Annotated in this window: 58 protein-coding genes; 35 read left to right on the forward strand and 23 right to left on the reverse strand. The window is 66.7% G+C overall.

Annotated features, from left to right (window positions below):
* Window positions 1-6: 6 nt before the first annotated feature.
* A complete protein-coding gene (locus ACRCUN_RS18835; protein ID WP_462143147.1) occupies window positions 7-651 on the reverse strand; it encodes a class I SAM-dependent DNA methyltransferase in 645 nt (214 codons plus the stop codon).
* 56 nt (window positions 652-707) lie between these two features.
* On the opposite strand from ACRCUN_RS18835, the gene ACRCUN_RS18840 reads away from it, so the two are divergent.
* From ACRCUN_RS18840 to ACRCUN_RS18860, 5 genes are all read left to right on the forward strand, one after another.
* Entirely contained in the window at window positions 708-1,157 is a 450-nt protein-coding gene (locus ACRCUN_RS18840; RefSeq protein WP_462143326.1) for an AAA family ATPase, read from the forward strand.
* A 10-nt stretch (window positions 1,158-1,167) separates the two neighbouring features.
* Window positions 1,168-1,710: a hypothetical protein gene (locus ACRCUN_RS18845; RefSeq protein WP_462143148.1), complete on the forward strand. Its 543-nt coding sequence runs from the start codon at window positions 1,168-1,170 to the stop codon at window positions 1,708-1,710.
* A gap of 94 nt (window positions 1,711-1,804) precedes the next feature.
* Entirely contained in the window at window positions 1,805-3,193 is a 1,389-nt protein-coding gene (locus ACRCUN_RS18850) for a PepSY-associated TM helix domain-containing protein (RefSeq protein ID WP_462143149.1), read from the forward strand.
* A complete protein-coding gene (locus tag ACRCUN_RS18855; RefSeq protein WP_462143150.1) occupies window positions 3,186-3,680 on the forward strand; it encodes a copper chaperone PCu(A)C in 495 nt (164 codons plus the stop codon). Before ACRCUN_RS18850 ends, ACRCUN_RS18855 begins: the two co-directional genes overlap by 8 nt.
* Window positions 3,673-4,872, forward strand: coding sequence for a Dyp-type peroxidase (locus tag ACRCUN_RS18860; RefSeq protein WP_462143151.1), 1,200 nt, complete (start codon window positions 3,673-3,675; stop codon window positions 4,870-4,872). The genes ACRCUN_RS18855 and ACRCUN_RS18860 overlap by 8 nt, the downstream gene beginning before the upstream one ends.
* On the opposite strand, the gene ACRCUN_RS18865 is transcribed toward ACRCUN_RS18860, so the two are convergent.
* Window positions 4,869-5,003 (reverse strand): hypothetical protein, encoded by a 135-nt coding sequence (locus tag ACRCUN_RS18865; protein WP_462143152.1) that lies wholly within the window; start codon window positions 5,001-5,003, stop codon window positions 4,869-4,871. The two genes, ACRCUN_RS18860 and ACRCUN_RS18865, sit on opposite strands and share 4 nt — an antisense overlap.
* 93 nt (window positions 5,004-5,096) lie before the next feature.
* Here ACRCUN_RS18865 and ACRCUN_RS18870 point away from each other — a divergent pair, with 93 nt between their 5' ends.
* The gene (locus ACRCUN_RS18870; RefSeq protein WP_462143153.1) at window positions 5,097-5,765 is read left to right on the forward strand and encodes a GNAT family N-acetyltransferase; all 669 of its coding nucleotides are present in this window, start codon (window positions 5,097-5,099) and stop codon (window positions 5,763-5,765) included.
* On the opposite strand, the gene ACRCUN_RS18875 is transcribed toward ACRCUN_RS18870, so the two are convergent.
* Window positions 5,762-6,331, reverse strand: a complete 570-nt coding sequence (locus ACRCUN_RS18875; RefSeq protein ID WP_462143154.1) for a TetR/AcrR family transcriptional regulator — start codon at window positions 6,329-6,331, stop codon at window positions 5,762-5,764. The two genes, ACRCUN_RS18870 and ACRCUN_RS18875, sit on opposite strands and share 4 nt — an antisense overlap.
* 102 nt (window positions 6,332-6,433) lie before the next feature.
* On the opposite strand from ACRCUN_RS18875, the gene ACRCUN_RS18880 reads away from it, so the two are divergent.
* The 6 genes from ACRCUN_RS18880 (at window position 6,434) to ACRCUN_RS18905 (ending at window position 12,558) form a co-directional block, all read left to right on the forward strand.
* Window positions 6,434-7,429, forward strand: a complete 996-nt coding sequence (locus ACRCUN_RS18880) for an NAD-dependent epimerase/dehydratase family protein (protein WP_462143155.1) — start codon at window positions 6,434-6,436, stop codon at window positions 7,427-7,429.
* Window positions 7,426-9,636 (forward strand): acyl-CoA dehydrogenase family protein, encoded by a 2,211-nt coding sequence (locus ACRCUN_RS18885; RefSeq protein ID WP_462143156.1) that lies wholly within the window; start codon window positions 7,426-7,428, stop codon window positions 9,634-9,636. The genes ACRCUN_RS18880 and ACRCUN_RS18885 overlap by 4 nt, the downstream gene beginning before the upstream one ends.
* A 9-nt stretch (window positions 9,637-9,645) precedes the next feature.
* On the forward strand, window positions 9,646-10,854 hold the full coding sequence (locus tag ACRCUN_RS18890; protein ID WP_462143157.1) for a thiolase family protein: 1,209 nt from the start codon (window positions 9,646-9,648) through the stop codon (window positions 10,852-10,854).
* Window positions 10,855-10,856: 2 nt separating this feature from the next.
* Complete coding sequence (locus ACRCUN_RS18895) at window positions 10,857-11,267, forward strand: Zn-ribbon domain-containing OB-fold protein (RefSeq protein ID WP_462143158.1); 411 nt, start codon at window positions 10,857-10,859, stop codon at window positions 11,265-11,267.
* 78 nt (window positions 11,268-11,345) lie between these two features.
* Window positions 11,346-11,651 (forward strand): hypothetical protein, encoded by a 306-nt coding sequence (locus tag ACRCUN_RS18900; protein WP_462143159.1) that lies wholly within the window; start codon window positions 11,346-11,348, stop codon window positions 11,649-11,651.
* A 16-nt stretch (window positions 11,652-11,667) separates the two neighbouring features.
* The gene (locus tag ACRCUN_RS18905; RefSeq protein WP_462143160.1) at window positions 11,668-12,558 is read left to right on the forward strand and encodes an SDR family NAD(P)-dependent oxidoreductase; all 891 of its coding nucleotides are present in this window, start codon (window positions 11,668-11,670) and stop codon (window positions 12,556-12,558) included.
* Here the strand turns inward: ACRCUN_RS18905 and ACRCUN_RS18910 are convergent.
* Both ACRCUN_RS18910 and ACRCUN_RS18915 read right to left on the reverse strand, forming a co-directional pair.
* On the reverse strand, window positions 12,555-13,211 hold the full coding sequence (locus ACRCUN_RS18910) for an enoyl-CoA hydratase-related protein (protein WP_462143161.1): 657 nt from the start codon (window positions 13,209-13,211) through the stop codon (window positions 12,555-12,557). The genes ACRCUN_RS18905 and ACRCUN_RS18910 overlap by 4 nt on opposite strands.
* Window positions 13,208-13,828: a TetR family transcriptional regulator gene (locus tag ACRCUN_RS18915; RefSeq protein ID WP_462143162.1), complete on the reverse strand. Its 621-nt coding sequence runs from the start codon at window positions 13,826-13,828 to the stop codon at window positions 13,208-13,210. Before ACRCUN_RS18915 ends, ACRCUN_RS18910 begins: the two co-directional genes overlap by 4 nt.
* Before the next feature lie 112 nt (window positions 13,829-13,940).
* On the opposite strand from ACRCUN_RS18915, the gene ACRCUN_RS18920 reads away from it, so the two are divergent.
* The 9 genes from ACRCUN_RS18920 (at window position 13,941) to ACRCUN_RS18960 (ending at window position 24,579) form a co-directional block, all read left to right on the forward strand.
* Complete coding sequence (locus ACRCUN_RS18920) at window positions 13,941-14,654, forward strand: TetR/AcrR family transcriptional regulator (RefSeq protein ID WP_462143163.1); 714 nt, start codon at window positions 13,941-13,943, stop codon at window positions 14,652-14,654.
* The gene (locus ACRCUN_RS18925; RefSeq protein WP_462143164.1) at window positions 14,654-17,224 is read left to right on the forward strand and encodes an ABC transporter ATP-binding protein/permease; all 2,571 of its coding nucleotides are present in this window, start codon (window positions 14,654-14,656) and stop codon (window positions 17,222-17,224) included. The genes ACRCUN_RS18920 and ACRCUN_RS18925 overlap by 1 nt, the downstream gene beginning before the upstream one ends.
* Window positions 17,221-18,960 carry an ABC transporter ATP-binding protein gene (locus tag ACRCUN_RS18930; RefSeq protein WP_462143165.1) on the forward strand — a complete coding sequence of 580 codons (1,740 nt, stop codon included), beginning with the start codon at window positions 17,221-17,223 and terminating at the stop codon, window positions 18,958-18,960. Before ACRCUN_RS18925 ends, ACRCUN_RS18930 begins: the two co-directional genes overlap by 4 nt.
* Window positions 18,961-19,063: 103 nt before the next feature.
* Complete coding sequence (locus ACRCUN_RS18935) at window positions 19,064-21,223, forward strand: acyl-CoA dehydrogenase family protein (RefSeq protein WP_462143166.1); 2,160 nt, start codon at window positions 19,064-19,066, stop codon at window positions 21,221-21,223.
* A 102-nt stretch (window positions 21,224-21,325) separates the two neighbouring features.
* Complete coding sequence (locus ACRCUN_RS18940) at window positions 21,326-22,531, forward strand: cytochrome P450 (RefSeq protein ID WP_462143167.1); 1,206 nt, start codon at window positions 21,326-21,328, stop codon at window positions 22,529-22,531.
* Window positions 22,528-23,016 carry a hypothetical protein gene (locus tag ACRCUN_RS18945; protein WP_462143168.1) on the forward strand — a complete coding sequence of 163 codons (489 nt, stop codon included), beginning with the start codon at window positions 22,528-22,530 and terminating at the stop codon, window positions 23,014-23,016. The genes ACRCUN_RS18940 and ACRCUN_RS18945 overlap by 4 nt, the downstream gene beginning before the upstream one ends.
* 75 nt (window positions 23,017-23,091) lie before the next feature.
* On the forward strand, window positions 23,092-23,556 hold the full coding sequence (locus ACRCUN_RS18950; protein ID WP_462143169.1) for a hypothetical protein: 465 nt from the start codon (window positions 23,092-23,094) through the stop codon (window positions 23,554-23,556).
* A gap of 73 nt (window positions 23,557-23,629) precedes the next feature.
* Complete coding sequence (locus tag ACRCUN_RS18955) at window positions 23,630-24,148, forward strand: DUF6529 family protein (RefSeq protein ID WP_462143327.1); 519 nt, start codon at window positions 23,630-23,632, stop codon at window positions 24,146-24,148.
* 11 nt (window positions 24,149-24,159) lie between these two features.
* A complete protein-coding gene (locus ACRCUN_RS18960; RefSeq protein ID WP_462143170.1) occupies window positions 24,160-24,579 on the forward strand; it encodes a Rieske (2Fe-2S) protein in 420 nt (139 codons plus the stop codon).
* 3 nt (window positions 24,580-24,582) lie between these two features.
* On the opposite strand, the gene ACRCUN_RS18965 is transcribed toward ACRCUN_RS18960, so the two are convergent.
* Complete coding sequence (locus tag ACRCUN_RS18965) at window positions 24,583-25,845, reverse strand: amidohydrolase family protein (RefSeq protein WP_462143171.1); 1,263 nt, start codon at window positions 25,843-25,845, stop codon at window positions 24,583-24,585.
* A 25-nt stretch (window positions 25,846-25,870) separates the two neighbouring features.
* Between ACRCUN_RS18965 and ACRCUN_RS18970 the strand changes: the two genes are divergently transcribed.
* Window positions 25,871-26,698, forward strand: coding sequence for an AraC family transcriptional regulator (locus ACRCUN_RS18970; protein WP_462143172.1), 828 nt, complete (start codon window positions 25,871-25,873; stop codon window positions 26,696-26,698).
* An 84-nt stretch (window positions 26,699-26,782) separates the two neighbouring features.
* Here the strand turns inward: ACRCUN_RS18970 and ACRCUN_RS18975 are convergent, their stop codons facing one another.
* The gene (locus ACRCUN_RS18975; protein ID WP_462143173.1) at window positions 26,783-27,442 is read right to left on the reverse strand and encodes an O-methyltransferase; all 660 of its coding nucleotides are present in this window, start codon (window positions 27,440-27,442) and stop codon (window positions 26,783-26,785) included.
* Between the two features lie 30 nt (window positions 27,443-27,472).
* On the opposite strand from ACRCUN_RS18975, the gene ACRCUN_RS18980 reads away from it, so the two are divergent.
* Window positions 27,473-28,183, forward strand: coding sequence for a histidine phosphatase family protein (locus tag ACRCUN_RS18980; RefSeq protein ID WP_462143174.1), 711 nt, complete (start codon window positions 27,473-27,475; stop codon window positions 28,181-28,183).
* 1 nt (window position 28,184) lies between these two features.
* On the opposite strand, the gene ACRCUN_RS18985 is transcribed toward ACRCUN_RS18980, so the two are convergent.
* Complete coding sequence (locus tag ACRCUN_RS18985; protein WP_462143175.1) at window positions 28,185-29,639, reverse strand: NHL repeat-containing protein; 1,455 nt, start codon at window positions 29,637-29,639, stop codon at window positions 28,185-28,187.
* 217 nt (window positions 29,640-29,856) lie between these two features.
* Between ACRCUN_RS18985 and ACRCUN_RS18990 the strand changes: the two genes are divergently transcribed.
* Together ACRCUN_RS18990 and ACRCUN_RS18995 are read left to right on the forward strand one after the other, a co-directional pair.
* Window positions 29,857-30,150, forward strand: coding sequence for a hypothetical protein (locus ACRCUN_RS18990; RefSeq protein WP_462143176.1), 294 nt, complete (start codon window positions 29,857-29,859; stop codon window positions 30,148-30,150).
* Between the two features lie 105 nt (window positions 30,151-30,255).
* Window positions 30,256-31,173: a DMT family transporter gene (locus ACRCUN_RS18995; protein ID WP_462143177.1), complete on the forward strand. Its 918-nt coding sequence runs from the start codon at window positions 30,256-30,258 to the stop codon at window positions 31,171-31,173.
* A 6-nt stretch (window positions 31,174-31,179) separates the two neighbouring features.
* Here the strand turns inward: ACRCUN_RS18995 and ACRCUN_RS19000 are convergent, their stop codons facing one another.
* The 3 genes from ACRCUN_RS19000 to ACRCUN_RS19010 form a co-directional block, all read right to left on the reverse strand.
* Complete coding sequence (locus tag ACRCUN_RS19000; RefSeq protein ID WP_462143328.1) at window positions 31,180-32,331, reverse strand: MCE family protein; 1,152 nt, start codon at window positions 32,329-32,331, stop codon at window positions 31,180-31,182.
* 239 nt (window positions 32,332-32,570) lie between these two features.
* Window positions 32,571-33,278: an SDR family NAD(P)-dependent oxidoreductase gene (locus ACRCUN_RS19005; RefSeq protein ID WP_462143178.1), complete on the reverse strand. Its 708-nt coding sequence runs from the start codon at window positions 33,276-33,278 to the stop codon at window positions 32,571-32,573.
* A 27-nt stretch (window positions 33,279-33,305) separates the two neighbouring features.
* Entirely contained in the window at window positions 33,306-33,899 is a 594-nt protein-coding gene (locus tag ACRCUN_RS19010) for a TetR/AcrR family transcriptional regulator (protein ID WP_462143179.1), read from the reverse strand.
* A 100-nt stretch (window positions 33,900-33,999) separates the two neighbouring features.
* Here ACRCUN_RS19010 and ACRCUN_RS19015 point away from each other — a divergent pair, with 100 nt between their 5' ends.
* Window positions 34,000-34,557, forward strand: a complete 558-nt coding sequence (locus ACRCUN_RS19015; RefSeq protein WP_462143180.1) for a carboxymuconolactone decarboxylase family protein — start codon at window positions 34,000-34,002, stop codon at window positions 34,555-34,557.
* Window positions 34,558-34,614: 57 nt separating this feature from the next.
* Here the strand turns inward: ACRCUN_RS19015 and ACRCUN_RS19020 are convergent, their stop codons facing one another.
* The 5 genes from ACRCUN_RS19020 to ACRCUN_RS19040 all read right to left on the reverse strand — a co-directional run bounded on the left by ACRCUN_RS19020 (window position 34,615) and on the right by ACRCUN_RS19040 (window position 40,172).
* A complete protein-coding gene (locus ACRCUN_RS19020) occupies window positions 34,615-36,027 on the reverse strand; it encodes an amino acid permease (RefSeq protein ID WP_462143181.1) in 1,413 nt (470 codons plus the stop codon).
* Window positions 36,028-36,257: 230 nt separating this feature from the next.
* Window positions 36,258-36,932: a TetR-type transcription factor C-terminal domain-containing protein gene (locus tag ACRCUN_RS19025; RefSeq protein WP_462143182.1), complete on the reverse strand. Its 675-nt coding sequence runs from the start codon at window positions 36,930-36,932 to the stop codon at window positions 36,258-36,260.
* 65 nt (window positions 36,933-36,997) lie between these two features.
* Complete coding sequence (locus tag ACRCUN_RS19030; protein WP_462143183.1) at window positions 36,998-37,780, reverse strand: SDR family NAD(P)-dependent oxidoreductase; 783 nt, start codon at window positions 37,778-37,780, stop codon at window positions 36,998-37,000.
* A gap of 47 nt (window positions 37,781-37,827) precedes the next feature.
* Window positions 37,828-39,378 carry an AMP-binding protein gene (locus ACRCUN_RS19035; protein WP_462143184.1) on the reverse strand — a complete coding sequence of 517 codons (1,551 nt, stop codon included), beginning with the start codon at window positions 39,376-39,378 and terminating at the stop codon, window positions 37,828-37,830.
* Window positions 39,375-40,172: an enoyl-CoA hydratase/isomerase family protein gene (locus ACRCUN_RS19040; protein ID WP_462143185.1), complete on the reverse strand. Its 798-nt coding sequence runs from the start codon at window positions 40,170-40,172 to the stop codon at window positions 39,375-39,377. Before ACRCUN_RS19040 ends, ACRCUN_RS19035 begins: the two co-directional genes overlap by 4 nt.
* Before the next feature lie 44 nt (window positions 40,173-40,216).
* Between ACRCUN_RS19040 and ACRCUN_RS19045 the strand changes: the two genes are divergently transcribed.
* From ACRCUN_RS19045 to fabG, 3 genes are read left to right on the forward strand one after another with little or no spacing between them, the layout of a single operon-like run.
* Window positions 40,217-41,056, forward strand: coding sequence for an enoyl-CoA hydratase/isomerase family protein (locus ACRCUN_RS19045; RefSeq protein WP_462143186.1), 840 nt, complete (start codon window positions 40,217-40,219; stop codon window positions 41,054-41,056).
* Window positions 41,043-42,218, forward strand: coding sequence for an acyl-CoA dehydrogenase family protein (locus ACRCUN_RS19050; protein WP_462143187.1), 1,176 nt, complete (start codon window positions 41,043-41,045; stop codon window positions 42,216-42,218). The genes ACRCUN_RS19045 and ACRCUN_RS19050 overlap by 14 nt, the downstream gene beginning before the upstream one ends.
* Window positions 42,218-42,967 (forward strand): 3-oxoacyl-ACP reductase FabG, encoded by a 750-nt coding sequence (gene fabG / locus ACRCUN_RS19055; RefSeq protein WP_462143188.1) that lies wholly within the window; start codon window positions 42,218-42,220, stop codon window positions 42,965-42,967. Before ACRCUN_RS19050 ends, fabG begins: the two co-directional genes overlap by 1 nt.
* 37 nt (window positions 42,968-43,004) lie before the next feature.
* Here fabG and ACRCUN_RS19060 read toward each other — a convergent pair whose 3' ends face one another.
* Window positions 43,005-45,173 carry an elongation factor G-like protein EF-G2 gene (locus ACRCUN_RS19060; RefSeq protein WP_462143189.1) on the reverse strand — a complete coding sequence of 723 codons (2,169 nt, stop codon included), beginning with the start codon at window positions 45,171-45,173 and terminating at the stop codon, window positions 43,005-43,007.
* Between the two features lie 202 nt (window positions 45,174-45,375).
* Between ACRCUN_RS19060 and ACRCUN_RS19065 the strand changes: the two genes are divergently transcribed.
* Complete coding sequence (locus tag ACRCUN_RS19065; RefSeq protein ID WP_462143190.1) at window positions 45,376-46,308, forward strand: alpha/beta hydrolase; 933 nt, start codon at window positions 45,376-45,378, stop codon at window positions 46,306-46,308.
* On the opposite strand, the gene ACRCUN_RS19070 is transcribed toward ACRCUN_RS19065, so the two are convergent.
* From ACRCUN_RS19070 to ACRCUN_RS19080, 3 genes are read right to left on the reverse strand one after another with little or no spacing between them, the layout of a single operon-like run.
* Window positions 46,267-46,863: a TetR/AcrR family transcriptional regulator gene (locus ACRCUN_RS19070; RefSeq protein WP_462143191.1), complete on the reverse strand. Its 597-nt coding sequence runs from the start codon at window positions 46,861-46,863 to the stop codon at window positions 46,267-46,269. The two genes, ACRCUN_RS19065 and ACRCUN_RS19070, sit on opposite strands and share 42 nt — an antisense overlap.
* Before the next feature lie 7 nt (window positions 46,864-46,870).
* Complete coding sequence (locus ACRCUN_RS19075; protein ID WP_462143192.1) at window positions 46,871-47,290, reverse strand: TIGR03668 family PPOX class F420-dependent oxidoreductase; 420 nt, start codon at window positions 47,288-47,290, stop codon at window positions 46,871-46,873.
* A gap of 23 nt (window positions 47,291-47,313) precedes the next feature.
* Window positions 47,314-47,826: a hypothetical protein gene (locus ACRCUN_RS19080; RefSeq protein WP_462143193.1), complete on the reverse strand. Its 513-nt coding sequence runs from the start codon at window positions 47,824-47,826 to the stop codon at window positions 47,314-47,316.
* Window positions 47,827-48,056: 230 nt separating this feature from the next.
* Between ACRCUN_RS19080 and ACRCUN_RS19085 the strand changes: the two genes are divergently transcribed.
* The 4 genes from ACRCUN_RS19085 to ACRCUN_RS19100 are packed head-to-tail and all read left to right on the forward strand — an operon-like array spanning window position 48,057 to window position 51,866.
* Window positions 48,057-49,196 carry an ABC transporter substrate-binding protein gene (locus ACRCUN_RS19085; RefSeq protein WP_462143194.1) on the forward strand — a complete coding sequence of 380 codons (1,140 nt, stop codon included), beginning with the start codon at window positions 48,057-48,059 and terminating at the stop codon, window positions 49,194-49,196.
* Window positions 49,197-49,204: 8 nt separating this feature from the next.
* Window positions 49,205-50,065, forward strand: coding sequence for an ABC transporter permease (locus tag ACRCUN_RS19090; RefSeq protein WP_462143195.1), 861 nt, complete (start codon window positions 49,205-49,207; stop codon window positions 50,063-50,065).
* On the forward strand, window positions 50,062-50,832 hold the full coding sequence (locus ACRCUN_RS19095; RefSeq protein WP_462143196.1) for an ABC transporter permease: 771 nt from the start codon (window positions 50,062-50,064) through the stop codon (window positions 50,830-50,832). The genes ACRCUN_RS19090 and ACRCUN_RS19095 overlap by 4 nt, the downstream gene beginning before the upstream one ends.
* Complete coding sequence (locus tag ACRCUN_RS19100) at window positions 50,829-51,866, forward strand: ABC transporter ATP-binding protein (RefSeq protein ID WP_462143197.1); 1,038 nt, start codon at window positions 50,829-50,831, stop codon at window positions 51,864-51,866. The genes ACRCUN_RS19095 and ACRCUN_RS19100 overlap by 4 nt, the downstream gene beginning before the upstream one ends.
* A 3-nt stretch (window positions 51,867-51,869) precedes the next feature.
* On the opposite strand, the gene pyrE is transcribed toward ACRCUN_RS19100, so the two are convergent.
* Window positions 51,870-52,448: an orotate phosphoribosyltransferase gene (pyrE, locus tag ACRCUN_RS19105; protein ID WP_462143198.1), complete on the reverse strand. Its 579-nt coding sequence runs from the start codon at window positions 52,446-52,448 to the stop codon at window positions 51,870-51,872.
* A 43-nt stretch (window positions 52,449-52,491) separates the two neighbouring features.
* Window positions 52,492-53,319, reverse strand: coding sequence for a HugZ family pyridoxamine 5'-phosphate oxidase (locus ACRCUN_RS19110; protein WP_462143199.1), 828 nt, complete (start codon window positions 53,317-53,319; stop codon window positions 52,492-52,494).
* A 153-nt stretch (window positions 53,320-53,472) separates the two neighbouring features.
* Between ACRCUN_RS19110 and ACRCUN_RS19115 the strand changes: the two genes are divergently transcribed.
* Window positions 53,473-54,132 (forward strand): hypothetical protein, encoded by a 660-nt coding sequence (locus tag ACRCUN_RS19115; protein WP_462143200.1) that lies wholly within the window; start codon window positions 53,473-53,475, stop codon window positions 54,130-54,132.
* Between the two features lie 18 nt (window positions 54,133-54,150).
* On the opposite strand, the gene ACRCUN_RS19120 is transcribed toward ACRCUN_RS19115, so the two are convergent.
* The gene (locus ACRCUN_RS19120; protein WP_462143329.1) at window positions 54,151-54,540 is read right to left on the reverse strand and encodes a hypothetical protein; all 390 of its coding nucleotides are present in this window, start codon (window positions 54,538-54,540) and stop codon (window positions 54,151-54,153) included.
* Window positions 54,541-54,814 lie beyond the last annotated feature (274 nt).

Below are 54,814 nucleotides of genomic sequence, written 5' to 3' on the forward strand. Positions count from 1 at the left end.
AGACTGTCAACCAGCCTGATCGACCGCCCGGCGGGCGATGACGAAGGCTTGAGCGGTGAGCTCGTTGAGATGCTCCTGGCGTTCACGTCTGGCTGTTGCGTACACCGTGAACCCGGCGGTGTGCAGGGCATCGCGCACCGTTGATGTGTCGTGCCGCAAGAACGTCATGTCCACCTGATGGCCGAATGCTTCGGCGTAAACAGAAGGGGGAGCGTCGGTTTGAAAGCCCAGTAAGAGCCAACCCGGATCGGTGAGCACGCGGGCGAATTCGGTGAACAAGGAGGGGAGGAGCTCGGTCGATGTATGGATGATGGAGTACCAGGCACACACCGCGGCAACGCTCGCCGGCGGGTATGGCAGGTCGAACATGTCGGCAACCTCGTAGCGAGCCTGCGGATAGCGTTGCCTGGCAATGGAAACCATGGCCGGTGAGCCGTCGATACCCACGGTGTTCAGCCCGCATCGCGTAAGTTCGGCGGTCGCTTGTCCTGGCCCGCAGCCGACGTCAAGAGCGTCGGTACCGCCGGATCGGCGGACCAGGTCGGCGAATGATTCCACCAGGCGGCGGTCGAAAGGCCTGACGTCGAACTCGTCGGTGAATGTTGCGGCGTATTCGGTGGCGATCAACTCGTACTGGTCGTACACGAGCATCAACATTAGGCAGGAGGGATGACACCACCGGATGCGAGACTGCGGGCGTGACCGCGATCCTGATCACCGGCATGTCGGGGGTGGGCAAGTCCACCGTCCTGACCGAACTGGCTCGGCGTGGTTACGAGACGGTCGATACCGACTATGGCGACTGGATCCACGTGGTCGATGGGGAGCCGCTGTGGCGTGAGCCGTACATCGACGCGCTGCTAGGCCGACCGCGCAACGGTCCGCTGTTCGTTCAGGGAACGGTGGCCAATCAGGCGGATTTCTACCCGAGGTTCGCCGCGGTCGTACTGCTCAGTGCACCTCGCGACGTCATCGTTCACCGGTTGCGGACGCGTACCGGCAATGATTTCGGCAAATCCGCTGCCGACCTCGCGAGGATCGAAGGGGATCTAGCGGAGACCGAACCGCTGCTGCGTGCGTCCGCCACACATGAACTGGACACCACTCGGCCGGTCGCCGAGGTCGCCGACGCGCTGATCGTGATAGCAGGGCGGTAAAGTCCCGCAGGTGAGCACAGCTGTCAACCATGCCGCGCGCATGCGCGGAGGGTTGGTGGGTGCGTGTTCGGCGTTGACGGCCGCGGTGGCTCACACCGCCGCGGGCGGCGCGGCGCCGTCCAGCAGTCCGCTGGTCGTACTGGTCATGCTGTGCGCGACGCTCGGCGCGGTGGTCGGCGGATTCACCGCCGAGACTCGCGTGGGCAGGACTGCGTTGCTGATCGCGGGGCTCGCTGCGGGGCAGACGCTCGGCCACCTCGCGCTCAGCTTGGCCGGCGGTCACCATCACGCGACATCGTTGCTGACCGGGCCCATGCTGGCCTTGCACATGGCGGCTGCGGTCGGCCTCGGTCTGTTGATCGGCGCGGTCGAATACCTCTACGTCGTCTGCGCGTCGGTGCTGTGCTGGCTGCGGGTCTTCATCCTGGGCCGGATCCGGCCCGTCGGCCACGCGGTCTGGTGGCCGACCGACACAGTGGTGGCGCGCCCTGTTCTGCTGCGCGCCGGTTTGGGAATGCGGGCACCTCCTGTGGTGTGCCCCGCGGGCAACTAGTACCCGCGATCGCTTCATGTGAGCCCGTCGTCTACCGGCGGGCTGTCACCCGTTGCGCGTCTGCGCGCACCCTCCTTTGAGCGAAGGCATTTCCATGACCACAACCCCTGACGACCAACTACGTACCGAATCTCCACCGGTCAAACCCCGGACCATTCGCCCGCTGCTGGTCCGGCTCCACTTCTATGCGGGCGTGTTCGTCGGCCCGTTCATCCTGATCGCCGCCGTCACCGGCCTGCTGTATGCACTCATTCCACAGATCGACAACATGATTTACCGCCACGAGTTGACGGTCGACCATGTCGGCGAGCAACGACTGCCGCTGGCGGATCAACTCAACGCGGCCCGTGCCGCACACCCCGAAGGTTCCGTCGAGAGCATTCGGCCGCCGGTCGAGCCCGACGAGACGACGCAGGTGCGCCTGACGGTCGACGATGTTCCGCCGGATTATTCGCGCACGGTGTTCGTCGACCCGTACACCGGCGAGGTGCGTGGCGCGCTCACCACATACGGCCAGTGGATGCCGTTGCGAGCCTGGTTCGATGAGCTGCACCGCAACCTGCACCTCGGCGCGGTGGGCCGCAACTACAGTGAGCTCGCCGCGAGCTGGATGTGGGTGATCGCGCTCGCCGGTCTGGCGTTGTGGATCATGCAGCGCCGCGACAACAAGCTGCGCAACCTCGTCGCACCCGACCGCTCCGCGACCGGACGCAGGCGCACGCTGTCGTGGCACGGTGCCGTGGGTGTGTGGACCATCGCGGTGCTGCTCGCGTTGTCGGTTTCGGGCATCACGTGGTCGCGTTATGCCGGGGAAACAGTCAACAGCATCCAGGCGAGGTTCGACACCACCGCGCCGAGCGTCGACACCGCGCTCGCCGGCGGAACCGCATCGGCAGCAGGCCATCACGGGCACGGCGGGCCGGGCGAAACCAATCTGCACGCCGCCGACACGGTCCTGGGCACCGCCGAATCGGCCGGGTTGCATGGGCCGATGTGGCTGTACCCGCCCGCGGAATCGGGCGAGGCGTGGAAGGTTGCCGAGCGCAAGCGGGACTGGCCGACCCGGTACGACTCGATAGCGGTCGACCCGGCCACCGGCGCGATCAGCGATCGGGTGGATTTCGCGGAATGGCCATTGCTCGCCAAGCTCACCGAATGGACGATCGAGGCTCACATGGGTCTGCTGTTCGGGCTGGCCAACCAGATTGTGTTGGCGTTGACGATGATCGGGCTCATCACGGTCATCGTGCGCGGTTACCGCATGTGGTGGCAGCGCCGCCCCACCCGTGGGTCGGACTGGGCGGTCGGCCGGCCACCACTGCGTGGTGTGTTGCGACGGCTACCACCGCTCGGTATCGCCGCTGTCGTCGTCGTGGCCGCCGTGATCGGCTGGTGTCTGCCGTTGTTCGGCCTGAGCCTGGTGGCGTTCCTCGTCGCAGACACGGTGGTCGCGGCACTTGCAGTGAGGAAGCGCAATGCGTAGGGCGATAGCGGTTCTCGGTGCCGTCACCCTGGCGGTCGCGGGCTGCACGCAGAGCCACGAGGACGAGACGATGGCGTCGACGGTCACCATCACCGATCAGTGGGCCAGTGCCGCGGACTCGGGGATGACGGCTGTTTTCGGGATGTTGGCGAACAGCGGCCACCACGATGCGCGCATAGTCTCGGCGACATCGCCCGCCGCGAAGACGGTCGAGATGCACGAGGTCGTCGCCGATTCGGGTGGGGCAAAGGCCATGCGGCCCAAGGAAGGCGGCTTCACCATTCCCGCGGGCGGCACGCACGAACTGATCCCGGGTGGTGACCATCTGATGCTGATGGATCTGACGGCGCCGCTGCAGCCCGGGGCCGATGTCGAGATGACGGTGGTGTTCGAGGACGGTTCGTCGTTACCGATCACCGCCCAGGTGCGCGACGCAGCCGGCGGCGATGAGAACTATCAGCCCGCGGACCCGCACGGCCATGGCTGATCCGTCCTGGCTGACGGTCAACCGGCGGCGCCTCCTGACCGGGGGTGCCGCCGTGTTGGCCGCGGGTGCCGTTCTCACCGAATGCGGTGCCGCGCAATCCGCCACCGTCGGGTTCGGCGGTGAGGCCGAACCGTTCCACGGCGCGCACCAGGGCGGGATAGCCACCGCGCCGCAGTCCCACGCGGTGTTCATCGCGTTCGATGTCAAGCCCGGTGCGGGCCGCGGCGAGCGGGACACCGTCGCCGCGATCCTGCGGTTGTGGACTGCCGACGCGGAACGGCTCACCCGCGGTGTGCCCGCCCTGGCCGACACCGAACCCGAATTGGCTTTGCGCCCTGCACGTCTCACGATCACAGCCGGACTCGGTCCAGCCCTGCTCGATCGGCTAGGCGTGGCCCGGCCGGCATCGGCGAGAGAGCTTCCGGTGTTCGACACCGACCGGCTCGATGATCGTTGGTCGGGCGGGGACTTGGTGCTGCAGATCTGCGCCGACGATCCGGTCGTGGTGGCCCACGCTACTCGGGTCTTGACCAAGAACGTCCGGTCGATGTCGGTACAACGCTGGCGGCAGACGGGCTTTCGCAGCGCACGCGGAGCCGATCAGCAGGGCACGTCGATGCGTAACCTCATGGGTCAGGTGGACGGTACCGCCACCCTGAGTCCCGCCGACTTCGACGATCTGGTGTGGTTGGGCGACGACAAGCCGGCGTTGGCCGGCGGAACACTCATGGTAATCCGGCGCATCGAGATGCAACTCGACACGTGGGACGAACTGGACCGGCAGAGCAAGGAGCTCACGGTCGGCCGGACGCTGGACACGGGGGCGCCGTTGACCGGGCAACGCGAGATGGACGAGCCCGATTTCACGATGCAGCGCGACGGAATTCCGGTGATACCGGAGAATTCGCATATCGCGCTGGCACACCATCGTGACAGCCGTGAACGGTTTCTGCGTCGGCCCTACAACTACGACGATCCGCCCGAACCCGGACAGACCTCCAACACCGGGCTGATCTTCGTGACATATCAACGCGACATCGATGCGCAGTTCCTGCCGGTACAGACACGCCTCGCCGCGTTCGATGCGCTAAACCAGTGGACCACCGCGATCGGGTCGGCGGTGTTCGTCATGCTGCCGGGCGTCACCTCGCCCGAGCAGTACCTGGGCCAGGCGCTGCTGGAGGGAGGTTAACCGCCCAGCCGGAACAGGTTGAGCTTGTAGCTGTTGACGACAGCGGGCGCGAGGCGGGCCAGTGCGCGCGGACCCTCGAGTCGGCGCGGGTCCTCGCACACCCACTGCATCTGGGCCGTCACGGCCTTCATGGAGCCGTTGCGCCAGCGCCGGTTGCACCTTGGCCATGGAACTTAGGCCTAAGCCGACGGCGTCATGTCTGCCACTGCTCTACGCTCGACGTCATGACCGATCACGACAAAGCCGCGGCGCGGCGGGAAATCACCGACGCCCTGCTCAATGCCCTCAACCGGCGCCACGAATTGCTCGACGTGATCGTTGAGGCCGACGACCGCAGTGCCGCAGTGGACGCTGTCGCGGGACTGCTGGGTACGTCGCACACCGCCGCCGAGGCCGTCATCGGGTTGTCATTCGCACAGATCACCAAGGATTCGCGACGCAAGATCGCAGCCGAACTCGACGATCTGAACAGTCAGCTGAGCTTCACCGCGCAGGAACGTCCCGCGAGTTCGGGTGAGACGCTGGAGTTGCGGGCGTTCTCGCCGGAGACCGATCGCGACATCTTCGCGGCCCGGACCACTGACGTGGGAGCGTCCGGTGACGGATCCGGCGCGCCGGCAGCCGAACTCGATGACGAGATCCGCGCGGCCCTCGGCCGGGTCAACGCAGAAGAAGCCGCATGGTTTGTGGCGCTCGAAGGTGCCGAGAAGGTCGGTATGGTGTTCGGCGAACTCGTCGGCGGCGAGGTCAATGTGCGCATCTGGATTCACCCGGACTTCCGTAAGCGTGGCTATGGCACTGCGGCGCTGCGTAAGTCGCGTTCGGAGATGGCCTCATGCTTCCCGGCCGTACCGATGGTGGTGCGAGCACCGGGCGCCGTGCCGCCTGCCTAACCGCGCAGGCTCGTCACGATCGTGCGGGCCGTGGTCTCGGCACGTTGCCGCTCATAGCTGCGGCCCTCGGACAGGATCGCGTAGACGACCGCGCCGAGTAGCGCATCGGCCGCCGCGTGTGCGGTATCGGCCTCGATGTTCTCGGCGAGCAACCGCGTTCGGACGGAGTCCAGCAGCGGCCTGCTGAAACCGGCCCGCAGCCGGTCCGCGGTGTCTTCATGTTCGAGCGAGGCCGCGGTGAGCGTGCGCAGCATCGCGTATCCACGCTTGGTGGTCAGCGCCGACGCCAGGGTTCCGGCCCACGACACGAGGTCGGCGGTGACGTCGTCGGTGCTCGGCATCGTCGCCAGGATCTTGTCGGCGTCCTCGAGCAGGACGTCGGCGACCAGGGCGGGGCGGCTCGGCCACCAGCGGTAGATCGTCTGCTTGCCTACTCCGGCCCGTGCGGCGACGGCTTCGATGCTCAGCCCGTCAAAGCCGCGGTCCAGCAACAACTCCCGGGTGGCGTCGATGATGGCCACCCGGGATCTCTCGCTGCGCCGCCGCGGCGCGGTTTCGGTCGTCATCGCCAGGTCCTCGTCGCTCTTTACAGGAAAAGCTACACGCCGTAGTCTCCCACAAGACGAGACGCACCGTCTCGTGAATGCCGGGAACGAACGCAAGGGCCTATGACTGCTGAGAAACTCGTCATCGGGGCCAGTGGCTTCCTCGGTTCGCACGTCACCCGCAGGCTGGTCGAGCGCGGCGAGAACGTCCGCGTCCTGATCCGCACCACGAGCCCGACCCGGGGCATCGACGATCTGGACGTGCAACGGCATTACGGCGACATCTTCGACGCCGAATCGGTGCGTGCCGCGATGGACGGCTGTGACGTCGTGTACTACTGCGTGGTCGACGCCCGCGCGTGGCTGCGCGATCCGACACCCCTATGGCACACGAATGTCGAAGGGCTGCAGAATGTTCTGGACGTCGCCTCGGACGCGAACCTCAGCAAGTTCGTCTTCACGAGCTCGATCGCGACCATCGGACTGGTGGAATCCGGCCACGCCACCGAGGAATTGCCAAACAACTGGCTCGACATCGGTGGCGACTACGTGCACACCCGCGTGCTCGCCGAACAGATGGTGCTGCGGTATGTGCAGGAAAAGGGGTTGCCCGCGGTCGCGATGTGCGTTTCGAACACTTATGGCGCGGGTGACTGGCTGCCGACCCCGCACGGCGGGCTCGTCGCGGCCGCGGTCCGAGGCAAGCTGCCGTTCTACGTGAAAGGGGCCGCCGCCGAAACCGTCGGCGTCGGCGATGCGGCCGAGGCGCTCATCCTGGCAGGCGAACGCGGCCGCCCGGGGCAGCGATACATCGTCTCCGAGCGGTTCATGACCGCTCAGGAGATCTACGAAACAGCCTGTGCCGCCGTCGGTGTCGAGCCGCCGAAGCACGGCGTGCCGATCCGTCTGCTGACGGCGGCCGGTGCGTTTTCCGACCGTGTTGCGCGACTGGCCCGGCGCGACAGCCAGTTGAGCCCGCTGACCGTGCGGCTCATGCACGTGATGTCACCGATGGACCACGGCAAGGCCGTACGCGAACTGGGTTGGCATCCGGGTCCGGCGCCGCTGGCCATCGCCGAAGCCGCGAAGTTCTTCGTCTCCCGGCGGCGCCGCGCATGAGCATCGCGATCACACCCGAACAGCAGCAGGTCACCGATGCGGTGAGTGGATTCGCCGCAAGGCACGCGCCGGTCGCCGCGACCAGGGCCGAATTCGGCGGCGTCGCGCGCGGATCCATCCCAGTGTGGTGGCCGGAACTGGTGGCCAATGGATTTCACGCCGTACATCTGCCCGAGCACGTCGGCGGCGGAGGCGGTGAACTCACCGATCTGGCCTGCGTACTGCAAGCCGCGGCGTCGGCGTTGCTGCCCGGCCCGTTGCTGAGTACCGCGATCGCGAGCGCAGCGGTCCACTCGGCAGGTGAAAGTGAGGAGGCCGCAAAGGTTCTCAACGAGCTGGCCGCCGGGCTCACGGCTGCTGTCGTGCTGCCGGAGCATTCGGATTTCACCGCGCGGCCCGACGGTGGCGGTTGGCGTCTGACCGGATCGTCGGGCCCAACCATCGGACTCTGTGCGGCGCAGCGTGTCATCCTGCCCGCCCGTACCGCCGATCGTCTGTTGTGGTTCGTGGTCGATCCGGCAGCGGTTCGGGTCGAGGCGCGCCGCGGCACCGACCTCACCACCGACCTGGGCGTGCTGAAGCTGCAGGACCATGCGATGCCGGGTACCGCGGAACTGCCGGATGCGGACGAGGACCGTATCGTCGGCATCGCGGTGGCCCTGAGCGCGTGCGCGTCGGCCGGAATCAGCGAGTGGTGCGTGCGTGTCGTCACCGAACACCTGCGCACGCGTGAGCAGTTCGGGAAGCCGATCGGCACCTTCCAGGCGCTGCAGCACAAGGCAGCGATGCTGTTGGTCAACAGTGAGCTGGCCACGGCAGCCGCGTGGGATGCGGTGCGCGCCCTGACCGGCGCCGCAGACCAGCGTCGGCTTGCCGTCGCGGCGGCCGCGGTGATGGCGATCGCGCCGATCCCGGGCTTGGTGCTCGAAGCGCTCACGATGTTCGGCGCGATCGGTTTCACGTGGGAGCACGATCTGCACCTCTACTGGCGACGGGCCACGAGCCTGGCGGCCTCGATCGGTCCGCTGTCGCGATGGACCCGCGAGCTCGGTGAACTGTCGGAAATCGCGACGCGGGACATGACGGTCGAACTCGGCGACACCGATGCGGAGTTCCGTGCGCGCGTCGCCGAGGTGCTCGACAGCGCGCTCACCCTGACCGACGACGGTGCCGGCCGCCAGGACGACCGTCCCGAATTCGCGACCGGGTTGCGCCGTGAGCTGTTGGCTGAAGCCGGGCTCATCGCCCCACACTGGCCTGTGCCGTGGGGATGCGACGCCACCGTGCGCCAACAGCTCATCGTGGACGAGGAGTTCGGCAAGCGTGCGCTGCAACGGCCCTCGATCGGTATCGCGGAGTGGATCCTGCCGAGCATCATCGCCGCCGGGTCCGAGGAACTCCGCGAGCGCTTCGTCCCGGCGACGCTGCGGGGTGAGTTGGCGTGGTGTCAGCTGTTCAGCGAGCCCGGAGCGGGTTCTGACCTCGCGTCGCTGACCACTCGCGCGGCCCGGGTCGAGGGTGGCTGGCTCGTCAACGGCCACAAGATCTGGACCTCGGTGGCGCACCGGGCCGATTTCGGCGCGCTGCTGGCCCGCACCGATCCACAGGCGCCGAAGCACCGCGGCATCGGCTACTTCGTCCTCGACATGCGGTCGCCTGGAGTCGAATTCCAGCAGATCACCCAATCCAGCGGACGCGCGGATTTCAATGAGGTGTTCCTGACCGACGTCTTCATCCCCGACGAGATGCTGCTGGGCGAGCCTGCGTCCGGATGGCAACTGGCGATCAGCACGATGGCTCAGGAGCGCGTGGCCATCAGCGGCTACGTACACATCGACCGTGTCGGCGCCCTGCGCCGGCTCGCGTCGGTGAGCACCGACCGTGACCCGTTGTTGCACGCGATCGGCGAGATCGACGCCTATACGAACGCCCTCAAGGCGCTCGGGCTTCGCGAGACGCTGCGACTGCTCGACGGCCAGCCGCCCGGGCCTGCGTCGAGCATCGCCAAAGTCGCGACCAACGTGATGCTGCGGCGCGCGGCAACTCTCACGCTGGGACTGTCGGGCCGGCTCGCCATGGAAGCCGATAGCGAACCGCCCGTCGTCGCACCGTATCTGGACCTGCCCGCCGAACTGATCGGCGGCGGAACCACCGAGATCCAGCTCAACATCATCGCCCAGATGATTCTGGGATTGCCCCGCAAATAAGGAGCCGGTATGGGATTGAAGGGTGAGGCCGCGATCGTCGGTTACGTCGAGTTGCCGCCCGAGCGGCTGAGCACTGCCTCGCCCGCACCGTTCACCCTCGAACAGTGGGCGCTGTTGGCAGCTGAAGCGCTGGACGACGCCGGGTTGTCGGCCGAACTCGTCGACGGCATCGTCACGTCGCACCTCGGTGAGTCCGAGATCTTCGTGCCATCGACGGTCGCTGAATATCTGGGTGTACGAGCGAATTTCGCCGAGTTGCTGGACTTGGGCGGGGCCAGCGCCGCGGGCATGGTGTGGCGCGCGGCGGCCGCCGTCGAGCTCGGTATCTGTGACGTCGTGCTGTGCGCGCTGCCCGCCCGCTACCTCACGCCCATCTCCGAACTCAAGCCCAAACCGCATTCGGATGCCGTGTTCTTCGGATCGTCCAGCAATCAATTCGGTTCGCCGCAGGCCGAATTCGAGATTCCCTACGGCAACCTCGGCCAGAACGGTCCGTACGGGCAGGTCGCGCAGCGCTACGCCCATGAGTACGGCTACGACGAGCGCGCGATGGCAAAGATCGTGGTGGATCAACGGGTCAACGCCAACCACACCGACGGTGCGATCTGGAAAGACAAGCCGTTGACCATCGAGGACGTGTTGGCCAGCCCGGTGATCGCCGACCCGCTGCACATGCTGGAGATCGTCATGCCGTGTGTGGGCGGGGCCGCCGTGGTGGTCGCCAACGCCGACGTGGCCGCCAGGGCCAGGAACCGGCCGGTGTGGGTCAAGGGTTTTGGCGAGCACGTGCCGTTCAAGACGCCGACCTACGCCGAGAACCTGCTGGACACGCCGATCCGCAAAGCCGCCGACACCGCATTCGGGATGACCGGGTTGACCAGGGACCAGATGGACATGGTGTCGATCTACGACTGCTACACGATCACGGTGTTGCTGAGCCTGGAGGACGCCGGCTTCTGTGAGAAGGGCAAGGGCATGGCGTTCGTGTCGGACCACGACCTCACGTTCCGCGGCGACTTTCCGCTCAACACCGCAGGCGGGCAACTGGGTTTCGGGCAGGCCGGACTTGCCGGCGGCATGCACCACGTGTGCGATGCGACGCGCCAGATCATGGGCCGGGCCGGCGCCGCGCAAATCACCGATTGCAACCGGGCATTCGTCTCCGGCAACGGCGGCATCCTGTCCGAGCAGACCACCCTCATCCTGGAAGGCGACTGACCATGACCGGATTCGCGCGGCCCATGCCGGTGAAAACTCCGACCAGCACGCCGTTTTGGGATGCGCTGAGCGAGCACCGCATCGTCATTCAGTACTCGCCGTCTACGCAGGCCTATGTGTTCTATCCGCGCGTGCTCGCGCCGCGAACCCTCGCCGCCGATCTGGAGTGGCGCGAGATCTCGGGTATGGGCACGTTGTACACGTTCACCGTGGCGCGGCGGCCGGTCGGGCCGCACTTCGCCGACGCGGTCCCGCAAACACTGGCGGTCGTGGAATGGGATGAGGGGCCGCGGTTCTCCACCGAGATGGTCGAGGCAACGCCCGAGGATTTGCGGATCGGAATGCGGGTGCGCCCGGTGTTCTGCGACTACCCCGAACATTCCGTGACAATGTTGCGGTACGCACCCGCCTGACCTCGGCGTTCGACGAAAAGTGGTGTCGGCTCTCACATTTTCCTTGGCATGCGGCGCGCAGCGGAGGAATATGGAGGCATGCTAACCATACGGAAACTTCTGGGGTCAGTCTTCGTAGCGGGAGCCGCAGCGGCGATCGCGGCCGGACCGACAGCAGCGCTTCTTGCCGATGCGCCTGCCACGATCACCGACATGACCGGAAGCAATCAGGTTGTCCTCGCCACCCCAAGCGGGAGCGGCGATGCCGGCGGCGGCGGTGGCTGCGACAGCGGACCCGGCTGGCAGGGCTGTGGCGGCTGGAACCCGGTCCAGGGCGGTTGGGGCCACGGCTGCATCAACGGCATCTGCGGTGGCTGGGACGGCCAGCGCGGTTGGGGCGGCTGACGCTACCCTCACCCATGTGACGACCAGGTGGGCGCCGAGCCGGCTCGGCGATCTGAGCGGCAAGCGCATCATCGTGACCGGTGCGACCAACGGCGTCGGCTTGGGAACCGCTCGCGCATTGGCGCGCGCGGGTGCCCACGTCGTTCTCGCGGTCCGCAACATCGAACTCGGCGCGCAGCGTGCCGCCGAGATCGGTGGGTCGACCGAGGTGGTCGAGCTCGATCTCGCCGACATGTCATCGGTACGCACGTTTCCCGGCCGCCTCGACGGCGACGTCGACGTACTCATCAACAACGCCGGCGCGCTCAGCCAACACCGGACCGACACCGTCGACGGTTTCGAGATGACGCTCGGCACCAATCTGCTCGGGCCGTTCGCGCTGACCAATCTGCTGTTCGAGCGCATCCGGTCGCAGATCATCAACGTCGGCTCGGATGCGCACCGTGGCGCCACCCTGCGCCTCGACGATATGCACCTGCGCCGCAACAAGTGGACGGTGATGGGCGCCTACAGCCGGTCGAAGTTGGCTGTCATGCTGTGGGGCCTCGAACTCGATCGGCGGCTGCGGGCCGCGCGCTCGCCGATCGTCACGCAACTCACGCACCCCGGTTGGGTCGCATCGAATCTGCCGAACGTGTCCGAGAAGCCGCTCATGTCAGTGGTCCAGCGGGGAGTCAAGGCCGTCGCGGACGTGATGGCCAATGACATCGACGCCGGGGCTGCCCCGACGCTCTACTGCATCAGCGAACCCATCCCGCCCGGCAGCTATGTCGGCGTTGACGGCAAATTCGGGTTGCGCGGCGGCCCCGTGCTGATCGGCCGGTCGGCCGTGGCCTGCGACTACGAATTTGCCGCCCGCGTCGTGGAATTCGCCGAGCGGGAGACCGGAACCGCGATCCCGGTCTAGCCCGCCCGCAGCGCGCTGACCGCCGGGCCGAACATGACCTGTTTGATAGCGCCGAGCGTGCCGGAGTCTTTACCGCCGAGCGGGCGCAGCATCTGGGTCGCCGCGAGCGTCACCGCGCCTTCGGCCGCGGTCGCGTCGACCAACCCATGCTCGTGTGCGTCGACACCGCCGAACCGCCGACCGGTCGTCATCGAGGCGACCGCGGCCTGCGGAGTCAGCTTCGCCTGGATCAGTGCGGCCATGCCCGGCGTGAACGGGATGCGGATGTCGACCTCGGGAAAGCAGAAAAATCCGCGGTCGGCCCGCATCACCCGGTAGTCGTGCGCGATGGCGAGCATCGCGCCTGCCCCGAACGCATGGCCCACCACCGCCGCGGCCGTTGGGATCGGCAGCGTCAGGAACCGGGCCAACAGACCCTGCACCCGCCCGACGTACCACGGTCCCTGGTCACTGTGTGCCCCAAGCCAATCCAGGTCAAGGCCATTGGAATAGAACTTGCTGTCGGCGGTCGTCACGAGTCCCTGCGCGCCCTTGTCGAGCACCGTGTCGAGCAGCGCGTCTACCGCGTCGAGAAAATCCGGTGAGAACCGGTTCTCGTCGTCGCCGAGGTCGAGGACGGCGATCTCGTCGTCGTAGTCGAGTGTCGGTGTCAATGGTGTTCCCTTTCTCTGGGTTTCTGCGGTGCCGGCCCCACGGCCAGCACCGCGTCGACTGCCGCCCGCAGGTGGCGGCGGGCCGTCGGATCCGCAAGTCGATTGCGGTGCAGCAATATTGCGGTCGGTAGATCGACGACGCACGTTGTCACGGCGTCCACGGCAGCGCGATCACGGCGCCCCCAGGCGTCGCTGGCGAGCTGGATCATCAAGTCCACCAGCGATTTTTCCAAGTCTGCGAGGTCGGTGGCCAGCTCGCCGGGTGCGTCGGCGCCAAGCACCTCGTCACGGCGCATCCGTAGCAGCAGCGTCGCCGAGTCCGGATAGCGTTCGGCGAAGGCCACGGGCGCCTGGGCGGCGGCGGCGATCGCGTCGAGGCCCGGCCGGGCGTCGGTCACCAGTTCGCGTTGCAGATCGAGAAACCGGCGCCCGGCCCGCAGCCAGGCACGCGTCAACAGGCCCGCCCTGGATCCGAACGTGTGATAGAGCGCCCCGTTCGACAGACCGACCGCGTCGCTGATCGCCCGGACGGTCACGGCCGCCGCACCCGATGCGACGGCCAGCGCCTCGGCGGCATCGAGCACGACGTCCGGGTCGTACACACGGGGACGCGGCATGCCGTGACAATAACAGAGCGATTGATCGGTTATCGAGACGTGGAGGTTGACGATCGGTAAGGCCACCCTTAGTTTGTGGGGGTAACTTTCCCGTTGACCCGATGGGGGACTGGTGGCGATCCACGATGTCGCAACTCGCGTCGGCGGGCGTCCGCCGCAGATCGCGGTGGCTGACATCGTCGAGGCGGGACGCGAACTGGGCATGCGGCGGTTGAGTGTCAACGCCGTGGCCGCCCGGCTCGGGGTCTCCGCGACCGCGCTGTATCGCCATATCGGCGGCCGTTGGGAGCTTGAGCGGCTCGTGGGGGAGAGCCTGCTCGCCGAACTCGAACTCGGCGACGATCCGAACGAAACCATCGAGGAACATCTGCTGTCCTTCGGGGTGCGGCTGCACGGCTTCGCGCTCGACCATCCCGGCCTCGCCGCCTACCTGCAGCTGCTGTTTCCCCGCGGCGAAGCGGGCGCGCGGCTCCTGGCCGACGAGGTGTCCATCCTCGGCAGGCGCGGCTACCCGCCTGAGTCGGGCGCGCTGCTCAGTAGCTCGGTCGCCGTGGTGGCCATCGGACTGGCCGCCCAGCACGAGATCAAGGCCGAGGCCAGCGTCAGCGACGAGGGCTTCGACCGGGAGCGCGACGCGATCGCCGAGCGCCTCGCCGGTGACGCCGCGCTCGGTCCGGTACACACCGCGGGCATGCAACTGACCAGCAGGCAGTACGTGGACTTGCTGCTGAACGCTCTGATCCGGGGATTGCTGACGACGGTGGCGCCCGGCAGACCGATCGACGAGATCGTGGTGGATCTGACCGCCACGGGAGAGGACCGCTGATGGCACGCGGATTCCAGGGGGTGATGATGCGTGGCTTCGGCGCGCGTGATCACCAGGCCACCGTGATCGGCACCGAGCAGGTGACACCTAATCTGCTGCGGCTCCGAATGGTCTCGCCCACGGTGTTCGAGGACGCCGTGGCCGAGCCGACGTCATACCTGCGCTTCTGGGTGCCCGATCCGGACGGCTCGAAGACCGAATTTCAGCGCGCATACACGATGACCGAAATGAACCCGGAGACGGGGCATTTCACGATCGACGTGGTGCTGCACGAGCCGGCGGGCCCGGCCTCAAGATGGGCCAGAGAGGCCAAGCCGGGAGACAGCGTTCCGGTGATGTCGCTGGGTTCACCCGGCTTCACCGTTCCCGAGGATCCGCCTGCCGGCTATCTGTTGATCGGTGACGCCGCGGCGACACCGGCCATCAACGGCATCATCGGCGTTGTCCCCCACGACATTCCCATCGAGGTCTACCTCGAGCAGCACGACGAGAGCGATCTGCTCATCCCGATCGCCGAGCATCCGCGGCTGACTCTGCACTGGGTGGTTCGCGACGACACCGCGTCGCTGGCTGCGGCGATTGAGTCAAGAGACTGGTCGGACTGGTACTGCTGGGTGACGCCGGAGGCCGGCTCGCTCAAGCACCTGCGGACCCGGCTGCGCGACGAGTTCGGCTTTCCCAAGTCCGAACTGCACGCCCAGGCGTACTGGAATCAGGGCCGCGCGATGGGCACCAAACGCGACGACGAGACTCCTGACGCCGCACCGGCCGCCGCAAAACCGGCGGCAGATAAGCCCAAAGCCGCGGTGCCCGCGACCGGCGCCCGCGGCAACTGGCGCGCCCAGGCCGCGGGCCGGCTGCTGGCGCCGCTGAAAAACAAACTGATCGTCTCCGGTGTCCTGCAGGCGCTGATCACCCTCGTGCAACTCGCGCCGTTCGTCCTGCTGGTCGAACTCGCCAGGCTGTTGCTGTCGGGCGCCGACTCCGACCGGCTGTGGACACTCGGGCTGACCGCGGTCGGACTGCTCGGCACCGGAACGTTCCTCGCCGCGGCGCTGACGTTGTGGCTGCACTGGATCGACGCCAATTTCGCGCGCGATCTGCGCAGCCGGCTGTTGACCAAAATGGCCCGGTTGCCGTTGGGCTGGTTCACCGCCCGCGGTTCGGGCTCGATCAAACAGCTTGTGCAGGATGACACCCTGTCCCTGCACTATCTGGTCACGCACGCCATCCCGGACGCGGTCGCGGCGGTCATCGCGCCCATCGCCGTGCTGGTGTATCTGTTCGTGGTGGACTGGCGCCTGGCACTGGTGCTGTTCATCCCGGTGTTGACCTACCTCGTGTTGATGTCGGTCATGACGATCCAGTCCGGCCAGAAGATCGGGCAGGCGCAACGCTGGGCCGAGCGGATGAGCGGCGAAGCCGGCGCATACCTCGAAGGCCAGCCCGTGGTGCGGGTTTTCGGCGGCGCCGCGTCGTCGAGCTTCCGTCGCCGCCTCGACGAGTACATCGAATTCCTGGTGACTTGGCAGCGGCCGTTCACCGGCAAGAAGTCCTTGATGGATCTGGTCACGCGGCCCGGCACGTTCCTGTGGTTGATCGCGGTCGTCGGGACTCCGATGATCGTCGCCGGTGCGATGAATCCGGTTGATCTTCTGCCGTTCCTGTTGCTGGGCACCACATTCGGCGTCCGACTGCTCGGTATCGGCTATGGGCTCAGCGGTATCCGCGGTGGCATGCTCGCGGCGCGGCGAATCCAGACCGCGCTCGACGAAGCCGAACTCGCGGTGGTTGCCGGCGAGAGTCCGGCTGCCGCGCCCGGCGATGTGGCCTTCGACAACGTGACGTTCGGGTACCGGCCGGGCGTGCCCGTGATCCACGATGTCTCGCTCGCCCTGAAGCCGGGAACCGTCACCGCGCTCGTCGGGCCGTCGGGTTCGGGCAAGTCCACACTCGCCGCGCTGCTGGCCCGCTTCTACGACGTGGGCGAGGGCTCGATCACGGTGGGCGGCAGCGATATTCGCTCGCTATCCGCCGACGAGCTGTACCACCGCGTCGGGTTCGTGCTGCAAGAGACCCAACTGGTGGCGGGCACCGTCGCGGAGAACATCGCGTTGGCCGATCCCGATGCAAGCATCGAACGGATCCAGCAAGCCGCACGCGACGCCCAGATCCATGACCGTATCCTGCGGTTGCCCGACGGCTACGACACCCCGCTCGGCGCGGCCTCGAGCCTGTCCGGCGGTGAGAAGCAGCGGCTCACGATCGCACGGGCGATCCTCGCCGACACGCCGGTGCTGATCCTCGACGAGGCGACGGCCTTCGCCGACCCCGAGTCGGAATACCTTGTGCAGCAAGCACTCAACAGGCTGACCAAGGACCGGACCGTGCTGGTGATCGCGCACCGGCTGCACACCATCACGCACGCCGATCAGATCGTCGTGCTCGACGCGGGCCGGATCATCGAAACCGGCACGCACGAGCAATTACTCGCCGCGGGCGGCCGTTACCACCAGCTGTGGGAGACCGGCCGGCGCGACGCCGTCACCGCCGGGGAGGCCGCCCGATGATCCGCACGCTGATCGCTCTCGTGCCGGCCGCGATGCGCGGCAAGCTGGGCGTCTACTCGGTACTCACGCTGGTATCGGTGCTGATTCGCGCGGTGGGAACAGTGCTTTTGGTACCGCTCGTCGCCGCGCTGTTCAGCGATACGCCCGCCGACGCGTGGCCCTGGTTGGGGTGGCTCACCGCCGCGACCGTGGCCGGCTGGATCGTCGACACCACGACATCGCGGCTCGGCTTCGCGCTCGGGTTCGCAGTGCTGGACAACACCCAGCACGACGTGGCCGACCGGTTGCCGAACATCCGGCTGGACTGGCTGACGGCCGAGCACACCGCGACCGCCCGCCAGGCGATCGCCTCGACCGGGCCCGAACTCGTCGGCCTGGTGGTCAATCTGCTGACCCCGCTCATCGGCGCGATCCTGTTGCCCGCCGCGATCGCGGTGGCACTGCTGGCGGTGTCGCCGCCGCTCGGTCTGGCCGCGCTGGCCGGCGTCGTGGTGCTGCTCGGCGCGCTGTGGGCGTCGGGCCGGCTGAGCCGCAAGGCCGACACCGTCGCCGACGAAACCAACAGCGCATTCACCGAACGCATCATCGAATTCGCCCGCACCCAGCAGGCGCTGCGCGCGGCCCGGCGCGTCGAGCCCGCGCGCAGCCTCGTCGGCGGAGCGCTGGCCGCCCAGCACGGCGCCAGTGTCCGCCTGCTGGCCATGCAGATTCCCGGGCAGCTGTTGTTCAGCCTGGCCAGCCAACTGGCGCTGATCCTGTTGGCCGGCATGGCCACGGTCCTCACCGTGCGCGGCGAACTCGGTGTACCAGAGGCCATCGCGCTGATCGTCGTGATCGCGCGCTACCTCGAACCGTTCACGGCGTTGAGCGAACTCGCGCCCGCGATCGAGTCGACGCGTGCCACACTCGGCCGCATCCGTGGTGTGCTCGACGCCCCTTCCCTGACCGCAGGGACCGCGGGCCTGCCGGATCTGAAATCCGCGCCGCGCATCGAATTCGACAACGTGAGCTTCGCTTACGGCGACAGCCAGGTACTGGAGAACGTGAGCTTCGTGCTGGAACCGGGCGGCACCACGGCGATCGTCGGACCGTCGGGCTCAGGCAAGAGCACGATCCTGTCGCTGATCGCGGGGTTGCATCAGCCGACCGCGGGCCGAGTGTTGATCGACGGCGTCGACGCCGCCACGCTCGACGCCGAAACCCGGCGCGCCGCAACCAGTGTGGTGTTCCAGCATCCATACCTGTTCGACGGGTCGATCCGGGACAACATCCTGGTTGGCGACCCGGCCGCGGACGACGAACGACTGGCGGGGGCGATCCGGCTGGCTCGCGTCGACGAGCTGACCGGCCGGCTGCCAGACGGCGACGCCGCCAAGGTCGGCGAGGCCGGTACGGCGCTGTCTGGCGGTGAGCGCCAACGGGTCGGCATCGCGCGTGCCCTCGTCAAACCCGCGCCGGTGCTGCTCGTCGACGAGGCGACCAGTGCGCTCGACAACGAGAACGAGGCAGCCGTCGTCGACGCACTCACCGCAGATCTTCAGGCCCGCACGCGAGTGATCGTCGCGCATCGGCTCGCCAGCATCCGCCACGCCGACCGCGTGCTGTTCCTCGACGCGGGGCGGATCGTGGAGGACGGCAGCATCGACGAGCTGCTGGACGAAAACGGCCGGGGCCACCGTTTCCGTGAGTTCTGGCGCCAACAACACGAGGCCGCGGACTGGCAGATCACGCACTGAGTCGGCCCAACCCCCTGTTGAGCGTCTCGATCTCGCGGTAGCGTTGGCGCGAATTCGACACGCGTCAAGTCGAGAACACTCTCGTAGGGCAAAGGGGCTCACCATGGGGATTGCGCTGACCGACGACCATCGCGAACTGGCCGATGTAGCACGCTCGTTCCTCACTGCGCAGAAGGCCAGGGCCGCGGCCAGGGAGCTGTTGGACGCGCCGGAGGAGAACCGGCCCGTGTTCTGGGACGAGATCGCCAAACTCGGCTGGCTCGGCCTGCACATCGGCGAGGAGCACGGCGGATCGGGCTACGGGTTGCCCGAACTCGTCGTCATCGTCGACGAACTCGGCCGCGCCGTGGCGCCCGGCCCATTCGTACCCACGGTGGTGGCCTCGGCGGTGATCGACCACGCGGGCACTGACGAGCAGAAGGCGCGGCTGTTACCCGGCTTGATCGACGGCTCGGTGACGGCCGGCTTCGGGTTCGGAGACGACATCTCCGTCGAGGACGGGGTCGCCAACGGCACCGCGCGTGTCGTGCTCGGGGGCGCGTCGGCCGATCTGCTGCTCCTCGTGTCCGGCGATGACGTGCTCGTGATCGATCGTGCGCGGGTGTCGGTCGAGGTGCCGACGAACCTGGACCTGACGCGCCGATCCGGACGCGTCCTGCTCGACGCCGTTGCGGTGGCCGACGCCGAAACCCTCCGTGGTGCGCGCGCGGGCGCGGTGGCCAGGGCCCGGCTGCTGCTGGCCGCCGAAGCCGCGGGCGGGGCATCGGACTGTGTGGATGCCGCAGTCGAATACGCCAAGGTGCGTGAGCAATTCGGCCGCACCATCGCGACCTTCCAGGCCATCAAACATCACTGTGCCAACATGATCGTGGCTGCCGAGTCGGCCGTGGCACTCGTGTGGGACGCGGCGCGCGCCGCCGACGCCGACGAAAAGCAATTCCGCTTGATGGCGGCAGGCGCTGCGGCGCAAGCGTTTCCCGCGTATGTCCGCAACAGCGAGCTCAACATCCAGGTGCACGGTGGCATCGGGTTCACCTGGGAGCACGACGCGCATCTGCACCTGCGGCGAGCCATGACCGTTCGGGCGGTGCTCGGTGGCGACGGCCCCGCGAATGACGTGTTCGACCTGACCGCGGAGGGTGTGCGCCGGACCAACAGCCTCGATCTGCCGCCAGAGGCCGAGGCGCTGCGGGGCGCCGTGCGTGCCGATGCGGCCGATCTCGCGAAGCTGGAGGGCCAGGACCAGCTCCACAAGTTGATCGCAACGGGATACGTGATGCCGCACTGGCCGAAGCCCTGGGGCCGGGCCGCGGACTCGATCGAGCAGTTGGTCATAGACCAGGAGTTCCGCGCGGCGGGCGTCAAGCGACCGGATTACGGCATCACCGGATGGGTGATCCTCACGCTGATCCAACACGGGACACCTTCGCAGATCGACCGATTCGTCGACAAGGCGTTGCGCAAGGAAGAGATCTGGTGCCAGCTGTTCTCCGAGCCCGATGCCGGATCGGACGCCGCGGCTATCAAGACCCGCGCCACGCGGGTCGACGGCGGCTGGAAGATCAACGGGCAGAAGGTGTGGACGAGCGGTGCGCATTACTGCAGGCGGGGTCTCGCGACCGTACGCACCGACCCCGATGCGGCCAAGCATGCCGGCATCACCACCGTGCTGATCGACATGAAAGCCCCGGGCGTCGAGGTCCGGCCGCTGCGGATGATCAGCGGTGGTTCGGAGTTCAACGAGGTGTTTTTCAACGACGTCTTCGTGGCCGACGAGGACGTTGTCGGCGAGCCCAACAGCGGCTGGACCGTGGCCCGGGCGACGCTCGGCAACGAGCGGGTGAGCATCGGCAGTGGCTCCGGTGTCGTCGGGGTCGATCCCACCGCACTCGTCCCGATTCTTGCCGAGCACCCAGATGCCTTGGCCGGGGCCAAGGTCCGGGTCGGGAACTTCATCGCCAACGACCATTCGATGAGGTTGCTCAATCTGCGGCGCGCGGTCCGCAGCATCGAGGGCGCGGGCCCGGGGCCGGAAGGCAACATCACCAAACTCAAGCTCGCCGAGCACATGGGCGAATACGCAGCGATCTGGTGTGCCCTGCTGGGGCCCGACGTCGCACTGATGGACGGCCCGGCCGGGATCGCCGCACAGATGGCAATGGGTGCGCGGGCGATGGCGATCGCCGGCGGCACGTCCGAGGTCACCCGCAACCAGATCGCCGAGCGGATCCTCGGTATGCCGCGAGATCCGCTCATCAAGTAGTCGTCGGCCCGGCTGTGTCGTTCCCGGCCGGACTTGAGCTCCCACTACTGTAACTATTACAGTTAGTCGTCCCGGAATGGTGTCGGGTGGCGGGGAGGTCAGGTGACGACGGCTCAATTGGTGTTCGATCCGTTCTCGGCGGACTTCTTCAACGGTCCCTACGAGACCTATCGGCGGATGCGCGAGGAAGCGCCGGTCTATTACAGCGAGGAGTACGACTTCTACGCGCTGACCCGGCACGCCGACGTGGCGGCGGCGTTCAGGGACTTCGAGACCTATTCGTCGGCATACGGCGTCGATCTCGGAATGGTGCGAACCGGGCAGAAGGTGCAGGCGAAGATGATCATCTCGCTCGACCCGCCCGAGCACCGGCACATGCGCAGCCTCGTCAACAAGGTGTTCACACCGCGGGCCATCTCCGCACTGCGCGACTTGGTCGAGACGCAGGTCGAGCGGTACCTGGGTGGTGTGGATCCGGACGGATTCGACGTCGTCTCGGACTTCTCCGCGTTCTTTCCCGTCGAGATCATCACGGGCATGCTCGGGGTCCCCGTCGAACTCCGCCAGCAGGTGCGGTTGTGGATCGACGAACACCTGCACCGCGAACCCGGTCAGATCGACATGTCCGAAGCTGGGATCGAAGCCATGGCACAGGCCTGGCTGATGTACTACGACCTGATCAAACAGCGCAGGGCCGAACCGCGAGACGACATGATCAGCCAACTGGTCGCCGCCGAGATCGAACGCGAGGACGGGCGGTCGTCGCGGCTGCGGGACTCCGAGATCGCGGGCTTCGCAACGCTGCTCGGCGGTGCCGGAGCCGAAACGGTGACCAAGCTGATCGGCAGTGCCGCAGTGTTGTTCGGCCGTCATCCCGAGCAGTGGCAGGCGCTCTACGACGACCGCGACAAGATCCCCGCCGCGATCGAAGAGCTGCTGCGCTACGAGGCGCCGGCACAGTACAACGTGCGGCGGTCACAGCGTGCGGTGCGGTTGCACGGCGTCACGATTCCGGAGGGCAAGCCGGTGTTCCTGGTCGGTGGGTCGGCGAACCGCGACCCGCAGGCCTGGACGGATCCTGACGTGTTCGACATCGATCGCGATCGGACCGAGGCACAGAACCTGGGGTTCGGGTACGGCATCCACAGCTGCCTTGGCGCAGCGCTGGCCCGGCTCGAATGCGCCATCGCACTCGACAAACTCCTGGATTTCATGCCGCGCTTCGAAGTGGACTGGGCGCGTTGCGAACGCGTGAGTATGCAGAACGTTGCGGGCTGGTCACACGTGCCGGTGCGGGTGCTGCGATGAGGGCCGACCGCAACGCCGGTCCGATGGCCTATCGGCTACACGTTGTCGCGACCAACGCGGCCGACGTGGTGACCCATGCGGCGGGTCTGATCGTGGACCGGGTGATGGGCGGCTGGCGTGTCACGGTGTCGTTGACGGACACCGGCGATGTGCGGCCGCTGCAGATTCTGGGCGCCGAGCTCGTCGACGCCGATGATGGCAGCGCCGTGCCGGAGGAGGACCGGTGTCTCCTTGCCATTGACGCCGACCTGTATCTTCTTGCGGCACAGGAGAATACCGACCTGCTGTCCCGGCCTGCCGAGGTGCTGATCTGGGGCAGGCCCGCGCAGGCCGATCGCGCCATATGCCACCGGCTGAGCGCCGCCGGGCGTGCGTTCAAATCCGAAGCACTTGCCGCGTGCGGCGCGGCCGACTTCGCGGTGGGCTGGACCGAGGACTTCGCGACGGCAGATTCACAGGAGGAAGCCGCGACCCTGCGCGCTTGAGTTCCGGCACTTCTCCACGCGATCTCCACACGTTCTCCAAGCAGCGCCACGTGCCCCGCGGGCAGGCTCGTCGACATGAAGATCAAAGGCCCCATCCTCACCCTCGGCGCCGTCGCGGCGCTGGGCACCGGGATATTCCTGGTGAATGTCAACCAGCAGCCCGAGGCTTCCGCGCCGCAGCCGGTCGCGGCGACCGCTGCCCCGGCCCCGGTATCGCCATCGGTGGCTCCGACAACGCCCGCCCCGGCCCCGTTCGGTGCGCGCGAGGACTTCATCGCCGACATCCCGACCAAGAACGGAAACCTGGGTCTGCAGATCAGTGTCACCGGAACCACCGCGAGGGCCTACGCCTGCGACAACAAAGGAGTCGAGACGTGGCTTTCCGGCAGCGCCGAGGACGGCGTGCTGAAACTCGTGAGTGCCGATTCAGCCGCACAGCTCGACGGACGCCATGTCGGCAACACCGTCGTCGGAAACCTGCGGATCGGTGAGAAGCGTTGGAACTTCACCGCGAAGCCGGGTGAGACCAGTGTTTTCTGAGCAGTCGTCGGACACCGACTTTCATGCCGCCCCGACCCGGCCCGCGCCAGTCGTCGCGCCGCGGGGGACCGCGATGGTCCTGGTGCCGGTCGTGGCCGGGGCGGCGGTTGCCGTCGCGCTCGGGGTTTTCGGCAGAGTGCATGAGCCACAGTTCTTTTCGGTGAGCGTCGCGGGGTTCTCGAGTGGCACCGCGGTCAAGTCGTGGCTCGCGACCCTGGCCGTGACGCTTGCGGTGTTCCAGCTGGTGTCCGCGTTCGTGATGTACCGGCTGACGCCGAGCGGCCGCTCCCCGTCCTGGATCGTGCCTGCACACGTGTGGTCCGGGCGCCTCGCGGTGCTGGCCAGTGTGCCCGTAGCCGTGCACTGCCTGTATGCGCTCGGCTTCCAGTCCACCGACTCGCGGGTGTTCTTCCACTCGCTGTTCGGCTGCTTCTTCTACGGCGTGTTCGTCACCAAGATGATGTTGCTGACGCGAAAAAACCTCAGGCCGTGGGTCATTCCGATCGTGGGCGGCCTGCTGTTCTTCGTGCTGGTCTATGTCTGGTTGACCTCGGCCCTGTGGTTCTTCGACACCACCGGCCTCACCTTCTGAAAGTGGATTCCATGTATCTGTCTCGTCGTCAGGCCCTCGTCGGCACCGGGATCACGCTGGCCGCAGGCACCGTCGCGGGCTGCGCCACCTACGGCAAAGCACCGGCCGAACCGGCACCTGCGCCCCCGCAGGGTGCTCAGCCGCAGGTCATCGCCAAGACCGCGGACGTGCCGGTCGGATCCGGCGTGATCGTCGGTGACGGCAAGGAAGCTGTCGTCATCACCCAGCCCACGGCCGGTGACTTCCAAGGTTTCTCGTCGGTGTGCACGCACGCCGGCTGCGCGGTGTCCGAGGTCGTGGGCACATCGATAACCTGCCCGTGCCACGGCAGCAGCTTCAACCTCGACGGTACGGTGGCGAAGGGCCCGGCAAAGCGCCCGCTGGACGCAAAACCGATTGCGGTTCAGGGCGATTCGATCACGTTGCAGTGAGCATCAGGCCTTCGCGAGCTGCTTCTGCTCGTAGAGGCGTGCCCATTCGGCTCGCGGGCGGATCGACACGTCGACGTCGGTGGCCTTGGCGCGCAGGGCCCCTGCGGTCGCCTTGTCTTTGGGCGTCAGCTTGAACGGATCCCAGCCGAAGAACCGGCAGGAGTTCTCCCACGTGATCTTGTTGATGTCGGAGTCGCTTGCGCCCGCGGCGTTGAGCTCGGCGAGCACCTGCTCGGGTGCATCGGGCCAGAAGCAGTCGGAATGCGGGTAGTCGCACTCCCAGGCGATGATGTCGATACCGATCTCGTGGCGCAGTTTCAGCGACGTCTTGTCGGTGACGTAGCAGGCCAGCGAGTGCTCGCGGAACACATCGCTCGGCAGCTTGTCGCCGAAGTCGCGACGCAGCCACTTCTGGTTGGTGTAGTGACGGTCGCTGCGATCGAGATAGAAGGGGATCCAGCCGATTCCGCCTTCCGAGAAGGCGAACTTCAGATCCGGGTAATTGCGCATCGCGGGACCCCACAGCAGATCCTGCGCGCACATCGCCGACACTTGGGTGGCCAGGATGATCAGGTTGTCGATGGGCGCGTTGGGCGCCATGCTGATCGCCCCGAATCCGGTGCCGATGTGCAGGCACATCACCACGTTCTCCTCGGACAGCGTCCGGAACACCGGGCCCCAGTACTCGTCGTCGTGATAGCTCGGAAGCCCTTCGAGGTGAGGCAGTTCTGGCATCGTCACCGCGCGGCACCCCTTGGCCGCCACCCGGCGGATCTCGCGGCACATCGCCTCGGGATTCCACGTCGGCAGGATCGCGATCGGGATGAAGCGGTCCGGGTAGGAACCGGCCCACTCGTCGATGTGCCAGTCGTTGTAGGCCGAGACCATGACGAGCGTGGCTTCCTCGCGATGCATGTTGAGATGACGTGCGGAGAACCCGGTGAACGTCGGGAAGCACATCGAGGCGAGGATGCCGTTGCGGTTCATGTCGCGCACGCGCTCGTGCACGTCGTAGACGCCGGGACGCATCTCGGCGAACCCGGCCGGATCGCGGCCCCATTCCTCGGCGGGCCACGACACCACGGCGTTGAGCCCACTGACGCCCTGCGGGCGGCCCTGGTACATCCACTGGTCGACGCCCTTGTCGTCGGTGACGACGATCGGCGCCTCGTCCTTGTACTTGGCCGGGACATGGCGCAGGAACATGTCGGGCGGTTCGACGACGTGGTCGTCGATGCTCACCAGGATGAGGTCGTCGGTCTGCATAGGTTCAGTAGTACCGTCTAGAACTGTGACCGGCTCTGCGCTTTCGGACAGAGGTTTGACCCAATCGGCCAACATTGCGCGGCCGGTCATCGAACTGCGCCGGGGCGGCCGTGCGCCGTCCGGCAGCTATCTCTACGAGGGCGAAGGGTTGATCACCGGCTGGCACTCGCATGAGGTGCACCAGATCGAGTACGCGCTGCACGGGGTGGTCGAGGTCGAGACCGACACCGCGCACTACCTGCTGCCGCCACAGCAGGCCGCCTGGATCCCGGCCGGCCTCGAGCACCAAGCGGTGATGAATCCGGACGTCAAGACGGTCGCGGTGATGTTCGACCCCGGGCTGATCCCCGGCGGCGACCGGGCGCGCATCATCGCCGTCTCGCCGCTGATCCGCGAGATGATGATCTACGCGTTGCGCTGGCCGATCGACCGCACCGACAGCGATGCAGTCTCCGACACGTTCTTCCAGACCCTGGCAAATCTGGTGGTCGAGGCGCTCGATCACGAGGCGCCACTGAGCCTTCCGACTTCCGAGCACCCGATCGTCGCCGCGGCGCTTGCCTACACCAAGGAGCACCTGGATTCGGTCACTGCCGACGAGGTGAGCCGGGCGGTGTCGGTGTCGGAGCGGACATTACGCCGTCTGTTCGCCGAGACGCTCGGATTGTCTTGGCGCACATATCTTCTGCACGCGCGGATGCTGCGGGCGATGGCACTGCTTGCCGCACCGGGCCAGTCGGTGCAGGCCACTGCGACAGCGGTCGGATTCGAGAGCCTGAGCGCGTTCACCCGGTGCTTCGCCCAATTCAGCGGTGAGACCCCGTCGGCGTACCGGGCTCGTGCGCGTCAGTAGTACGCCGACGAGCGTCCGCCGAATGCCGGCTTAGACGGCGTGTCGATGTGCAGACACGGTCGCTCGCGGTGCCAGGGAAGCAGCTTATGACCGGCAGCTGATCTCCATGCTGTCGCTGTCGCGGGCCGCGAAGTTGACGCTCACGTATCCGTTCGCTTCGTCACGGACGTAGTCCAGGTACAGCTGGGTGCCGGCCATCGAGGTGTTGTCGGCAACCAGCAGTGCTCCGGGAACAAGTTGGGGCTCAAGCACTTTGAGGACCGGGAGGTAGAGTTCCTTCCAGCCGTCGAGCAGCACGAACCCGATGTCGCCCGCAACCGTCCGCAGCGTTTCCAGAGCATCGCCCTCCAACACCGTGATGATGTCGTCGAGTCCGGTTTCGGCGAACGTCGCACGGGCGGCCGCGACTTTGGCCGCACTGAGTTCGGTGGTGAACACCCGGCCGGTGCCGTTGTCGCGGACCGCCGACGCCAGATGCAGCGCCGACAGGCCGAACGACATCCCGAACTCGACCACGGTTTGTGGGCGGCCGGCCCGCACGAGCGAATACAGCAGCCGGCCGGCCTCGCGTGTCACCGGCATGTAGATGTCGCTGAGCGCGTCCGCGCGCTCCTGCGCGCTGGCGTTCTCCAACTGCGCGAACCTGCCGGGGCCGTCGGCGCGGAATCTGGCCTGTTGTTCGGAAGCCGCGGTGTACAACCGATCCAGCGCACCGGCGACTCTGTCATCGTTGAGGGTAGCCACGCTGACGAACGTACGCGCGATGGGACGGTCATGAGTCGAACGAAAGCTGTGCAGCTGCTATGTATTGCGGTGATCACGGCCGTCCTGGCCGGTTTGGGTGCAACACCGACGGCGCTGGCGGGCGGTTACCGCACCATCACCCTGACGTTCGTGCGGCATGCGCAATCGGCGGGCAACGCGTCGGGTCTCATCGACACTTCGACCCCCGGCCCCTCGATCACCGAGCTCGGCCGCAGCCAGGCGCTCGCGAGCGCACAGAAACTTTCGGGCAACGACTACGACGGAATCTTCGCCTCGACCATGATCCGCACTCAGCAGACCGCTCGGCCCATGGCCGACAGCCTTCATGAGCCGGTCACCGTGCTGCCCGGTCTCCGCGAACTCGAGGCGGGTGTGTACGAGGGGCAACCGGAGGCCGCCGCGGCCGACACGTACTTCGGCGCGCCCCAGCTGTGGCTGCAAGGCGATCGCATGGCCCGGATTCCCGGATCGGTCGACGGCAACGAATTCGACGCGAGGTTCGATCAGGCCGTGCAGCAGATCTACGACACCGGCGACGACAAACCGGTCGCCTACTCCCACGGCGGCGCGATCATGCTGTGGGTCAACATGAACGTCGGCAACCCCGATCCGCAGCTGCTGCGCACCCATCCGCTCGACAACACGGGCTATGTCGTGGTCAAGGGCAACCCGACCGATGGCTGGACGCTGCTCGACTGGGACGGCGTCAACCCACGGTGAGTCAGCCCAGACCCACGATGCGCTGGATGCCCGTCGCCGATCCCTGGTAGAGCACACCGTCGGGGGCCGTCGTCCCGGCCATCTGGATCGGGTCGGTGGCGATCGTTGCGCTCATGAACTGTTCGGTCACCAGCGCGCCCGACGCGGCGTCGACTGCGGCGTAGAAGTACGTGTCGGCAGGCGACGTGCCGAACTGGTCGCCCAGTGGATTGTGGCGCGTGACCGTCGCGATCAGACCGTCTGCCACCGAGAGTTTCGGCACGGCCGCCGAACGCACGGTGTTGTTCCAGACCACGTCGCAACCCGATCCGTCCGCCCGGACGTCAACGCGTGTCATGCCGCCGACGAACGGTGCGGTCGGCGGCACCGCCGGCCCGGCCCCATCGGGCACGGCGGGGTACGGATAGCCGTACGTGCTCGCCGCGATGACCGTGCGGCCCGCGCCGATCGGTGAGTTCTCCGAGCCCGGCCCGCCGGAGGTCAGTACCGGCGTCGTGCACACCACGGCGCCGGAAGCCGAATCGACGACCAACAGATGCACCTGGTTGTCGGCGTTGTCGATCAAGCTGAGGTAATCGCCGCCCGTGACCGGGCCGAAGAACGTCGGCGTCGACCCGCTGCCCCAACTGAGCTGGCCCGGTTTGCGGGCCGAGCCACGGTCGTAGCCGACCCGGAACTTCACCACCGGTTTGCCTGCCGCGTCTTCGGTCAGCACATACAGCGCATGGCTCGTCACCACAGCTGTGCCCTGTGGTGCCGTGGCGATGCTGTTGTCGACCCGCTCGCCGGCCGGCAGCGCCACCGAGGTGACCGCGCCTGTGGCCGTGTCCACGATGCCGACGGTGGCGCCTGCCGTCGCGTACCAGACCTTGCCGTTGTAGGCAGGCGCGACGCTCGTGACGGTGTCGCCCGGGGGCAAACCCGCACCCAACGGCGTCGACTCGGCGATGCCCAGGTTCCACAGCCCCAGCTTGTTGGGCGTGTGAGCGACCCGGATCAGGTTGTTGTCGCCGTCGACGAGCACCATGCGGTCGGCGTCGTCCAAGTAGGCATAGACGCCGCCGAGCAGGCTGCCCGCGGCCACCGCCATGCTCGCGAGTGGAATACCGGTGGTCTTGTCGAGCAGGTAGACCCGCGGCGTGCGGCCCAGAACCTGCGTGCACAGGGCGACGGGCATGCCGTCGCGGCCGATCAGCACGGTCGGGCACGCCGCGCCGAGCGCGATGGGCTGGGTGAGTACGTGGCGGGTGCCGGGGCCGCGCAGCGGTGTGGTGTCCGACGCGCCGCTGTCGCCGTGCATCGCCGCGGTGCCGGCCGGGCCGTCGTGCGGATTGTCGGGCAGTTGCGGACCGTACAGACTGGCCGCGTGCGCGGGGTCCGGCAATGCCACGGCCGCTGATAGGACCGCCACCAACACGGCCGCCAGGAACTTTGCCGGCCATCCGGTAACGGACATTCGTCAACTCCTGGCGCCGGCGGGTTCGTCGGGATCCGAACGCTACGGACGCGCGGTCACGAAACCGCATCTGACGCGAATCGGTTGAGCCAAGGACCACACGACTGTGATCTGCGCTACTGGATCCGCCAGCCTGCGGCGCCCATCACGTCTGGGTCCCCTGACCGCCTGGTCGGAGCTACTGTGAGCCATGACATCCAGGATGGGAGCGGGGCATATGAAGTTTCGGTTGCTGCCATACGTCACCGTCGAGGTCGACGAGCGGTTGCGGCAGCGGATGCGCATCGCCGGCGAGCGGCTCCGGATCAACGTTCGGGCCTACCTGCGCAGTGCGGCCGACGACGTCGAAACCGCCAGCGGCCGGGTGCGAGTGTTGTGCGACACCGCGGTGAACCGGGTCGATCTGGCCGTCGCATCGGTCAACGACAAGATCGCGCCCGCCCCCGCCGATCACGCCGAACCCGCTGCGCCCGCCGGTCAACCACAGCGGCCACATCTGCAGGTCGTCTAGCCCCCGATAGGCACGCCTCGCCGCGGCGCTCTACGGTTGAAGGTGACTGGGCCTTCTCGCCTCCAGGGGGCCGACCGACACTGGCCCGAAAGGGGTTGACGAGGCTTGCTCGGCAACGGTCTCGCGGTGCTGTTCGCCCTGTGCGCCGCTGTTTTCGCGGCGATCGGCATCGTGGTGCGGCAACGCGCCACGATGGACGTACCGCCGGAGAAGGGCGTCAGCACCGCGATGCTGCGAACGCTGTTGCGCCGCAAACTGTGGTGGGCGGGGACCGCGTCCGCCGTCGCGGGGTATGCGTTCCAGGCGCTGGCACTTGGGTTCGGCTCCCTGCTGCTGGTGCAACCCGTGCTCGTATCCGCGTTGCTGTTCGCGCTCCCGTTGAGCGCCCATCTCGCCAATCGCCGGGTGACTCGCGCCGAATGGCTGTGGGCGCTGCTGTTGACGACGGCGCTCACGGTGTTCGTCGTCCTGGCCAGGTCGAGTACCGGCAGCTACGCGGTTCCGGTGTCGACGACTGTGACGGTGGCCGTGGTCTGCGCCATCGTCGTGACCCTGTTCGTCCTGGTCGCCACGCGCAGCACGAACTGGCGCCGAGCCGTCTTGCTCGCGGCCGCGGTCGGCGTCATGTTGGGCGTGGTTGCGGTGCTCACGAAGATCGTGATGCACATGGTTGCCGAGGGCAGCATGCTCGCCACACTGGCCACCCCGGCGCTGTATCTGGTCGTGCTGCTCGGCGTGGTGGCGACGCTTCTGCAGCAGTCGGCGTTCCATGCCGGCTCACTGCAGACTTCTGTGCCGACGATGCTCGTGCTCGAACCGGTCGTGGCGGTGATGCTCGGCTCGATCGTGCTTGGCGAGCATCTGTCGATCACCGGCTGGGAACCCGTTGCGCTGTCGCTGGCGATCGGCGCGATGGCGGCTTCCACGATCGCACTGGGTCGCGACGAGGGTGCCTACGAGGAGAAGCTGGAAGCCGAACTCGAGGCCGAGTTGAAGGCGAAGGCAGCGGGCCGGCCCAGCTAGCACCCGTCACGGATTGATCGTGTGCTCACCGATCTGCCGGCCCCACACGTACTCGGACATGATCGGCTGGCCGAGTTCGAAGTGGTTGTAGGGCGCGATCGACGCGCCCGTGTCGAGCACCAGATACGGGGCAGGCCACAAGTCCCGCGTGATCGGCTGCCAGCAGCCGGGCCGCCCTTCGGGTCCGCCCGTGGCGTTCACGCGCGGCAGGTTGTCCGGGTACACCCACGGGTTGCCTGCGCCGACCGCGAAGTCGAGCAGCTGGAATGAATACCCATTGCTGGTCTGCTGGGCGAACTTCGGGGCCGCCTCGGCGTAATTGCGGACCATGCAGAACAGGGCCGGGCTGTTGCGGTCGAGCATCTCGGAGACCGGCAGCAGGTCCTGGGCACCACGCACCAGATACGGCCCGCCCCGCTCGAAGATGTCGCCGCCGGTGTTGCCGAATCCGACCGCCGCGACGAGCGCCTGATCGAGGTTGTTGCGCTGATCGTTGAGCGTGCGCGCGGTCGTCACCGCATTCGTCAGCCCGTCCCACAGATCGGGGGACGCGTCGGCGTAGAGCTCGCCCAGGTCCGCCAAACCCGTGATGTCGCGGCGGATCTGGGGCATGCGCGGGTTGAGATCGGCCAGGATGTCGTTACCGTCGACCACCGACCGGCCGAACCGGTCGCCGAGCCCGTCGAGTGCCTGCGCCGTGGCAGTGAGAGTTTCGTTGAGCTTGATCGGGTCGATCTGTTCGGAGATCGCCGTGATGGTCTCGAACAGCGTGTTGAACTCCGTCGTGACGCCCTGAGCGTGGATCGGCGTCGCGGCCGACAAACGTGCGGCGGACGGGTTCTCGGGCGCGACGAACGAGATGTACTTGTTGCCGAACACCGTCGTCGCCCGCAACTCGGCGTGCACGTTCTCGGGGATCAGCTTGAGGTACTTCGGGTCGACGTCCAGCGTCAATTTGGCCTGTGTGTCTCCGTCGGATTCGAGCACGTCGACCGCTGACAACCGGCCGATCGGCACGCCGTTGAACGTTACCTTGGACCCTGGGTCCATGGACAACCCCGAGCGGCCCGACAACACGGTCAGCTGAGTCGTCGGCTCGAACACGCCCCGGAACTGCATCCACGTCAGGGACAGGACCGCCACGATCAGGATGACCATGCCTGCGCATGCGGACTTGTACGGCGGGTCATAGCGCCAGTGCTTGAACCGCCGACCGATGCGGTCCCGTAACGCCGCGGATGAGGCCACGCGCTGAAACCCCCGATTATTGACGCAGCGAGTTAGTCGAACTCAGCAAACTGTCGCAAACAACCGGAGACAAAAGCAACTAAATGGCGCCAGTGCGGTGAACATCAAATCCCGCGCGGCGCGAGACTTCCGTCACAGACGAAATGCCATCAGGTGTTGCGGCCGCCGTTCACGCCGACGATCTGACCCGTGATGTAGCCGGCCTCATCGGAGACCAGAAACGAGCAGGTCGCGGCGATATCCTCGGGCTTGCCCATGCGGCGCACAGGGGTGGCGTCGATCGTGTCCTGGATATTGCCGAGTTCGCCGCGTGCCTCCGCGGCGCGCAGCATCGGGGTGTCGATGAAGCCCGGGGGGACGGCGTTGACGGTGATACCCGCCGGGCCGTACTCGAGAGCCAAGGATTTCGTCAGGCCGTTGACCGCCGATTTCGCCGACACATAGTGGCTCATGTACGGCACCCCGGAGTGTGTGCTCGACGACGAGATGTTGACGATCCGGCCCCAGCCCGCCGCGACCATGTCGGGCAGCGCGGCTTGCACGACATGGAAGACGCCGTTGAGATTGACGTCCACCACGCGTTGCCACTCCTCGAACGTGATGTCGGCGAACGGCTTGAAACCACTGAGGCCTGCGGCATTCACCAGGATCGTGACCGGACCCAGTTCGTCACGCACAGCCTTGAACACCGCGTCGACTTGGGCGCGGTCGGTCACGTCGGCCGTGTAGGCGTGTTCGGCACCGGTGTTGGTCAGGTCGAGCGTGGCGACCTGATACCCGTCGGCCGCAAGGCGTTCGGCGATGGCCTTGCCGATACCCGACACGCCGCCCGTGACCAGAGCTGTCTTGGTTGTCATGCTTTCCCCTTCGTAAACCATTGATTGTCAGTCCTTTTCGGTCCGGCGGGAGGCGCGCAGACCGAGCGTGCGCCGTCCGGCTTCCACCGCGTACCGGTAGAAGTCGTCGTCGTCGACGGCCGTCGCGGCGGCGCCTGCGATTCCGGAGAAGACCATCGAGGCCTTGACCTCACCGGCGGGGCCCGGGTCGACGTCGGCCAGCAGCGCCAGCTGGCGGTCGATCACCGCGTCCCATTCGGGCCGGGTGCGCAGCGCCTCGTTGACGCTCGGATCACCGGCCAGCACGGCCACGAGCGCACGATTGCGTACGGCGATCTCGGCGTAGCCACACACCATGCGGTCGGCACGGGCATGGGCGCTGCGCTGTTGTTCGGCGGCGTCGACGACGGTCCGCAATTCTTCGAGGATCGGCTCGACCACCGCGCTGAGCAGCTGCTCGCGGGTGCGGAAGTGGTAGTAGATCGCGGCCTTCGTGAAACCCAGCTCGTCGGCGATCATCTGCAGTGAGGTACCCGCGAAGCCGTGGCGCGTGAACAGCTTGACGGCGGCATCGACCAGGCGCTCTCGGGTGGCCGCACGGCTCGCGCCGACGCCGGCCGGTTCGTCAGCGACGGTTCTCATCGGGCCCCTCTCATGTGCGTTCCTCGCCGATCTACTTTACGATCGTAAAGTAGCTTGCTAGTCGATCGTAAAGCAGATCGACACCGAGAGGACTATGCCGATGTTGACGCCGTTGCCGGCCGAGGACTGGGATGATTCCGCGCGCGACGCACTGGCCTCCACCGTGCCGCCGGAGCGGCGCAACCCCGACGACGCGGGCAACGCGCTGGCGACGCTTGTCCGCCATCCGGTGCTCGCCGGGGCGTTCCTGCCGTTCAACACATATCTTCAGCAGGGCTCGACGCTGCCCGACCGCGTCAGGGAACTGGTCATCCTGCGGACCGCGCACCTGCATCGCTGCGTGTACGAGTGGGGACATCACCACGCCATGAGTCGCGTACTGGGGCTCACGGACGCCGAAATCGCATCGGCCCAAAGCGGGGTTGCCGCAGACGCATTCGACCAGGCCGTGCTCGACGCGGTGGACGAGCTGAACTCGGGCTCGCGGATGACGGCGCAGACCTGGGCGCGGCTTGGCGAGTGTCTCGACGACCGGCAGCGCATGGACCTGATCTTCACCTACGGCGGCTACACCACACTCGCGCTGGCGCTCAACACCTTTGATGTCGAGCTGGAGCCGGGCGCGGGTAACGACGAGTTCTACGCGGCACTGGGTTAGGTGCAATGAGATGGGCGTCGCTGGCAGGGTGCCCCAAGGCGTTCGGCCTGGCGGTCGTCACCTGCTGATATCGCCGGCGTGGTCCGGCTTCGGCTGTGGAAGGTCGCTGCGTGTTGTGGTCTTACGACGCCACCACCGAACCGGAACGTAGATGCAGGCGATGGCGGCGGGTGCGATCAGTCCGACGGCCAACTGGCTGCGGGCGGACGGTATGGCCAGCATGCCGACGATCGTCGCCGCCAGGAGCGCCACCGTGAACCAGCTCAGATAGGGGAACGCCCACATGGCGACAGTAGGGCGGCCGCCTTCGTGTTCGAGAGCCCGGCGAAGCCGAATCTGGGATACCGCGATGGTGCCGTAGATGACCAATGCGACGCTGCCCGCCGCATTGAGCAGGAACTCGAAAACAGACTCGGGGGCGATGTAGGCAACCGCTACTGAGACCCAGCCGGCGGCAGTGGCGAGCAGGATCGCGCGGGCCGGGGTGCCACGCTTGGTGACGCCGAGCAACGCGCGTGGGGCCTCGCCGCGTTCCGCGAGCGCGAACATCATTCTCGATGACGTGTAGATGCCCGAATTCAACAGGGACAGAACGGCGGTCAAGATGACGAATTGCATCACCTGTGCGGCGCCGGGTATTTCGAGCAGATCGAGGGCCGTGACGAAGGGGCTCGCCCCGGCGTGGATGTCAGAGTATGGAACCAGCAGGACGATGAGCGTGACCGAGCCGACGTAGAACACGATGACGCGCCACACCACCGTCTTGGTTGCCTGACTCACGGCACGGACCGGGTCCTTCGCCTCCGCCGCGGCGACGGTGACGATCTCTGCGCCGAAGTACGAGAAGACCACCACGGTCAACGCTGCGAGCACGCCGTTGAGGCCATCGGGTGCGTTCATGGGCGCGATCTCGTGGTGTTGGCCGGGAAGAACATTGGCAAGCCCGGCGATGCTGACGAGCAAGAATGCCACGATTGTCACGACCTTGATTGAGGCAAACCAGAACTCGGTCTCACCGAAGGCGCGCACCGATAGCATATTGATCACGGTCATCACCGCCATGATGGTCGCGGCAATGATCCACAGGGGGTATTCCGGTAGGTAAGCGCCGATGATCTCGGCGCCGGCGACGGCTTCGAAGGCAACGACGACAACCCAGAAGTACCAGTAGGTCCAGCCAATGATGAACCCAGCGCCCGGGCCTAGGGCGAGTCTGGCGTACTCGGCAAACGAACCTACCGCCGGTCGCGTCGATGCCATCTCGGCAAGCATTCGCATGACGAGCAGCAGCACCAAACCACCGATCGCGTACGCCAAAGGTGCCAGCGCACCGGCGGTTTGGATCACCGAACCGGAACCGACGAACAAGCCGGCGCCGATGATGCCACCCAACGCGATCATCGTCAGGTGGCGCTGCTGAAGTACCCGGCGCAGCGGCCGGTTTGGATCGGATTCGACCTCAGTGATCATGGATTCTCTCCTGGAATGTCAGCTCGTGAAGCGGCCAAAAGTTGGTGGCGGCAGATGGCGCACGGAATGTGGGACAAGCCACAATCTACCTAGTTCGATCGATCGATACAATACTTAGAGCGGGAACGGTGAACGACCTAATTGTGCCGGTGTTCAGCGGTCGCGGATCAGGTTGGTGTGAAAATCGTTGGCTTGCTTGCCAACGCATGCTCCTTCGAGCGTGATGCGTATTATTCGGCCACAGGATCCGGATCGAGGAAACGTGTCGGCGGTCCGATGTCGAGGTCGTCTCGGCGTACCGCTCGGCCGCGTCGCCTGGCCCTCATCATCGCCAGACCGCCGTCGGCATAACTGTGGCAGAGCTGTTCGACGGTCAATTCGCCGGCCGGCCGGAACCAGTGCGACACGGCCGTACACATCTCGAGCAATCCGATCGTGAGCGTTGTCGGGTACATCGCGGTGAATGTGCCCGATTCGACGCCCTCCTGCACCGTCAATCGCCAGAGGTCTTCGTAGGCGTCACGTAACGCCACGACGCGATCGCGCCGTTCGCCAGTGAGTGAACGCAACTCGGTGTCCGTCACGATCTTGGCCAACCGGTCGGTGACATGAGCCCAGACATGCTGCTCGACGAGCATCGCCAACCGGTCGCACGGAGATTGCAGCTCTGTGCGGGCCCGCTCAGCTGCTTGACGCAGCGGCTCGGTGCTGGCGAACATCAGGTCCGCCAGCAGATCGTCTTTGCTGCCGAAATGGTGATACAGCGAGGACAGCGTCACATCCGCTGCAGCAGCGATATCGCGGATACCAGTGCCATGAAACCCCTTCGAAGCGAAGAGGTCGATCGCAGCTTCGCGGATGCGGCGCGGTGTCTCACCTGCGCGCTCGGCGGCTACCCGCGGCATAGACGCTCCTACCGACGTTGACCCTGGCGGACTCGAATGTACTCCACCGGCGCGCGTGTATTCGTTCAGCCCGACATGGTCAGTCCGCCGCTCACCGACATCACCTGGCCGGTGATGTGGCTGGGCGCGCCGGCGAAGAACGCGACCGCTTCGGCGACTTCGCGGGGTTCGGCCAAACGCCGGGTCGGTGTCGCTCGCACGATGGCATCCATCGTCGCGGACGCGCGTTGGTCGAGTTTGATGCTCTCGAGCAGCGGAGTGTCGGTGGGGCCGGGGCACACACAGTTGACGCTGATTCCGTGGCGAGCGGTCTCGCGCGCGATGGATTTGGTGAACGCGAGCGTGCCGCCCTTGCATGCGGCGTATACCGCCTCGCCCGAGGAGCCCACTCGCCCAGCGTCGCTGGCGACGTTGACGATCCGTCCGCCCCCATTGTCGATCAGCCGCGGAATCACCAGGTGCGTAGTGTTGAACACGCCCTTCAGATTGATGTGGATGAGCTTCTCCCACAGCGTGGGTGTGGTGTCGGTGAAGGGTTGCACATGGTCCCATCCGGCGTTGTTGACGAGGATGTCCAGGCGGCCCAGGTGTTCTCCGAGTTGGCCGAGCGCCTCCTGCAGAGATTCGTAGTCGCCGACGTCGGCGCCGGCCGCGTGTACGCGCGGCAGGTCGCCGGCAAGTTCAGCCGCGCCCTCGGCATCCAGATCGACGATGCCCACGGTGGCTCCGGCTTCGGAAAGGCGCCGGACGACCGCGGCGCCGATTCCCTTCGCGCCGCCGGTGACGACGGCGCACGCACCCGCGAGTGAGGGGCTGCCTGAAATCTCTTGTCGTAGTTCAAGGTTCATAGAGTTCTCCTGGTTCAGGTCGGTATTTGTGTTGGGCGGGACGTGGATCATGCGGTGCTGTCGAATGTGGTGGCAGTGACACCGCGTGCTGCCAGAACGTGTTTTTCCACCTTCTCGGTGGGCGTCTTCGGCAGGCATCGGGCAATCTCGATGTAGCGGGGAACCATCGGACGCGGTAAGCGCTGCCGGCAATAGGCCAAAAGCTCGTGTGCCGTGAGTGAGTGGCCTGGTCGCGGTACGGCCACGACCATGATCTCGTCCTCGGTGAGCTCACTGGGTACACCGAACGCGGCCGCTTCGAGGACTGCTGGGTGGTCGTTGATTTTCTCTTCGATGGCGACCGCTGAGATGTTCTCTCCGCGCCGGCGAATGACGTCCTTGCTGCGGCCGACGAAATAGAAATAATCATCCTCGTCCCGGTAGGCGAGGTCACCGGTGTGGAACCAGAGATCACGCCAGGCCTGCACGGTCGCATCGGGCATGCCGAGATACTCGGACATCACGACATGCGGCTCCAGCGGCCGGATACATATCTCGCCAACGTCATTCGGCCCACCCGGCTGCCCGTTCTCGTCGAGGATCTTGACGTCGAAGCTGTCGACGGGACGTCCGCACGAACCGGCTCGGCGTGGTTCACCGGGACGGTTGTAAAGCACTATCCCGACATCCGACGAGCCGTATACCTCGACGAGTTCGACGGCGAAGCGCTTCTCGAATTCGTCGGCCCAGGCCGGTAGTGGAACACCCCATCCGAGGCGGGCCGGGTTGTCGGCATCCCGGGGATCGTGCGGTTGCTTGAACAGTATCGTGAGGGTGGCGCCCATGAAGTCGAACACGGTTGCGCCGTAGTGGCGAATCTGTTCCCAGAACTGGCGCGCGGAGAACCGCTCGACAAGCGCTGCTGTCGTTCCCAGCGTCAAAGCCGGCGCGACCGTGAATATCGCGGCATCGGCATGAAACAGTGGAAACGGGCAGAACAAGATGTCGGAATCGGTCAGTCCTAGTTGTTCTACGAAGATCTCCGCCTGCCGGGTGACGTATCGGTGCGGCAACACACAGGCTTTGGATCGGCCGGTGCTTCCGGAGGTGAAGAGAAGGATGCTGGGGTCCCCGTTTTTCACCGGATGTCGCGGGACGGGATCGGCGGCCAGATCAGCCCAGCCGACAACATCGATCGCGTCGGGACGAGGCTGCAATCCTCCGCGGACGACAACGCACCTTACCGTCGGAGAGTGTTCGATCGTCGGCCAGAGTTCGTCGAGAAAGACCTCGTCGACGATCACGACTTCGGCTCCGCAGAGGGACAAGGCCCGCTGCACGGCTTCCGTCCCGAGTGCCGTGTTGATCGGAGCGGCCACGCCGCCAATATGATTCAGCGCGAGCCAGGCGACGACGAACTCGACGCAGTTGGGCAACACCAGCGCGACCGATTGGCCGCTACGCACACCACGTGCCATCAGCCCACCCGCGATGGCCATGCTGGCCTCGGAAAGCTGCTGATAAGTGAGTGCCTGGTCCCCGACGCGTATTGCGGCTTGATCGGGGCGAGTACGGGCGTGGTGATGTACGTGGTCGCCCAGGCTCTTGCACTCGGTCACTTCACAACCTTGGAGGTGTGCCGATCGGCGTATGCGCTCAGCCGCTCGGTTGCCACATCGGTACGTCGAGCGGTGCTCACGGCATCTGCCTCCCGTTTCAATGTGGTCTGCATCGGCTCATCGCTGCTGTCTTTCAACAAATTTCGGGTCAGCGCGATCGCCTCGCGATGCGCATCCATCGCACCGCCCAGCGCCACCGCGCGGTCGAGGGCCGAACCGGTGGTCACCTCGCTGATCAATCCTGCCGCAAGCGCCCATTGGGCGCTGTAGGTTTGGCCGGTCAGCAGCATGTCCCTGGCGCGACCGCGTCCGATGTAGTCCGGCAAGAGTCGCGAAGCACCGTTGGTGCACACCAGACCCCAGTGAACTTCGGGGCAGCCGAACACGGCCTGCTCGGCAGCGATACGAATGTCGCAGGCGAGCGTGAGCTCAAGACCGCCTCCCATGGCCGCACCGTTGATGGCTGCGATGGTGGGCTTGGGCGACTCGAGCAACAGTTCGGTGATGCGCTGCAGCAGTGCGATATTGCAGTCGAAATCCGACGGTGGCTGACTTGCCGCCTCTGTGAGGTCGTCACCGGAGCAGAAGGCGCCGCCGGCTCCGGTCAGCACGATGGCCGACGTGGCTGGTGCCTGAATTGTCCGCGTCAGCGCCGCGGCGAGGTCACCGAGGAGGGCTGACGACATGGCGTTGCGGACTTTCGGCCGGTTGAGGGTTACGACGGAGCACGGACCAGTCTGGTGCACAAGCACGTTGCCGCCCGGTTCCGTTCGCTCACTTGAGTTGGTCAACATAACTGTTATTGTATCGATCGATCGAATCAATGCAAGGAGGGCGAATGAACGTCTACCGGGATTACCGGGTTTTGGCCACGGACTGGGTGGCCGACGGAGTACTACGGATCACCATCACGAACCCGACGCGCGCCAATGCGCTCGACGCAGTCGGGCACGCAGAGATCACGAGGATCTGGCGCGAGGCGGACGCCGACGATCGGGTGCGCGCGGTCCTGGTGTGTGGCGCGGGAGCCAACTTCAGCGCCGGAGGCGACCTCGCGTGGGTGCGCAGTCTGGCCGATGAACCGCAGGCCCGCCTCGACGGCATGCGGGAAGCTCGCGAACTCGTCGTCAACCTCGTCGAGTTCTCCAAGCCGGTGGTATCCGCGGTGCGGGGTGTGGCGGTGGGAGCGGGGCTCGCCGTAGCGCTGTTGGCCGACATCTCGGTGGTCGCCGACGATGCCCGGCTGATCGATGGGCACACCCGACTCGGCGTCGCAGCCGGTGACCACGCCGCGCTGATCTGGCCGTTGTTGTGTGGCCTCGCCAAGGCGAAATACCACCTGCTCACCTGTGAACCGGTCAGCGGAGCCGAAGCCGAGCGCATCGGCCTGGTCTCACGCGCCGTTCCCGATGACGCTGTGCTCAACACCGCGGCCGACATCGCGTCCCGGTTGGCGAACAGCGCCCCACTGGCCGTGCGCTGGACCAAACAGGCGTTGCAGTCCTGGCTGAGAAGCGCGATGCCGCATTTCGAGACGGGACTCGCGCTGGAGTTCCTCGGATTCGCCGGTGCGGAAGTCCAAGAAGGCCTCGAGGCGCTTACGCAACGGCGCGAGCCGAACTACACGCGAAACACATTGGACTCCAAAGGTACTGGAGAAAACGATGTACACCGGTAACTCCGACGTCCCAGCCGATGTCTTCGACGACGTCCGCGCTCACGTCAGGACATTCGTGCGCACGAGGGTGGTACCGCGGGAATCCGAGATCATGGCCACCGACGAAATTCCTGCAGACCTCCGGGAGCAGGCTGCCGACATGGGGCTGTTCGGTTACGCGATCCCGCAGAAGTGGGGCGGGCTCGGTTTGGATCTGGTGCAAGATGTGGAGTTCGCGTTCGAACTCGGCTATACGTCGCTTGCACTTCGGTCGTTGTTCGGTACGAACAACGGCATCGCCGGACAGGTGATTGTCGGATTCGGTACCGACGAGCAGAAGGAACGGTGGCTGCCCGGCATCGCGTCCGGGGACATCGTCGCGTCGTTCGCCCTGACTGAGGCCGGCGCGGGCTCGAGTCCGGCCGGTCTCAAGACTACCGCGACTTTCGACGGTAGGGGCTGGATTCTCAACGGCACCAAGCGTTTCATCACCAACGCCACCGAGGCCGGCGTCTTCGTCGTGTTTGCGCGAGTCGCGACGGACACCGGGTCGACTCGCAGATTCGCGGTGTTCCTTGTGCCCGCTGGGACTGCCGGTGTGACCGTGGGGCCGAAGGACGCCAAGATGGGTCAGGAGGGTTCCCGCACCGCCGAAGTCGTATTCGACGGTGTTCGGGTCGATGCGGATGCGCTCGTCGGCGGCGACGACGAAGCGGGTTACCGTGCCGCGTTGACATCGCTCACGCGGGGCCGGATTCACATCGCCGCGTTGGCGGTCGGATCCGCACAGCGTGCCCTCGACGAGTCTGTGGCATACGCGGCAACCGCCACCCAAGCTGGCACGCCGATCGGTGAATTCCAGTTGGTGCAGGCCATGATTGCCGACCAGCAGACCGGCGTGTTGGCCGGACGCGCCCTTGCCCGCGATGCGGCCCAGCTCTACGTCACCGGCCGGGACCGCCGCATCGCCCCGTCAGCGGCAAAGCTGTACTGCACCGAAATGGCATGCCAGGTGGCCGATCTCGCCGTACAGATCCACGGCGGCACGGGATACATGCGGGAAGTCCCTGTCGAGCGAATCTATCGTGACGTTCGTCTCCTGCGGCTCTATGAGGGAACCAGCGAAATCCAGCGCCTGATCGTCGGAGGCGGCCTCGTTCGCCGGGCACAGGAGCGCGCGTGATGACGGCCGCGTCATGGCCCGGGCTGTTGACCGGACGCACCGCCGTCATCACAGGCGCGGCGCAGGGCATCGGGCTGGCCATCGCCCGACTTTTCGCCGACCACGGAGCCAGGACCGTTCTCGGCGATATCGACGGGCTGAAAGCCGTTGAGGTCGCCAAGACACTGCCCACGAGCATCGGCCTCGCGTGCGACGTAGTGGCGGGGACTGACGTTGCACGGTTACTCGACGCTGCTGTCGACACCTTCGGCTCGGTGGATGTCCTCGTGAACAACGCCGGGATCGTTCGCGATGCCACGATGCGCACCATGACCGAAGAAGAGTTCGACGAGGTTGTTGCGGTCAATCTCCGTGGCTGCTGGAACGGCACCCGGCTGGCCGCATCCGTCATGCGCGAGCGCGGCGGCGGGTCGATCGTCAACATGTCGTCGATCTCGGCCAAGGTCGGGTTCGCCGGCCAGACCAATTACTCTGCGGCCAAGGGTGCAGTCGTCGGGCTGTCCAAGGCCGCGGCGAAAGAAGTCGCCCACCTCGGAGTGCGGGTCAACGTCATTCAACCCGGCTTGATCCGCACCCCGATGACAGCGGCCATGCCGGAGAAAGTGTGGGAGTACAAGCTCGCCGAGATACCGATGCAGCGTCCCGGCACTCCGGAGGAGGTCGCGTCGGTAGCGCTGTTCTACGCCTCCGAACTCTCCGGCTATATGACGGGCACGGTCGCGGAGGTTACGGGCGGGCGGTACATGTAACCGCCGGCTTTCGCCGGGCGGCATCGACGGTCCGAGGTCACGCCGAACTGCGAACCCGGGCAGCCGCGGATTCCGGCATCGGTTCGTAGCGGGCGAACGCGCGGGTGAACGAGCCCGCCCCATGCGACAACGACCGCAGGTCGATTGCGTAGCGGGTCAGCTCGACCTCGGGGATCTCGGCCTTGACGACCGTGCGCTCCTCCCCGACCTTGTCGGTTCCGAGCACGCGGCCGCGGCGTCCGGCGAGATCGCTCATCACGGGGCCCACCAGCTCGTCGGGCACGATCACGGATACGTCGTCGACGGGCTCGAGCAGATTGACCTTGGTCGCCGCGGCGGCTTCGCGCAGCGCCAGCGCGCCTGCCATCTGGAACGCGTAATCCGAGGAGTCCACGCTGTGGGCCTTGCCGTCGAACAGCGTGACCCGGATGTCGACCACCGGGTAGCCGGGCCCCACACCTTTCTCCATCTGCGCCCGCACGCCCTTCTCGACGCTCGGGATGAACTGACGCGGTACCGCGCCGCCGACCACCTTGTCGACGAACTCGAAACCGCTTCCCTCGGGCAGTGGCTCGACCTCGATGTCGCATACCGCGTACTGGCCGTGGCCGCCGGACTGTTTGACGTGACGTCCGTGTCCTTTCGCCTTGCCGCCGAACGTCTCCCGCAACGGGACGCGTAGCTCGACCGTGTCCACCGATACGCCGTACCGGCGGGACAAGGCCTCGAGCACCACCCCGGCGTGGGCCTCGCCCATGCACCACAGCACGATCTGGTGGGTCTCGGGGTTCTGTTCGATGCGCAACGTCGGATCCTCGGCCGCCAGGCGCTGCAGGCCGACCGAGAGCTTGTCCTCGTCGGTCTTCGCGCGCGGTGACACGGCCACCGGCAGGAGGGCATCGGGCATCGTCCAGGGTCGCAGGACAAGTGGATCGGCCTTGTCGCTGAGCGTGTCCCCGGTCTCGGCCCGGCTCAACCGGCCGATCGCGCAGATGTCTCCGGCCACGACCGACGGCGCAGGCCGCTGCTGTTTGCCGAGGGGGAACGAGAGGGCGCCGATGCGCTCGTCCTCATCGTGATCGGCGTGCGCCGACATCGAGCCGGAGTCGGCGTGACCGGATGACCCGTTGGAGTTCGTCAGCGCCGAAAAATGGCCCGACACATGCACGGTGGCGTCGGGCCTGATGGTGCCGGAGAACACCCGGACCAGGCTGACCCTGCCGACATAGGGATCCGACGTCGTCTTCACCACCTCGGCCAGCAGCGGGCCTTCCGGATCGCATGCCAACGGTTTGCGCGCCGCGCCCGCAGGCGTGAAGACCTCGGGCAGCCGATGTTCGGGCGGTGAGGGAAACCCGCGGGTGATGACCTCGAGCAGTTCCAGTGTGCCGACCCCGGAGCCGCTGCAGACCGGGATCACCGGAAAGAACGAGCCGCGGGCGACGGCTTTCTCCAGGTCTGCGATGAGCACCGACTCGTCGATTTCCTCGCCGCCGAGGTAGCGCTCCATGAGCGTTTCGTCTTCGGATTCCTCGATGATCCCCTCGATGAGTGAGCCGCGAAGCTCTTCGATCTCGTCGGTGTAGGACCCGGCCGGTGCGTGCGTGGTGTGCTTGCCGTCGGCGTACTCGTAGTGCGTGCGCGTGAGCAGCCCGATGACACCCTCCCCAGCGGGGAAATAGAGCGGCAGGACCTTGTCCCCGAACGCCTCCTGCGCGGCGGCCAGCGCGCTGGCGTAGTTGGCCCTCGCATGGTCGAGCTTGGTGATGACCACAGCGCGCGGCATGTTCACGTCGGCGCATTCCAGCCACAGCGCCTTGGTCGGCTCGTCGATGCCCTCGTTGGCGCCGATGACGAACATCGCGCAGTCGGCGGCACGCAGGCCGGCGCGCAGTTCACCGACGAAGTCGGCGTAGCCGGGAGTGTCGATCAGATTGACCTTGATCGCGTTGTGCTGCAACGGGGCCAAGGCGAGACCGACCGATCGCTGCTGCGAGATCTCCGCGTCGTCGAAGTCGCACACCGTCGACCCGTCGACCACCGAACCGACCCGGTTCAACACGCCGGCCGCGACCAACAGCGCCTCGACGAGCGTGGTCTTACCTGCCCCCGACGGACCGACCAGGGCCACGTTGCGAATGGTCGCCGGACTGTCCGCCGTGGGTACCACGCCTGCGCCTGCCGATGAGTTCGTCCTGTCCGCCATGGCCTGCCTCCCTGAATCCCCGGGACGCCACGCTGCGGCCCGCCGGACCTGCCTCCACCATTCCCCGATGTGACCTACAGCACAAGTCCTGCCGGCAGGCGCGGATAATGTGAGCACAGCACCGTCCGGGCGTGCTGACCGGGCAATTGCCGGGCGCCGAATGCGAGTTGTCCGGACGAGCTGCCGCATCGAGGCTGAACACATGAACACCGTTCGGGACTTCGACGCCTATGCCCGCTTCGTACCATCGCAGTACCGCGCCGAACCCATGATCGAACCGACCTCCACGTGGTGGTCGTGGCGCGGCCGCAACGTGCACATCGCGCGGGCATCCGTGCCGGACAGCGACATCCGGGCCCTGGTGCTCCACGGAGCCGGTGGCTATTCGGGAGCGTTGTGGCCGTTCGCGGCCTTCGCCGCAGCCGAGGGCGCCGACGTGCTTGTTCCCGATCTGCCCCTGTACGGAGACACCGTCGATCCACGCCCGGCGTCGGTCAGATACGACGACTGGGTCGAGCTGCTGTGCGATCTGGTCCGGGCCGAATGTGAGCGCGACGATCGCCCGTTCATCCTGTTCGGTGCCAGCATGGGTGGCCTGCTCGCCTATGAGGTCGCGGCGCGGACGCGGCTGGTAACGCATGTGGTGGCGACCTGTCTGCTCGATCCGGCCGACCCGGCGGCGCGGCGGGCCGCGTCGCGCATACCTCCGGTGGGAGTGGTGGCGCCCGGGCTCATGCGGCGCGCCGAACCGGTTGTGGGCGGGTTGCGCGTGCCTATCCGATGGCTGGTCAAGATGACGGCGATGAGCGGCAACCGTGAGCTGTCCCGGTTGTGTGCGACCGACCCGAAGGGCGGCGGGATACGGGTACCACTCGGATTTCTGTCGAGCTGGCTCAACTACTCTCACACCGCACCCGAGACGTTCGACGGGGCACCGGTCACGCTCGTGCATCCCGGCGCTGACCGCTGGACGCCGCCGGCGCTGAGCATCCGGTTCCTCAACCGTATCGCCGCGCCGACGCGGCTCGTGATGTTGGAGAACTGTGGCCACTACCCGGTGGAAGAGCCGGGGCTGAGCCAGCTGGTGTCGGCCCTACGCCGGGTGCGCGAGCAGGCGCTCGACCAGATTCACTAGCTGATCGACGTTCATGCCGCGCCGCGTCAGCACCCGGTGCAGATGGGCGTCGATCGCGTGGACCAGCGCCTGTGCGGTCACCAGTGGGTCGTCGTCACCGGCACGGTCGCACCGCTTGAGGTGAAAGGCGATCTCGCGCGCGAGGTAGTCCTCGAACGCCTGCAGCGCGGCAAGCTCCTTCGCGCGCCGCGGAGCCACGCGGTGCATCAGGCCGTGCAGGCCGGGCCGGTCGCTGTGCAGTTCGACGACCTCACCGAGGATCGTCCGCATGGTGTCGTCGAACGGCGGGAGTTCCGAACGCAGCCGGGCGAACACCGCGTCGAGTCGCTCGACGGCGTCGCGGACATGCCGCTCGGCCAGCGCGTACAGCAACGCGTGTTTGTTCGGGAAGTACTGGTACACCGAGCCGATCGACACACCGGCCCGCTCGGCGATGCGGTTTGTGGTGGCCGCCAAGCCTTCTCGTTCGAAGACCTGCGCGGCCGCCTCCAACACCACGTCGACGGTTTCGCGGGACCGGTCCTGTCGAGGTGCCTTGCGCGGCGCGTCGCTCATGGGCCGGTCACGCCTGCCACGAGGACCAGCGCGTGACCGCGATCGTCACGACCGGCCCGTCCAACGCAATCCGTTCGTACTGACGGTATTTGGCGCGCAGCAGTGCATAGCCGGTCGCCATCTCCTCGCCGCTGTAATGCGTCGCGGCCAGGCCGTCGGCCCGCACCCACCACAACTGCGTCCAGTCGTCGGTGTAGTGGTCGGCGAGCAGACTCACCCGCGCATCGCGCTCGATGTTGGCCAGCCTGCGCAGCTTGTGGGTGGACTTCCGCTTGGCGTCGACCGCGGTGTAGATGGTCGCCGACTCGGCGTTGCCGCGCACCGCGAACACCACCGGAACCACGTGCGGTGCACCGCCGGAACCCAGCGTCGCCAGCACCGCGGCGGGCGCATTCGCGAATTCGGTCACAGCGTCGAATCCGGCCATGGACCCAGGTTAGGCGTCGAGCCTCAGTTGCGCGGATGCCTTGGTTGGGGTGCGACGCTGATCGGCGAACGGGTGACCGGGGTACGGGTCACGCCGATCTCGGGCTTCTTGTTATCGCTCGGGCGCTGCGTCGGCCGGTACACCGGGGCCCGGGGCGCTTCCTGCGCCGGCGGGGGAGGCGGCGGGGGCGGTGCGGGCGGTACGCCCACCCGCAACGACGGCGAAGGACTCGGCGGTGCGGTGGTGGCGCTCGGTGCTACCGATGTCGGCTCGTCGTCGTCGACCACCGGCGACGACCCCCGAAGCAACAACAGCACCAGCGAGACCACGATCGCGGCCGCGGCCACGCCCGCCGCGATCAAGGCGATGGCCGCGCCGCGGGTCCGGTACCAGGGCACCGGGGCCGGTTTGAAATTCCAGGTGTTGATGTCGAACCCGTCGAAGCCGTCACGGCCCGCACGGGGGCCCGCTTTGGGACCGGAAGGAGGGTCGTCCCACAGGTAATCGAAGCTCCCCCCGGCTTCGCGTTCAGACACCCCACTGATGCTAGCGGCACGACCTGGGAAAATTCGCGGCAAACCCATGTAGGCATGACGCCCGCATCGAACTTGCCCCCTGTTCGCCGAGGTCACGATATGGTGCGATGCGCCTGTCTCGTGCAGAAATACGAACCTGCGGATCCGTTCATCCAGGTGACCGATTCACGACGAGATCCGGTAACCGGCGCGCCACTGCGGCGCCTCCTGACCATCGGAAGGTTTGGCCCATGATCACATCACGGTTCATCCCGAAGGCTGCCGCCGTCGCCGCCTCGGCCCTGGTAGTCGTGGGCCTCGCGGCCTGCGCCCCACCTGAGAAGGACGCCGCGAGCGGTGAAACCGACAGCGGAGTGAAAGTGGCCGAAGCGAAGTCGGCGGCCGACTTCGGCGGAATGGACAAGCTCGTCGAGGCGGCGAAAGCCGAAGGCGAGCTCAACGTGATTGCGCTGCCGCCGGATTGGGCTAACTACGGCGAGATCATCAAGGCGTTCTCCGACAAGTACGGGATCAAGGTCAACTCGGCCCAGCCCGACGCATCAAGCCAGGACGAGATCAACGCCGCCAATCAGCAGAAGGGCAAGAGCACCGCGCCCGACGTGTTCGATCTCGGGCAGTCGGTCGCGCTGGCGAACGCCTCGATGTTTGCCCCGTACAAGGTCGCGACGTTCGACGACATCCCGGACAAGTTCAAGGATCCCAACGGCGCCTGGGTCAACGACTACGGCGGCTTCATGTCCATCGGTTTCGATTCCAGCAAGGTGCCGCCGGTCACGAGCGTCAACGATCTGCTCAAACCCGAGTACCACGGCAAGGTCGCGCTCAACGGTGATCCCACCCAGGCCGGCGCGGGCTTCTCCGGCGTACTGATGGTCGCGGTGTCGCAGGGCGGATCCGCCGACGACATCGCACCCGGCGTCGAGTTCTTCACCAAGCTCAAGCAGGCAGGCAACTTCCTTCCCGTCGATCCGACCCCGGCCACGATCGAATCGGGCCAGACGCCCGTGGTGATCGACTGGAACTACCTCAACGCCACCGAAAGTCAGAAGGTGCCGGGCTGGCAGGTGCTGGTACCGCACGACGCCGCCGTGGCCGGCTACTACTACCAGGCCATCAACAAGGATGCACCGCATCCGGCGGCGGCCCGGCTGTGGCAGGAGTTCCTGTTCAGCGACGAGGGTCAGAACCTCTATGCCGCAGGCGGGGTGCGCCCGGTGCGGGCTGACAAGATGGCAGCGGCCGGCACCGTGGACAACGCAGCGTTCGGCGACCTTCCGGTCATCGACGGTCCGGTCACCATTCCGACCCAGGCGCAAACCGAAGCCGCCACAAAGTATCTCGCCGACAACTGGGCCAAGGCGATCGGCTGACGCGGCGAATGGGTGGTCGAACCCTGGTTCGGCGAATCCGAGACGCCCTGCCGCTGTTGCCGTTCTTCGCGGTGGTCACGATCTTCCTGATCGTGCCGACCGCGACGGTGATCGTCATGGCGTTCTTCGCCGACGGATCGTTCTCGCTCGAGCGCATCGCCGCGTTGTTCTCGGGCACCGCACTTGCGGCGTTGAGCAAGAGCGTGTTGCTTTCGGCGAGCACCGCACTGCTGGGTGCGGTGTTCGGCGCGGTGCTCGCCTGGTTGATCGTGAGCTCACCGCCCACGTCGATGCTGCGCCGTTCGGTGCTGGCGCTGTGCAGCGTGCTCGCGCAGTTCGGCGGCGTGGCATTGGCTTTCGCGTTCCTCGCGACGATCGGCCTCAACGGCGTGCTGACGCTGTGGGCCGCCGAGCATCTGGGATGGGATCTGGCCGGGTCCGGCTGGCTGTACGGCCTGGCCGGATTGACGTTGGTGTACACCTATTTTCAGATCCCACTCATGGTCATCGTGTTCGTCCCCGCCTTGGAGGGGCTGCGCGAGCAGTGGCGTGAAGCCGCAGTCAGCCTCGGCGCATCGACCTGGCAGTACCTGCGCGAGGTGGCCGTCCCGCTGCTGACACCGGCGTTCCTGGGCTCGGCGCTGCTGTTGTTCGCCAACGCCTTCGCCGCGTACGCCACGGCGGCGGCATTGGTCAGCCAGGGCAGTCCGATCGTGCCGTTGTTGATCCGCGCGGCGCTCACCAGTGAAGTGGTGCTCGGGCAGTCCGGATTCGCCTATGCGCTGGCACTGGAGATGATCGTCGTGGTCGCGGCCGTGATGATCGCCTACAACCTGTTGGTGCGCCGGACCGCGAGGTGGCTCAAATGAGGCGCGTCGTGCGGGTCGCGCTCTGGGTCGTGTTCGGACTGTTCTTCTTGTTCCCGCTCTACGCGATGGCCGACTTCTCCACCCGCAATCTGATCGAGGGCGGACGCACGCTGGCGGCGTGGCGCAACCTCGTGGCCGACGATGCGCTCTACCAGTCCATCGTGATCTCGTTGTTGCTCGCGGTGTTCACGGTCGCGGGAATGCTGATCCTGTTGGTGCCGACCATGATCTGGGTCCGGCTCCGTGCGCGGTGGGCGAGCGGAATCGTCGAATTCCTGTGTCTGCTACCGCTGACGATCCCGGCTCTGGTGATCGTGGTCGGCCTGCGCAACGTATATCTGTGGGTGACTTACCTTCTCGGGGAGTCGGCGCTGACGCTCACATTCGTCTACATCGTGCTCGTGCTGCCGTTCGCCTACCGGTCCATCGATTCGGCGCTCGCTGCCATCGACCTCAAGACCCTTTCGGAGGCGGCCCGCTCGCTGGGCGCGGGCTGGTTCACCACGATCGCGCGCGTGATCGTGCCCAACATCTGGTCCGGAATCCTGTCCGCGGCGTTCATCTCCATCGCCGTCGTGCTCGGTGAATACACCATCGCGTCGCTGAGTGGCTTTCAAACGCTGCAGGTGCAGATCGTCGCGATCGGCAAGAGTGACGGCCCGACGTCGGTCGCCGCCTCGCTGGCCGTCCTGCTGCTCGGATTCGTGTTGTTGTTGGCTTTGGCGCTCGTCACCCGCGGGCGCCGCAAGTTAGGAGACCAGGCGTGAGCAGTCCGAGTGTGGCGGTCGAGCTGAACGACCTCACCCGCGCCTACGGCAACGTCAAGGCGCTCGACGGACTCAGCCTGCACATCGAGCCGGGCGAGCTCGTGGCACTGCTCGGCCCGTCCGGTTGCGGCAAGACCACGGCCCTTCGCATCGTGGCCGGGCTGGACGAGGCGACGTCTGGCATCGTGCGGGTCGGCGGTCAGGATGTCAGTTCGGTGCCCGCCAACAAGCGCGATATGGGCATGGTGTTTCAGGCATACAGCCTGTTCCCGCACCTGACCGTGCTGGACAATGTCGCCTTCGGGCTGAAGATGCGCGGAAAAGGCAAGGGGGAGAGGCTTTCCCGTGCCGCTGACATGCTCGATCTGGTCGGGCTGGCTGCCCACAAACACAAGTACGCCAGTGAGTTGTCGGGCGGTCAGCAGCAGCGCGTCGCACTCGCCAGGGCGCTGGCGATCCAGCCCCGCGTGCTGTTGCTGGACGAGCCGCTCTCGGCGCTCGATGCCAAGGTGCGCGCGCAGTTGCGCGACGAGATTCGGCGCGTGCAGCTGGAGGTCGGAACCACGACGCTGTTCGTCACCCACGACCAGGAGGAGGCGCTCGCGGTTGCCGATCGGGTCGGAGTGATGAGCCAGGGCAAACTCGAGCAACTCGCGGCGCCCGCGGAGTTGTACGCCAACCCCTCGACCCCGTTCGTCGCCGAGTTCGTCGGGTTGCACAACAAGGTCGCGGCCGAGGTGTCGGGCGGGCGGGCCCATCTGCTCGGCGTGGCCGTCCCGACGCTGCCCGGATCGGTGACCGCGGGTGCGGGCACGGCGATGGTTCGGCCCGAGTCGGTCACGGTGCGGGCCGACCCGGCCGGCGCTGCCACGGTGGCGTCGGTGGCGTTCCTTGGACCGATCTCGCGCGTGTACGTGACGCTGCCGGACGGCGCGGTGATCCATGCGCAGATGACGAGTGGACAGGCCCGCGCCTTCGAAGCCGGTGCGGCCGTGAGTGTCGGGCTCGAGACGGCTCCGGTTCTGGTCGTCTGAGCCCTAGACGTCCTTGACCGGTTCGATGCCGAGATCGCGATAGGTCACCAGCGCCGCGAACGGCACCCCGCGCTTGGCGAACCGCCCCGCCGCGACGTCGCCGCGATCCACCATCGGAATGACCCCGGTGACCACCGCACCCGCCGCCGTCACGCGCTCATAGGCGATCTCGGTGGAGCCGCCCGTGCTGATCACGTCGTCGACCAGGAGCACCCGGGTACCCGGTTCGAGCCGGGTACCTTCGATCCACTGTTCACGGCCCCGCGATTTCTGCTCCTTGCGGACCGAGAACCACGCCTTGCCGGTCACCATCGCGACACCGTGCGCGAGCGGATCGGCGCCCATGGTCAATCCGCCGACGGCGTCGAACTCGATGCCCTGTGCGGCGGCCAGGTCGGCGACCGCGCGACTGACGATGGTCATGCGCTCGCCGGTGTCTATCGCGTACTTGCCGTCGATGTAGTCATGGCTGAGCTGTCCGCTGACGAGCCGGAACGGCTCTTCGCGATGCTCGTAGCCGCGGGTGCGGATCAGGTCGAAGGCGGCTTGCCAAGTCTCCGGGCGTTCGGTCGCAGCGGGCATACCGCGATCGTATTGCACCAGGTGGGCCGGTCCGTCGGGCAGTTCAACCCTGCCGCGCGCGCCGGGCCAATTCGACTGTGGCGCCGCGAAGCTCGTCGTACGAGCCGATCGGAGCGGCGTAACCGACCCGGGTGTAGGCGATGCCCCGTTCGGTCGTGACCCGCAGATCCAGGCCGTAGCGGTCGGCGCCGGTGCACACCGCCGCGGTCGTGTCGGGGTAGCCGCCGAGGGTGCGCGCCATGGCGGTCAGCGAGTCGGCGTGGTCGGCATTGAGGTGTTCGATCGCCCCGGCGGCCCGCGGCGTCACCGGATCGGGCTCGGCCGCGGCGTACGCCGCACCGGTCGCGGAGTCCATCCGGCCGTAGCCACCCACCCAGCGCGCCCGGTGCACGCGCAATACCCACACCGTGAAGTCGCTGTAGTCGATGTAGTACTTCGCCGCCGCGACCGCGGCCAGATGCGCGTCGCGGGCGGCCGCCAGCTCATCGCCCTCGGGGCGCTCGGCGATCCCGGCAAGGGTGACGCGACCGCTGGCCAGCGGATCCGACTCGGCGTTCGGGGCAACGATCGCGATGCTGGCCCGCGGGTCGCCTGCCAGATTGCGGCCGTGTTCGGCCAGGTTCGACACGCACAGCACCGGTGCCCCGGCGAGCAACCCGTAGGTCACGAACGATGCCCACGGGTCACCGTCCTCGGTCAACGTGGCGAGCGTGCCGGTGTTGGTGGATGCCGCGATCGTGCGGGCCTCCTCCGCGGCCGACGGCCGCACGACGTCGCGGACAGGGGTGAGTGGGGGAGGAACCGTTGGTGCGTCGCCCGGGTCTCCATGGTCGCGCGAGCGACGAGTTCCACTTGAGTCGCGAAGTGCCACGCACGAACCCTACCGCCGAAGGGCCAGCCAAGTTGGCGCGCAATTTTGGCAAATCCCGTACTACTATGGCCATCGACGAAACACGTTGATAGCGCGAGATCGCGACAACGATCGCTGATTTCTGGCAATCAACGCATCCGGATCGGGGAAACTGTGGCGAGGGCGTCGGAACGGGCATGCGCGGTGCTGGCCATGCTTGCGCTGCTGTTCGTGGCCGCGGTGGTGAGTGCATCGGCCACGCGGGCTTCGGGACCCTGCGACGATGGCCCGCTGGACGGGATCGGCATTTCGCCGGGCGCCGCGCCGCCTGCGAAGGCTCGGAAAGACACGAACGGCTCGGACTATTTCGCGACGGGTGCCGGCGCGCGTCGGGCACCGCGGGCGGGCGCCAAGCCGGCTCGTTCGAGGGCTGCCCGGCCGGTCGTGCGGGCCACGCGGATCGAGATCCGAACGCCTGCCCCCAAGCCCGTCGCTGCGGCTCCCGCTCCACCGCCCAGCTCACCGGCGGTGTCGGTGCTGGCAAAGTCGGTGGTCGTTGCCGAGCGCCGAGCCGACCCGATCGCGAACGTGACGCCGACCGGCCAGGCGTCGGTTCAGGCGGTCCGCTTCTACGGCCCGCTACGGTCCCTTGAGCGCAGCCTGGCCGCGTTGCCCGACGCGGTACCGCGGGCGGTGACACCCGATCTGCGGACCGCGATACCGGGGGTCATCGCGCTCGTGCTGCTGACGGCCGTCGCCGGATTCGTCGGCTACCGCCGCGCACAGCCGGCCGAGACCGGCTACGCTCCGGCGATCCGCCGGTTTCTGCGCTGAGGCAGGCGGCTGGACTGCTCAGCCGCCCAGTGCGGCGATGAGTTCTTTGATCTGTGCGGTCTCGGCCTCGGTGGCAGGCTCCTCGGCTTCGACCGCCTCGATGAGGTCCTGGCGGACGCCGATGCCGTTGGCCGCTTCGGCGGTGGTGAGCTTGGCCCGCATACGTGCCACGTAGAGCCGCTGACCCAGCGTGGCGCCAGGGCCTTCGGCGGCGGTCACCATCAGCTCGTCGTAGCGGCTGCGCACCCCGCTCAGCGCGACGATGACCGACGGCGTGACGCGGCTGCGCCCGGCTGCCTCGGACAGCGAGGCCTGCAGCTTGCGCAGACCGCTGAACACCACTGCGGCCCGCTCCGGAAACTCTGCATCGCCCACATGCGGCAGCGCGTCGATGGCGGCGGTGTACATGTGCATCGCCGCATCGGACAGACCAACGATTACGGGTGCTTCACCATCATTAGGTGCCGACTCAGCCACGGGCCATCCCTCGTCGAATGTGTATTTCGATCGCCGGTCGTCAGGCCGGCGACAAGATCAAATCGGGGAAAACCTAACCCGCCGTCGGCTCTTATTCAACCGTTAGTTTTTCCGCAAACGTGGCGTCCTCAGTGAATAGCGTTGCTGCACGATCGTTTCGGCCGTAGCGCGAAGCCGCAGGCGGATCGCGCATGGTTCCCGGGTG

The organism is Mycobacterium venezuelense (assembly GCF_054919535.1).

Bases quoted from the DNA above. Each gene is read 5' to 3' on its own strand.
- ACRCUN_RS18835 (WP_462143147.1), bottom strand. From the start codon at position 651: ATGCTCGTGTACGACCAGTACGAGTTGATCGCCACCGAATACGCCGCA.
- ACRCUN_RS18850 (WP_462143149.1), top strand. From the start codon at position 1,805: ATGACCACAACCCCTGACGACCAACTACGTACCGAATCTCCACCGGTC.
- ACRCUN_RS18855 (WP_462143150.1), top strand. From the start codon at position 3,186: ATGCGTAGGGCGATAGCGGTTCTCGGTGCCGTCACCCTGGCGGTCGCG.
- ACRCUN_RS18860 (WP_462143151.1), top strand. From the start codon at position 3,673: ATGGCTGATCCGTCCTGGCTGACGGTCAACCGGCGGCGCCTCCTGACC.
- ACRCUN_RS18865 (WP_462143152.1), bottom strand. From the start codon at position 5,003: ATGAAGGCCGTGACGGCCCAGATGCAGTGGGTGTGCGAGGACCCGCGC.
- ACRCUN_RS18870 (WP_462143153.1), top strand. From the start codon at position 5,097: ATGACCGATCACGACAAAGCCGCGGCGCGGCGGGAAATCACCGACGCC.
- ACRCUN_RS18875 (WP_462143154.1), bottom strand. From the start codon at position 6,331: ATGACGACCGAAACCGCGCCGCGGCGGCGCAGCGAGAGATCCCGGGTG.
- ACRCUN_RS18880 (WP_462143155.1), top strand. From the start codon at position 6,434: ATGACTGCTGAGAAACTCGTCATCGGGGCCAGTGGCTTCCTCGGTTCG.
- ACRCUN_RS18885 (WP_462143156.1), top strand. From the start codon at position 7,426: ATGAGCATCGCGATCACACCCGAACAGCAGCAGGTCACCGATGCGGTG.
- ACRCUN_RS18890 (WP_462143157.1), top strand. From the start codon at position 9,646: ATGGGATTGAAGGGTGAGGCCGCGATCGTCGGTTACGTCGAGTTGCCG.
- ACRCUN_RS18895 (WP_462143158.1), top strand. From the start codon at position 10,857: ATGACCGGATTCGCGCGGCCCATGCCGGTGAAAACTCCGACCAGCACG.
- ACRCUN_RS18900 (WP_462143159.1), top strand. From the start codon at position 11,346: ATGCTAACCATACGGAAACTTCTGGGGTCAGTCTTCGTAGCGGGAGCC.
- ACRCUN_RS18915 (WP_462143162.1), bottom strand. From the start codon at position 13,828: ATGCCGCGTCCCCGTGTGTACGACCCGGACGTCGTGCTCGATGCCGCC.
- ACRCUN_RS18925 (WP_462143164.1), top strand. From the start codon at position 14,654: ATGGCACGCGGATTCCAGGGGGTGATGATGCGTGGCTTCGGCGCGCGT.
- ACRCUN_RS18930 (WP_462143165.1), top strand. From the start codon at position 17,221: ATGATCCGCACGCTGATCGCTCTCGTGCCGGCCGCGATGCGCGGCAAG.
- ACRCUN_RS18935 (WP_462143166.1), top strand. From the start codon at position 19,064: ATGGGGATTGCGCTGACCGACGACCATCGCGAACTGGCCGATGTAGCA.
- ACRCUN_RS18945 (WP_462143168.1), top strand. From the start codon at position 22,528: ATGAGGGCCGACCGCAACGCCGGTCCGATGGCCTATCGGCTACACGTT.
- ACRCUN_RS18950 (WP_462143169.1), top strand. From the start codon at position 23,092: ATGAAGATCAAAGGCCCCATCCTCACCCTCGGCGCCGTCGCGGCGCTG.
- ACRCUN_RS18955 (WP_462143327.1), top strand. From the start codon at position 23,630: ATGGTCCTGGTGCCGGTCGTGGCCGGGGCGGCGGTTGCCGTCGCGCTC.
- ACRCUN_RS18960 (WP_462143170.1), top strand. From the start codon at position 24,160: ATGTATCTGTCTCGTCGTCAGGCCCTCGTCGGCACCGGGATCACGCTG.
- ACRCUN_RS18965 (WP_462143171.1), bottom strand. From the start codon at position 25,845: ATGCAGACCGACGACCTCATCCTGGTGAGCATCGACGACCACGTCGTC.
- ACRCUN_RS18980 (WP_462143174.1), top strand. From the start codon at position 27,473: ATGAGTCGAACGAAAGCTGTGCAGCTGCTATGTATTGCGGTGATCACG.
- ACRCUN_RS18985 (WP_462143175.1), bottom strand. From the start codon at position 29,639: ATGTCCGTTACCGGATGGCCGGCAAAGTTCCTGGCGGCCGTGTTGGTG.
- ACRCUN_RS18990 (WP_462143176.1), top strand. From the start codon at position 29,857: ATGAAGTTTCGGTTGCTGCCATACGTCACCGTCGAGGTCGACGAGCGG.
- ACRCUN_RS19000 (WP_462143328.1), bottom strand. From the start codon at position 32,331: ATGGTCATCCTGATCGTGGCGGTCCTGTCCCTGACGTGGATGCAGTTC.
- ACRCUN_RS19005 (WP_462143178.1), bottom strand. From the start codon at position 33,278: ATGACAACCAAGACAGCTCTGGTCACGGGCGGCGTGTCGGGTATCGGC.
- ACRCUN_RS19010 (WP_462143179.1), bottom strand. From the start codon at position 33,899: ATGAGAACCGTCGCTGACGAACCGGCCGGCGTCGGCGCGAGCCGTGCG.
- ACRCUN_RS19015 (WP_462143180.1), top strand. From the start codon at position 34,000: ATGTTGACGCCGTTGCCGGCCGAGGACTGGGATGATTCCGCGCGCGAC.
- ACRCUN_RS19020 (WP_462143181.1), bottom strand. From the start codon at position 36,027: ATGATCACTGAGGTCGAATCCGATCCAAACCGGCCGCTGCGCCGGGTA.
- ACRCUN_RS19025 (WP_462143182.1), bottom strand. From the start codon at position 36,932: ATGCCGCGGGTAGCCGCCGAGCGCGCAGGTGAGACACCGCGCCGCATC.
- ACRCUN_RS19030 (WP_462143183.1), bottom strand. From the start codon at position 37,780: ATGAACCTTGAACTACGACAAGAGATTTCAGGCAGCCCCTCACTCGCG.
- ACRCUN_RS19040 (WP_462143185.1), bottom strand. From the start codon at position 40,172: ATGTTGACCAACTCAAGTGAGCGAACGGAACCGGGCGGCAACGTGCTT.
- ACRCUN_RS19045 (WP_462143186.1), top strand. From the start codon at position 40,217: ATGAACGTCTACCGGGATTACCGGGTTTTGGCCACGGACTGGGTGGCC.
- ACRCUN_RS19050 (WP_462143187.1), top strand. From the start codon at position 41,043: ATGTACACCGGTAACTCCGACGTCCCAGCCGATGTCTTCGACGACGTC.
- fabG (WP_462143188.1), top strand. From the start codon at position 42,218: ATGACGGCCGCGTCATGGCCCGGGCTGTTGACCGGACGCACCGCCGTC.
- ACRCUN_RS19060 (WP_462143189.1), bottom strand. From the start codon at position 45,173: ATGGCGGACAGGACGAACTCATCGGCAGGCGCAGGCGTGGTACCCACG.
- ACRCUN_RS19065 (WP_462143190.1), top strand. From the start codon at position 45,376: ATGAACACCGTTCGGGACTTCGACGCCTATGCCCGCTTCGTACCATCG.
- ACRCUN_RS19070 (WP_462143191.1), bottom strand. From the start codon at position 46,863: ATGAGCGACGCGCCGCGCAAGGCACCTCGACAGGACCGGTCCCGCGAA.
- ACRCUN_RS19075 (WP_462143192.1), bottom strand. From the start codon at position 47,290: ATGGCCGGATTCGACGCTGTGACCGAATTCGCGAATGCGCCCGCCGCG.
- ACRCUN_RS19085 (WP_462143194.1), top strand. From the start codon at position 48,057: ATGATCACATCACGGTTCATCCCGAAGGCTGCCGCCGTCGCCGCCTCG.
- ACRCUN_RS19090 (WP_462143195.1), top strand. From the start codon at position 49,205: ATGGGTGGTCGAACCCTGGTTCGGCGAATCCGAGACGCCCTGCCGCTG.
- ACRCUN_RS19095 (WP_462143196.1), top strand. From the start codon at position 50,062: ATGAGGCGCGTCGTGCGGGTCGCGCTCTGGGTCGTGTTCGGACTGTTC.
- pyrE (WP_462143198.1), bottom strand. From the start codon at position 52,448: ATGCCCGCTGCGACCGAACGCCCGGAGACTTGGCAAGCCGCCTTCGAC.
- ACRCUN_RS19120 (WP_462143329.1), bottom strand. From the start codon at position 54,540: ATGTACACCGCCGCCATCGACGCGCTGCCGCATGTGGGCGATGCAGAG.